The following is a 54,189-nucleotide window of genomic DNA, read 5'->3' as shown; positions in this document are numbered from 1 at the left end:
CGTCGTCGCCCTCCAGCTCGCCCCCCGGATGAGCTGGGCGGACGCGATGGGCATGGTCGTCCTCGCGGGCATCGTCGTGATGCTGCTCGTCGCGACCGGTCTGCGCGAACGCGTGATGAACGCCGTGCCGAAGTCGCTCCGCAAGGGCATCGCGATCGGCATCGGCCTGTTCATCCTGCTGATCGGCCTGGTCGACTCGGGCTTCGTCTCCCGCATCCCCGACGCCGCGCACACCACCGTGCCGCTCCAGCTCGGCAACGACGGCCACCTCAACGGCTGGCCGGTCCTGGTCTTCATCCTCGGCACGCTGCTGACCCTCGCGCTGATCGTCCGCAAGGTGCCGGGCGCGATCCTGATCTCCATCGTCGCCATGACCCTCGTCGCGCTGTTCATCGACGCCGTGGCCGGCCTGCCGGCCGGTGCCTGGGGGCTGACCGTCCCGGAGTGGCCGGGCAATCCGGTGGCCTCCCCGGACTTCGGGCTGATCGGGCAGGTCAGCCTGTTCGGCGGCTTCGAGAAGGTCGGCTACCTGACCGGCATCCTCTTCGTCTTCACCGTGCTCCTGTCCTGCTTCTTCGACGCGATGGGCACCATCCTCGGCGTCGGCGACGAGGCGAAGCTGATGGACAAGGACGGCCACTTCCCGGGCATCAACAAGGTGCTGTTCATCGACGGCGTCGCCGTCGCCGCGGGCGGTGTGAGCTCCTCCTCCGCGTCGACCTGCTTCGTGGAGTCCACGGCGGGCGTCGGTGAAGGAGCCCGCACCGGACTCGCGAGCGTGGTGAGCGGTCTGCTCTTCACGGTGGCGCTGTTCCTCACGCCCCTGGCGACGATGGTTCCCTCGCAGGCCGCCACCCCGGCACTGGTCGCGGTCGGGTTCCTGATCCTCGCGGGCTCGGTCCGGGACATCGACTGGAACGACTACACGCTCGCGATCCCGGCCTTCCTCGCGATGCTGATGATGCCGCTCACCTACTCGATCACCAACGGCATCGGCATCGGCTTCATCACGTTCTGCGTGCTGCGCCTGGTGGCCGGCCGCGGCCGCGAGGTCCCGGTGGCCATGTACGCGGTGTCGGCGGTCTTCGTCTTCTACTACGCGATGCCGGCGCTCGGCCTCACGTAGCCCCCGGCGGGAGCGACCACCCCTACGGGGCGGATCTCCGTCATGTGACCCGGTCGGCCGGGTCCGCGTGACGGGGGTCCGCCCCGTAGAACTTTTGCGTCTCGTCGACGGCCGCGTTGAAGCGCTCGTCGAAATCGTTGCGGATGAGCGTCTGGACCACGTAGTCCTGGACGCTCATTCCGCGTCTGGCGGCGTGCTGGCGGAGCCGGTCGAGCAGCTCACCGTCTATGCGCAGGCTGAGCACTGTCGATCCCATGCCAAGCAGGGTCGCGGCACGTGTGGCCTTTTCGAGGTGCTTTCCGCCCCATACTCACTCGTTTGGGTGATCAATTTCTCGCGCGCGTACCACCGAGTGGTCTTTAGTGTAGCTAATGAGTTAGGCTAATAAACATGCCTGACCTGATCCACGACGGCGACAGTGCCGCCGCCGTGAGCTCCATTCGCTCCGCCGTGATGCTGCTGGGCCGGCGCCTCAAGCACCAGCGTGTCGACGAGTCGCTGAGCCCCACCGAGATGTCGGTGCTCGGCACTCTTGCCCGTTGCGGTTCGGCCACCCCCGGTGAGCTGGCCCGCAAGGAGCACGTGCAGCCGCCGTCGATGACCCGCATCGTCGCCCTGCTGGAAGCGAAGGGACTGGTCAGACTGGAACCGCACCCCGATGACCGTCGGCAGAAGATGGTCAGCCGGACCGAGCAGGCGGAAGCCATGCTCGCGGAGAGCCGCTCCAAGCGGAACGCCTGGCTGGCCAACCTCGCCGAGGGCCTGGACGAGGACGAGTGGGAGAAGCTGCGGGCCGCCGCGCCCGTGCTGGAGAAGCTCGCCCACCTCTGACCCCGATCGGGCGCGCAGGCCGGCAGTCCCGCGCGCCCGCTGTCACGTCCCCGTCAGTCCGTACGTCGTACACGCCGAGGAGGCGAACCCTTTTGAGTACGGGATCCGGAGCAGACTCCGCCCCCGCACCGACTTCCACCCACGAGAGCAAGACCGGCGGGACCTTCTCGTCGCTGAAGATCCGTAACTACCGCCTGTTCGCCACGGGCGCCGTGATCTCCAACACCGGTACCTGGATGTCCCGCATCACGCAGGACTGGCTCGTCCTGAGCCTCACCGGGTCCGCCGCCGCCGTCGGTATCACCACGGCCCTCCAGTTCCTTCCGATGCTGCTCTTCGGCCTGTACGGCGGCGTCATCGCCGACCGGCTCCCGAAGCGGCGTCTGCTGCTCATCAGCCAGGCCGCGCTCGGGCTGTGCGGTATCGCACTCGCCGTGCTGACCCTCTCCGGCGTCGTCCAGGTCTGGCACGTCTACCTGATCGCGTTCCTGCTCGGCATGGTGACCGTCGTCGACAACCCGGCGCGCCAGTCGTTCGTCTCCGAGATGGTGGGCCCCGCGCAGCTGCGCAACGCGGTCAGCCTGAACTCGGCGAACTTCCAGTCCGCCCGGCTGATCGGCCCCGCCGTCGCCGGTGTCCTGATCACCACGGTCGGCAGCGGCTGGGCCTTCATGTTCAACGGACTGTCGTTCCTCGCCCCGCTCATCGGCCTCCTGATGATGCGGACGAGCGAGATGCACGCGTCGGTGACCGTGAAGCGTGCCAAGGGCCAGCTGCGCGAAGGCCTGCGCTACGTCTCGGGCCGCCCCGACCTGATCTGGCCCATCGTCCTGGTCGGCTTCGTCGGCACGTTCGGATTCAACTTCCCGATCTTCCTGACCGCCTTCGCGGACGAGATCTTCCACGGCGGTGCCGGGATGTACTCGTTCTTCAACATCCTGATGGCGGCCGGCTCCCTGGCCGGAGCGCTGCTCGCCGCCCGCCGCCGCTCCTCGCGGCTGCGGATGCTGGTCGCCGCGGGCACGGCGTTCGGCCTGCTGGAGATCGCGGCGGCGCTCTCGCCGTCCGTCTGGCTGTTCGCCCTGCTGCTGGTCCCGATCGGCATGATCGGTCTGACGACCAACATCATCGCCAACACCAGCGTCCAGATGGCTGCCGACCCGGAGATGCGGGGCCGGGTGATGAGCCTCTACATGATGGTCTTCGCCGGGGGTACGCCGGTGGGCGCCCCGATCGTCGGCTGGATCAGCGACGTCCACGGTGTCAGGACCGGTATGGCGGCCGGCGGGGCACTCTCGATGACGGCCGCGATCGGCGTCGGCATCATGCTGGCCCGCGTCGGCGGCCTGCGCCTGAAGGTCGACCTGCGCCCGGGACACCCGCATGTGCGGTTCGTCCCCCGCGAGCAGTTGGCCACGGCGGCCTGAGCCGTCCCGGACACGCCGTCCTCCCCCGCCGGGGAGGGCGGCGTTCTCGTCGGTCCCGGTACCCGGGACACCCCGTGGCGCTGGGACACTCACCGCATGAGCAGCCAGAGACTCTTCGCCGCCGTCCTGCCGCCCGCCCCCGCCGTGCGGGAACTGGCCACCGCGGTCGCCGCGCTGCACGCCCTGCCAGGCGCCGTGAATCTGCGCTGGACGGCTGTGGAGGGCTGGCACTACACCCTGGCCTTCCTCGGCAACGTGGACGAGGAGCTGCTGCCGGAGCTGTACATCCGGCTGGAGCGTGCCGCGCACCGGACCGAGCCCTTCCCGCTGCGCGTCCACGGCGGCGGCAGGTTCGACGGGCGGGCCCTGTGGGCCGGGGCCGCGGGCGGGCTCGACACGCTGCGGCTGCTGGCCGAGCGGGCCGACGCCGCCGCCCGCCGGGCCGGGGTGTCGATGGAGGAGCACCGCCGCTACACCCCGCACCTCACCCTCGCCCGCAGCCGCGTCCAGGCCGACCTGACCCCGTTCGCCGCGGCGCTCGACGGCTTCGAGGGCGTCCACTGGGAGGCCGGTGAGCTCAGTCTCGTACGCAGCAACCTCCCCGTGGACGGGGTGGTGGGGGAGCAGCCCAGGTACGAGGTGGTGCAGGCCTGGCCGCTGGGGAGGTGAGCGGGCCGGTTACGCTCTTCGGGTGGACCCGAAGACCAGAAACCGCATCATGGCAGCCGTGCTCGTACTGATGTTCATCGTTGTCGCGGCGGCGGCCGCCCTCGGGGGCTGAGCCCGGCGAGGACGGCCGTACAGGAGCGACGCCGCGCCCCCTCAGGGTGTGGACGCACGGGTGTCAGCCCCTGCGCACTCCTTCCGCGAGCTCGCCGGCCAGCGACCGTACGGCGGCCAGACCGGCCGGCAGGTCCGGCGCGTCGAGCAGCAGCTTCACGAACGCCGAGCCGACGATCACACCGTCCGCGAAGCCCGCGACCTCCTTGGCCTGGACGGCGTCGGAGACGCCCAGACCGACGCAGACCGGCAGCTCGGTGGTGGCCCGGGTGCGGCGCACCAGCTCCTGGGCCTGCGCACCCACGGACGCCCGGGTGCCCGTGACGCCCATCAGCGAGGCGGCGTACACGAAGCCGGAACCGGCTTCGGTGATGGTCGCCAGGCGCTCGTCCTTGCTGCTGGGAGCCACGACGAAGACGGTCGCGAGACCGTGCTTCTCCGCGCACGCACGCCACAGTGCGGACTCCTGGACGGGCAGGTCGGGCAGGATGCAGCCCGCCCCGCCGGCCTCGGCCAGCTCCGCCGTGAAGCGCTCGACGCCGTACCGGTCGATCGGGTTCCAGTACGTCATGACGAGCACCGGGGCCCCTGTCGCCGCGTGCGCCTCGCGGACCGTACGCATCACGTCGGCGATCTTCACCCCGCCCCGCAGCGCGATGTCGTCGGCGGTCTGGATGACCGGGCCGTCGAGCACCGGGTCGCTGTGCGGCAGGCCGACCTCGACCACGTCCGCGCCGCCCGCGACGACGGCCTTGACGGCCTCGATACCGCCGTCGACGGTCGGGAACCCCGCCGGGAGGTAGGCGATGAGGGCTGCCCGGTCCTCGGACCTCGCCTTGGCGAGTGTGTCGCTCAGCAGCTGGATGCGTCCCGTGGTGGCGCAGGCCGTGCTCACTTGTTCTCCCCCTCGGAGTCGTACAGGCCGAAGTAGCGGGCGGCCGTGTCCATGTCCTTGTCGCCGCGGCCGGACAGGTTGACGACGATCAGGCCGTCCCTGCCCAGTTCCCTGCCCAGGTCGAGGGCGCCGGCCAGGGCGTGCGCGGACTCGATCGCCGGGATGATGCCCTCGGTGCGCGACAGCAGGAGCAGGGCCTGCATGGCCTGGTCGTCGGTGACCGCCCGGTACTCGCCGCGCCCGGTGTCCTTGAGGTACGCGTGCTCGGGGCCGATGCCCGGGTAGTCGAGGCCCGCCGAGATCGAGTAGGGCTCGGTGATCTGTCCCTCCTCGTCCTGGAGGACGTACGACCGCGAGCCGTGCAGGATTCCCGGCTCGCCCGCGGACAGGGTGGCCGCGTGCTCGCCGGTCTCGATGCCGTGCCCGGCCGGCTCGCAGCCGACCAGACGGACGCCCGCGTCCGGGATGAAGGCGTGGAAGAGTCCGATGGCGTTGGACCCGCCGCCCACGCAGGCCACAGCCGCGTCGGGCAGCCGGCCCGCGTGCTGCAGGATCTGACGGCGTGCCTCGACCCCTATGACCCTGTGGAAGTCGCGGACCATGGCGGGGAAGGGATGCGGGCCGGCGACCGTGCCGAAGAGGTAGTGCGTACGGTCCACATTGGCGACCCAGTCGCGGAACGCCTCGTTGATGGCGTCCTTCAGCGTCCGGCTGCCCGACTTCACGGCGATGACCTCGGCGCCGAGCATCCGCATCCGGGCCACGTTGAGCGCCTGGCGCTGCGTGTCGATCTCGCCCATGTAGATGGTGCATTCGAGGCCGAAGAGGGCACACGCGGTGGCGGTCGCAACACCGTGCTGGCCGGCGCCGGTCTCCGCGATCACGCGCGTCTTGCCCATGCGCTTGGTGAGGAGCGCCTGGCCCAGCACATTGTTGATCTTGTGCGAGCCGGTGTGGTTGAGGTCTTCCCGCTTGAGGAAGATCCTTGCCCCGCCCGCGTGTTCGGCGAACCGCGACACCTCGGTGAGTGGATTGGGCCGGCCCGTGTAGTTGACCAACAGGTCGTTCAGCTCGTCGGCGAACGCCGGGTCCGACCTGGCCTTGTCGTACTCGACGGCGACCTCGTCGACCGCGGCGACGAGCGCCTCGGGGATGAACTTGCCGCCGTACGCGCCGAAGTAGCCCTCGTCGCTGGGGACATGCCCCTTCGGGGCGGGAATGAACGAGGTGGCCGGCGTACCGGTCGTGGTCGTCATGACCTCTCCTGAGTGGTTCCGTGGGCGTGCGAGTTCTTCAGTTCCGCCACCGCCGCCGCCGGGTCGGCCGATCGCATCAGGGTCTCTCCCACCAGCACCGCGTCCGCCCCGTCGGCGCGCAGCCGCCGGGCGTCCGCCGGGTTTCGCACGCCGCTCTCCGCGACCAGCACCCGGTCCGCCGGTACCTGTGCCCGGAGCCTGCCGGTGAGGCCCAGGTCGATCCGGAAGTCCCGCAGATCACGGTGGTTGACCCCGATGTTGAGGGCGCCCAGCGCGAGCGCGGTGTGCGCCTCCGCCTCGCTGTGCACCTCCACCAGGATGTGCAGCCCCTGGCCCTGCGCGTACGTGTACAGCTCGGCCAGCCGCTGCTCGGAGAGGGCGGAGACCACGAGCAGGACGGCGTCCGCCCCGTACGCGCGGGCCTCGGCGATCTGGTACTCGTCGACGACGAAGTCCTTGCGCATGACGGGCAGGTCCACGGCCCCGCGTACCGTCGCGAGGTCCTCGGGGCGGCCGCCGAAGCCCTCGGTGTGCGCGAGGACGGAGAGCGCGCAGGCGCCGCCGGACTCGTAGCGCCGGGCCAGTTCGGCGGGCCGGTAGTCGTCGGTGAGCGGGCCCTTCAGCGGGCTGCGGGGCTTGAGCTCGGCGATGACGCCGAGACCCGGGGCCCGCAGGGCAGCCCCGAAGTCCCGTACGGCGGGGGCGGCCTGGGCCCTGCTCTCCACCTCGGCCAGGGGGCACTCGGCCCGGCGGGCCGCCGTCTGACGGTGCGCCGCCTCGATCAGCTCCCCGAGGAGGCCGGGCATGACGGTTCGGCTGGTCAACGTGGTGCTCCTTGTTCGCGTCGCGGTGTCATGCGGCGGCCTGGGCGACCGGCCGGGCGCCCGCCGCCACCCAGTTGTCCAGGACAGCGGCCGCGCGGCCGCTGTCGATGGCCTCGGCGGCCCGGGCGATGCCCGCCGACCAGTCCTCGCACCGGCCGGCCGCACGCAGCGCCGCGGCCGTGTTGAGCAGGACGATGTCCCGGCGCGGGCCGGGTTCGCCCGCCAGGATCCGGCGGACGGTCTCCGCGTTGGCAGCGGCGTCGCCACCCCGCAGGTCCGCCAGGGTGGCGGGGGCGAGGCCCAGGTCGGCGGGGTCGAGCCGGTAGGAGGTGGTGGTGCCGTCGGTCAGTTCCACCACGCGCGACGGCGAGCAGGTGCTCAGTTCGTCCAGGCCGTCGTCGGCGCAGAACACCAGGGCGCGCTCGGTGCCGAGCCGGTGCAGGACTTCGGCCATCACCTCGAGCAGGGACGGGTCGGACACCCCGAGGGTCTGGTAGCGGGCGCCGGCCGGGTTGCAGAGCGGTCCGAGCACGTTGAAGACGGTCCGTACGCCCAGTTCCCGGCGCGGCCCGGCCGCGTACCTGAAGGCGGGCTGGAAGACCGGCGCGAACAGGAAGGTGATGCCGACCTCCGCCAGACAGGCCGCGGCCTGTTCCGGGCCCAGGTCGATGCGTACGCCCAGTGCTTCGAGGACGTCGGCGCTGCCGCAGGCGGAGGAGGCACTGCGGTTTCCGTGCTTGGCGACCGGGACCCCGCAGGCCGCGGCGACGACGGCCGCGGTCGTCGAGATGTTGAAGGTGTCGTGGCCGTCGCCGCCGGTGCCGCAGGTGTCCAGGACCCGGCCGTCGCCGGTCAGCCGGGCGCCGAAGGCGCGGGCGGTGGCGACCAGTCCGACGATCTCCTCGATGTCGGCGCGCCGGGCGGACAGGGCCATGGCGAAGCCGGCGATCTGACCGGGAGTCGCTTCCCCGCCGAGTACGGCGGCCATGGCCCGGCCGGCCTGTTCACGGGTCAGCCGGCCGCCCTCGGCCAGCGTGCGCAGAGCAGTTTTCACCGGACCCCCTCAAGTGGGTGTGAGTGGAAGTGTTCGACGGACTCGACGAAGTTGACGACGATGCGCATGCCCTGCTCGGTGAGGACGGACTCGGGGTGGAACTGCACCCCGTACGTGGGATGGGTGCGATGGCGCAGACCCATGACCGTGCCGTCCTGGGCCCACGCGTTGGCGAGGAGCTCATCGGGCATGGTCACGGGGTCGACGGCGAGCGAGTGGTAGCGGGTCGCGGTGAACGGGTCGGGCAGTCCGGCGAGGACGCCGGTGCCGTCGTGCCGTACGCGTTCCGTCTTGCCGTGCACCGGGCCCACCCGGACCACCTCGGCGCCGAACGCCTCCGCCATGGACTGGTGGCCGAGGCAGACGCCGAGCAGGGGGAGCCGGCCGCTGAGGTCGCGGACGGCGGCGAGACTGATGCCGGCCTGGGCGGGGGTGCCGGGGCCGGGGGAGATCAGGACGGCGTCGTGGGCGGCGAGTTGCCCGGTGGTGACGCTGTCGTTGCGGTGGACGACGGGTTCGGCCCCGGCCTGTGCGAGGTACTGGACGAGGTTGTAGGTGAAGGAGTCGTAGTTGTCGACGACGGCGACGCGGACCGGGACACCGCTCTGTCGGCTCATGCGGACGCCTCCGCCCGTTCCACGGCGGCGAACAGGGCCTGCGCCTTGTTGAGGGTCTCGCGGTACTCGGCGGCCGGGTCGGAGTCGGCGACCACCCCGGCACCGGCCTGGACCCAGGCCTTCCCGTCGGCGATGACCAGGGTGCGCAGGGCGATCGCCGTGTCCAGGCTGCCGCCGGTGCCGATGAAGCCGAGGGCGCCGCCGTACACGCCGCGCCGCTCGTCCTCCAGCTCGGCGATGATCTCCATGGCGCGGATCTTGGGTGCCCCGGAGACGGTGCCCGCCGGGAAGGTGGAGCGCAGCGCGTCCAGCGGGGTGCGGCCTTCGGCGAGGTCTCCGCTGACGGTCGAGGACAGGTGCATGACGTGCGAGTAGCGCTCGACCTCCATCAGCCGGTCCACCCGTACGGTGCCGGGCGCGGCGACCCGGCCGATGTCGTTGCGGCCGAGGTCCACGAGCATGACGTGCTCGGCGCGTTCCTTCTCGTCGGCGAGGAGTTCGGCCTCGAGTGCGGCGTCGGTCGCGGCGTCGGTGCCGCGCCAGCGGGTGCCGGCCAGCGGGCGGGTCTGCGCCCGGCCGTCCTCGACCTTCACCAGCAGTTCCGGCGAGGCGCCGATGACGTGTCTGCCGCCGCCGAGGGCGAGGTGGAACATGTACGGCGACGGGTTGACGGCGCGCAGGTGGCGGTAGACGTCGAGGGGTTCGGCGGCGAGCGGCTTGCTGAACCGCTGGGAGAGCACGACCTGGAAGATGTCGCCGGCCCGTATGTACTCGCGGGCGGTGTCGACCATCCCGAGGAAGCGCTCCTCGCTGGTGTGGGCGTGCCAGGCGGAGCGGTCCTGCTGTTCGGCGGTACGGGCCGGTGCGAGCGGCCGCGTTCCGGCGCGGCCCGGACCCTGGTGGCGGTGCGGCTGGTCGCCGAAGAGGTGGTCGCGGGTGGCGGTGAGCCGGCCGACGGCGTCCTCGTACGTCTCGGCGGCGGTGTCGTGGAGCGTGGTGATCAGCAGCCGGCGCGTGGCGTGGTCGAACACGACCAGGTCGTCGGCCTGCAGGAACACCGATTCGGGCATGCCCGGACCGGGTCCGGGGGCCGTGGGGAGGCTCTCGAAGTGGCGGGCGCTCTCGTACCCGAGATAGCCGACGGCGCCGCCGTGGAAGGGCGGCAGCCCGGGGACGCGCGCGACGTCACGGTCGGCCAGCGGCCGCAGCGCGACGAGCGGGTCGCCGTCGCCGAGCGGGACGGGACGGGTGCGGTGCGCGATGTACGAGTAGCGGCCGACCGCGATGCTGTTGTCGGTCCCGATGACGCTCTCCAGCAGCAGGCCGGGCTCCTCCAGACCGGGGCCGCACAGCCGGGCGAACGCGGTGACCGGGGAGAGGGTGTCGGCGAGCAGCTCGATGTAGAGCGGGACGTAGGCGTGCCCGGCGGCCAGGACACGTGCGGCGTCAGGGTCGGGGACGACGCCCGCGACGACAGGGGCGGAGACGTCGACGGGAGCGGTCATGCGTCGGCCTCCGTCTCCGGGAGCGGGTCCGTCGTACGGTCCACGACGGCTTCGGCTCGGTCCAGGGCCTGCCCGCAGGCGCCCTCGTCCGGTCCTACGGCGACCAGCGCGGCCAGCCGCGGGATCGCCTGACGGGGCGGCAGCAGCAGCCGGTCGCCGGGCTCGGCGAGGACGGCGGTGTGCGCGATGCCGGGTACGGCGGCGGCCGCGGTGAGGTCGAGCGCGCGGGCGTGGCCGTCGGTGTCGGAGTAGACGAACCGGATCTCGGCGGTGAGATCGCGGGTCGGGGTGAGGTCGGGAAGGCGGCCGAAGGACAGCTCGGCGGCGGCCCTCACCAGGTCGATACCGGTGGCGAAGGAGCTGATGAAGGGGATGAGGTCGCCGCCGAGCCGGGCGTTGAGCTCGATGAGGCGCGGGCCGCGCGAGGTGAGGCGGACCTCGGCGTGGGTCACGCCCGTGGTGACGCCGAGTACCCGGTGGGCGCCGGTCACCAGCGCGCGCACCTCGTCCGTCCACGGTTCGTCGTACGAGGCGGCGACGAGGTGGCCGACCTCCTCGAAGTACGGCGTGAAGCCGAGCCGTTTGCGGGCGATGTGGACGATGTGGACGGCACCGTCGTGGACGGCGCTGTCGATGCTGATCTCGGGGCCGTCGAGGAACTCCTCGACGAGGATGCCGTGGCCGGTGGGGAGCGTGGCGAAGGCGGCGCCGTCAGCGAGCGCGAAGGCTTCCCGCACCTGGCTCTCGTCGTCGGCGCGGGTCACACCGATGCTGCCGGCCAGGGCGCGGGGCTTGAGGACGACGGGGTAGCCGAACTCGTCTGCGGCGGCGACGGCTTGGTCCGCGTCGGTCACGAGCCGGTGGCGGACGGCGCCGAGGCCGGCCTCGGACATCAACGAGCGGGTGGCGTACTTGTCGCGGCAGTGGCGGGCGGCCTCGGCGGACAACTGCGGCAGTCCGAGCTTGGCCGCGGCCTCGGCGGTGGCCTCGACCGCGGTCTCGTCCCAGGTCAGGACCGCGACGGAGGGGTTGCCTGGGCCGGCGAGGGAGAGGACGGCGTCGGCGATCGCGAGCGGATCGGACAGGTCGGCGACGATGTACGAATCCAGGTACTGACGCTGCCAGGTCGGCTCGGCGGACAGCACCGCGGAGAGGGTGTAGCGCGCCTGCAGGGACTGGAAGGAGTACTCGCGGTACGGGCGGCCGCCGCTGCCGACGACGACCAGGCGCTCGGCGGGGACAGACGCGGACTGCGGGGACGGTGCGGTCATGGCTGCTTCCTCTCAGACCTGCGCGGGGGCGGCGTCGGTGTCGGCGAGCAGCTTGGCCACCTCGTCGAGTACGCAGCCCAGTTCGACGGCGAGGCCGTCCGGGGCCCGGAACCCGTCGGGACCGGTCAGCTCCGCGATGCCGGGGACGGAGATGCTGCGCTCGGCGGCGCGGAAGCCGATGCGGGTGAGGATCGGGCGGATCGCCTCGACGGCGGGCACGCCGCCCGAGGGGCCGGCCGTGTAGCTGAGGAGGGCGACCGGCTTGTCCTGCCACTCCTGGTAGAGGAAGTCGATGGCGTTCTTCAGCGGCGCGGTGAAGGTGCCGTTGTACATCGGCATCACGAAGACGTAGGCGTCGCCGCGGGAGACCGTGGCGCTCCAGTCCTTGGTGTGCTGGTGGACGTACGCGGCCTCGGAGGGGTGCTCGGGCTCGTCGAAGAAGGGCAGTCCGACCTCGGCGAGGTCGACGGTCTCGATGTCGAAGCTGCCGTGCCGACGGGCTTCCTCGGCGGCCCAGGCGGCGACGGAGGGGCCGACGCGGCCGGGGCGGGTGCTGGCGACGATGAACTGCAGGCGGGGCATGGCGTGTTCTCCCTTGTGGACGGTCCGGTGTCACCGCGGATCGTCCGGAGGGGCGCAGGCCTCCTGAACTGCTAGTAGGTAAGCAGCAGGCCGAGCGGTGCGCAACCGTGCCGATCCCCGCCCCTGCCGTTTCGTCCGGGTCCGGCCCATTATGGTCGCCGGGACCCCCCTGGCGTATTCACGACAGCCGTAAACGCGCAGCCCGGGCGACGGCGCCGCCGGCCGACGGCGGTGCCACAGTGAAATCACGTCACCGCGGATCGATCCATTGCCTGAATCCCGCACCTTCCCGATCGTGCGGGTTCTGCTGCACACACGAGCTCATCGAATGCTTTCGATTCTTCGATCCTCGATCTTTCTCACGTTCCCGGAATTTCCCGGCTTTCCGGCGCCGCCGCGATCCGGCACGCCCAGATCCGGAAGAAAAGGAGACCGCCCATGGAGAATTCAGCCACCGTCCGCTACCTCACGGAATCAGCAAATCCGGACAGCGGACTACGCACCCTGACCTCGCGGACCACCGTCCCGGCGGAGTACGGCAAGGCCTACGGGCACGTCCTGCTGCCCCGCCCGATCTTCGTCTCCGAGCGGGAGATCGGCGCCTTCGCCGACGACCTCGCGGCGGTCTTCCGGATCCTCGTCTCCCTGCCGGGCCGCTGCTTCGACGGCGACCTGAACCGCTACGGCGCGGCCATCGGGCTGCCCGAGGAGCTGGTCGAGGTGATGAGCGAGGGCGCGACCGGCGACCCTCTGCTGTACGCCCGCGCCGACGCCTTCCACGACGGCACCGGCTTCCGGCTGCTGGAGCTCAACGTCGGCAGCGAGCTCGGCGGCGTCGACAGCGCCCAGCTCAACCGGGCCTTCCTCGAAGTCCCCGCCTTCCGCGCCTTCGCCGAGGCCGGCAACCTCGGCCACACCGACACCATGGACCACCTCGTGGCCGAGCTGCGTGCGGCGGCCGCCGGGGTGAAGGGCGCCGACCCGGTGAACCCGGTGGTGGCCCTGATCGAGGGCCCGGACGCGCTCGGCGACCACAACAGCGTCTTCCTCTCCATACAGGAGGACATGAGCCGGCACGGCATCGAGCTGCTGCTCGGCGAGATCCAGGAGCTGGCCGAGGAAGCGGACGGCAAGCTCGCCCTGCACGGCCGCCCCGTCGATGTCGTCCTGCGCTACTTCGCCGCAGGACAGATCGCCGGCGACCCGGTCGCCCGCGCCGCCCTGACGCGGCTCAACCGCGCCCACGAGGCCGGCCGCACCGCCCAGTTCACCCCGCTCGAAGGAGCCCTGTTCACCAGCAAGGCCGCGCTCGGCCTGCTGCACCTGCCGGCCGTCCGCGCCGCGCTGACCGACGCCGAGCGGGAGCTGGTCGACCGGGTGCTGCCGCGCACCTGGGTGCTCGGCACCGAAGGCTCCGACGACGCTCTCGCCCACGCCCGCGCGCACCGCGCCGAGCTCGTCCTCAAGCCGGGCATCGGGTACAGCGCCGACGGCGTGGTGATCGGCCGCGATGTCACCGACGCCCAGTGGGAGGAGGCCCTGGAGGCCACCGCCGTACGGGACTACGTCGCGCAGGAACTCGTCGTACCGGCCCTGGAGACGGTGGTCGATCCGGAGACCGGAAGCACCGGGGAATGGGTCGCGAACTGGGGGATTTTCGTCACCCCCCAGGGATTCGGTGGCGCATTCTGCCGCGCCCTGCAACCGCGGGACGGCGCCGTGATCACATACGCGAATCCCGGAACCCGCGGCACCTGTGTATTCACCTACCCGGAAGCCGAATTCGAGGAGTCCCGAATATGACCGACCGTCCGCACATTGTCGTGATCAACCGCTGGCGCGAGCGATACGCAGAATTTACGACCTATATCGACCACGCCGAGAACCGGGTCAGTTATGTGACCACCGAGGTCGGCACCGGCTCCGTACCGGCCCAGGCCCACGAGGTCGTGCTGGTTCCCGCCACCGACGACCTGGAGCGGGTCCGCACCGAGGTCCGTGCGCTCGCCACCCGGCACGGCGCGCCCGCCGCGATCGTCGCCCTCAAGGAGGACGACCTGCTGGTGGGCGCCGCACTCCGCGAGGAGTGGGACGTCCCGGGCCCCCGCCAGCCGTCACAGATCGTCTTCCGCGACAAGTACGTGATGTGCCGGGCCGTCGCGGACGCCGGCCTGGACGTACCGGACTTCGCCGCCGCCACCGACACCGCCGCGGTACTCGCCTTCGGCGCGGCCGCCGGCTGGCCGGTCATCGTCAAGCCGCGCACCGGCAGTTCCAGCGCCGGCGTGGTCCGGGTCGACGGCCCCGAGGACGTCACCGGCCTGGACCTGGACAGCGAACCGATGCTGGTGCAGGCGTTCGTGGAGGCCCCGATCTCCCATGTGGACGGCGTCTTCGACGGGCAGCGGCTGCTGGCCTGGCGGGCCTCCCGCTACCTCAACACCTGCCTGGGCTTTCGCGGCGGTACGTTCCTCGGCTCCGTCGAGATCGACGACCCCGAGGTCAACGCGGCCATCGACCGCGCCGCCACCGCCTACCTCGGCGCACTGTCCCCGGGCCGCGCCACCGTCTTCCACCTCGAACTGTTCCTCGACCGCGCCCCGGACGGGAGCACCGTCTGCCGCTTCCTGGAGTGCGGGGCCCGCGTCGGCGGCGCCGAGATCCCCTTCCTCTGGCGCGAGGTGCACGGCTACGACCTGATGCACGCCGCCTGGCAGCTCCAGCTGGACCGCCCGCTGCCGCCGGTTCCGACCGCCGCCGCCGCGCCCTACGCCGCCGACGAGGTGGCCGGCTGGATGCTCATGCCCGCCCCGGCCGAACGGCCCTGCCGGATCACCGAGTCCACCTCCATGACCGGCCGCGCCGAAGGCCCGTACGCCGAGGTCGTCCTGCACCCGGGCGAGGTACTGCCCGACGCGGACGCCTACTACGAGCACGTCGGCGGCCGCTTCCGCTTCCGGGCCGCCGACGGCGCCGCCACCGAGGCGGCCATCACCGCCACCGCCACGGACTTCCGGGTACGCGCCGAGCCGCTCGCCCTGTCCACCACGAACGCCTGACAGGAGCACCGTGTCCAAGGACTACTCGGTTCCCGTACTCGAAGGAGAAGGGGACAACGACTACACGCGCTACATGCGGACCGACACGCTGCTGTCGCTCCAGCGCCGCCCGGAGGACATGATCCACCGGGACGAGATGCTCTTCCAGGTCGTCCATCAGTCGACCGAGCTGTGGCTCAAGCTCGCCTGCTACGAGGTCGCGGAGGCGGGCCGGCAGATCGACGCGGGCCGGCCGGACACCGCGGCCCGGCTGCTCGCCCGCGCCTCGCTCGGCGTACGGATGACCGCCGACCAGCTGGAGATGATGCGGCACCTCGCCCCGTCGGACTTCCAGATCATCCGCACCGTCCTCGGGCACGGCTCGGGCTTCGAGTCCCCGGGCTGGAAGGCGGCCCGGACGGTCAGCCAGGACATCGACAAGTCCTTCCGCCGGCTCATGGAGGCGCGCGGCACCGACCTCGTGGAGGTCTACCGCAGCGGCCACGACACCCCCGAGTACCGGCTGGCCGAGGCGATGATCGACTGGGACGAGCGGATCTCGTTGTGGCGCACCCAGCACTACAAGATGGTCACCCGTGTCATCGGCCACTCCGTGGTCGGCACGAAGGGTGCGCCGAGCGACTTCCTGGCCACGCTGATCAGCCACAAGTTCTTCCCGCAACTGTGGGAACTGCGGACCGAGTTGACCCTGTCCGGTCCCATGGGGGACGACGAGCCGGCTCCCGAGTACGCCGCGGAGGCCGCGCCGCCCGTCTGCCCGATGACCGGAGGCGGCAGCGCGCCGCCCGCCGGGACGAGTACGGCATGAGCCGCGGCAGCGCGCCCACCGCGCCCGCCCAGACCGCCGCGCCCGCCCCGGCAACCGCGCCCGCTCCCGCCGCCCCCGACCGCCTCGTCGGGGACGTCACGGCTGCGGCCTTCCGCCGCGGCTTCCCGATGCTGGAGCGGACGGTCCACCTGGCCAGCTGCAGTCTCGGTGCCCGGTCCGACGCGGTCGACGAGGCACTGGAGCGGATGCAGGAGGCCATCACGGCCCACGGCGCCCCCTGGGCCCGGTTCGAGCAGGAGATCGAGGAGGCCCGGGAGCGCTTCGCGGACCTGATCGGCGCCGGTCCGGACCAGATCGCGATCCTGCCCAACGCCTCCGTCGGCGCCTACCAGGTGGTCTCCACGCTCTCCCTGGAGACCCGGGTCGACATCGTCACCACCGTCGAGGAGTTCCCGTCCGTCGCGCACGTCTGGCTCGCCCAGCGGCCGCGCGGCGCCCGGGTGATCTTCACGGGCGACCAGACCACCGGCCGCATCCGCACCTCCGACTACACGGCGGCCATGGGCGACAGCACCGCGCTGGTGTCGGTCCCGATGTCCACCTACCAGTTCGCCGAGCGGCCGCCGGTCTCGGAGATCGTCGAGGCCGGCCGGTCCGCCGGGGCGCTGACCTTCGTCGACGCCTACCAGGCGGTCGGTGTCATGGCCGTGGACGTCGCCGACATCGGCTGCGACTACCTCGTCGCGGGGACGATGAAGTACCTGGCCGGACTCCCTGGCCTGGCCTTCCTCTACGCCCGCGCCGGACTGACCAGCGATCAGGACCCGCAGCTCACCGGCTGGTTCGGGCGGGTGGAGCCGATGGCGTTCGACCCGCTGCGGCTGGACTTCCCGGCCATCGCAAGGCGCTTCGAGACCGGCACCCCGGCGGTGCCCGCCGTGTACGCCGCCAACGCCGCGCTCGGTCTGTTCCGGGGCGTCGACATGACCGACGTACGGCGCCACATCAGCGCCCTGACCGACCGCACCGCGCGCACCCTCGTCGCCCAGGGCGAACGGGTCCGCAAGGCCGAGAGGCCGGAACTGCAGGGCGCCCACCTCGGCCTGTACGACGCCGACCCGCGCGCCCTCGCCGGCTGGCTCGCGGGCCAGGGCATCGCCGTGAGCCCACGCGGACCCGTCGTGCGCCTGTCCTTCCACTACTACAACTCCACGGACGACGTGGAAGCCCTCTGCCAGGCCATGCGCGAGTTCCGCGCACTGACCGGCCCCGCCCTTTCCGTCCCACTCCCGAAAGTGAGACCAGCAGCGTGAAAGAGCTGACCGACTGGCTGACCGATCCCGTACCCAGCCGCTTCCCGTACCCCGCGGTGACCCACGAGTTCCACCGCGTCGGCAAGCACTTCGTGCCGGACGAGATCCTCAAGTCCCTGGCCCTGGCCAGGGAGCGGCTCGCCCCCGAGGCGCCCACGCGCGCCGACGCGGCGGACCGCCTGCTGCTCGACCGTTTCCTGGACACCGCACTGGACAAGTGGGACGGCCGGTACGACTACCCCTCGTACACCTCCCTCAGCGTGCTCGGCCTGCCGACCGCCGACGACGGGCCGGCAGCCGCCGAGGCCGCCCGGGTCACCCGGGACCGGCTGACCGTCCAGCTCCTGGCCGACCTCCTGCGGTTCGAGCTGGCCGCCGCCGAGGGGCGCACCGAGTGGCTCCCGGAGATGCGGCCCGACGCCCGGATGGTGGAGAAGCGCTGCCGGCTCGCCGTCCGGGTGGCCAGGCCCGCGCTCGCCAGGCTCGGGTACGGCGATCGCCTCACCGCCGCCGAACCGGCTCAGCAGGCCGCCCAGCTGTGGGAGTTGACCGACGGCGAGCTGCTGGACCCGCACGAGCGCCAGGTGCTGAAGCTCAGCATGCTGCCGGTCTACATATCGCACGACGAGCACATGTTCATCCGCGTGCTGCAGACCTTCGAGACCACCTTCGCGCTGCTGGCCCTGAGCATCCGTACAGCCATCGGCGACCTGGACGACGCCCGGCCCAGCTCGCTTCCTTCCGCGACCGGGCACCTCGCGGTCGCCGAGACCGTCCTCGCCGAGTCGGCACCGCTGTTCTCGCTGCTGGCCACCATGCAGGTCGAATCCTTCCGCGTCTTCCGGGACTTCACCGACGGCGCGAGCGCCATCCAGTCCCGCAACTACAAGCTCGTCGAGTCTCTGTGCCGGGTGCCCGACAAGGACCGGCTGGACTCTCCCGCCTACCGCTCCACCCCCGAGGTGCACGAGCGGGTCCTGGCCGGTCAGCCCACCCTCGACGAGGCCTGCGGCGCCGCCCTGGCCGACACCCGCTTCACCGCCGCCGACCGCGAGCGGCTGACCGCCTCGATGCTCGGGTTCGCCGGCTCCCTGCGCCGCTGGCGCCAGACGCACTACCGGATCGCCGTCCGGATGCTCGGCACCCGCTCCGGCACCGGCGCGACCGAAGGCACCCCGTACCTCAGCTCGGTACGGAAGATCCCGGTCTTCCGCAGCGTCAACGAGGCCCCCGACACGGACACGGGCGCCCGTACCGAAGTCCTCACCGGCACCGCACCCCGCACAGAGAGCGAAGAGACAGCATGAGCAGCGACCTGATCCCCGTAGGCATCGTCGGTGCCGGTCCCGTCGGCATGACCCTGGCCGCCCGCCTCGCCTCCTTCGGCATCCCGAGCGTCCTCTTCGAGCGCGACCCCGAGTTGCGCAGACAGGGCTCCAAGGCGTGCCTCATCCAGGGCGACGTGCTGGAGACACTCGACAAGTTCGGCTGCGCCGAGACCATCGGCGCCGAGGGCGTCACCTGGACCACGGCCCGCACCTACGTGCGCGGCAAGGAGATCCGCGCGGCCGAGTACACCCGCCGGATCGGCTACGGCCCGTTCGTGAACATCTCCCAGTACCGCATCGAGCAGCTCCTGCTGGAGAAGGTCGAGGCCGACCCGCTCTGCGAGGTCCGCTGGGCCCACGAGATCACCGGGGTCGAGCAGGACGGCGACACCGTCACCGTCTCCGCCGACACCCCCGACGGCCCGCGCGACTACCGCTGCCAGTACGTGATCGCCTGCGACGGCGTCCGCAGCCCCGTGCGCGCGTTCACCGGCGTCGAGTGGACCGGCTACAGCCACCGGGACCGCTTCCTGATCACCGACCTGAAGGTGAAGCTGCCGCTCGCCAAGGAGCGCCACTTCCACTACGACCCGCCCTTCAACCCGGGCCGCCAGCTGGTCATGCACCCGCAGCCCAACGACATCTGGCGCATCGACTGGCAGCTCGCCCCCGAGACCGACATCGAGGCCGAGCGCGCGGACGGCCGCTTCGACCGGCGGGTGCGCGCCGTCATCGGCGATGTCGACTACGAGATCGACTGGCTGTCCACCTACCGATTCCACCAGCGCGTGGTCGAGAAGTTCCGCATCGGCCGGATCTTCTTCGCCGGCGACTCCGCCCACTCCCTGCCGCCGTACGGCTCCCGGGGCATGAACAGCGGTATCCAGGACGCCGACAACCTCGCCTGGAAGCTGGCCCTGGTCATGCAGGGCAAGGCCGGGGACGCCCTCCTCGACACCTACCACGACGAGCGCTACGCGGCCGCCAAGGAGAACCTCGCCGTCACCGAGGCGACCATCAAGTTCATGGTGCCGCCGAACCTGGTGCGCCGGCTCGCGCGCAAGGTACTGCTGTCCCTCTCCCAGCCGTTCCAGGGAGCCCGCGACAAGGTCAACAGCGGCAGGATGGCCGAACCGCACACGTACGTCGACTCACCCGTGATCCAGTCCGCCGAACTGCACCCGCTGCTGGGCTCCTTCGCCCCCGACGCGCGGATCACCGCCCCCGGCGCCGCCCGGATCCGCCAGCTGTACGGCACCGGGTTCACCGTCCTCCACTTCGCCCAGGACCGGGCCGCCGCCCGCGCCTTCGCCGAGCGTGCGCTCGCCGACACCCGCGGCCTCGACACCGACCTGGTCGTCGTCCTGCGCGAGGGCGAACTCGCCGTCCCGACCGCCGGCCCCGCCGATGGCCTGCCCGACGGCGTCACCGTGCTCCGCGACCGCGACAGCGTGCTGCGCGAGGCGTACCGGGCCCCCGAGGGCACCTGCCTGATCATCCGGCCGGACGGGCACATCGGCGCGGTGGCCGACACCACCCGGCCCGAGCTCTTCGCCGCCACACTCGCCCGCTGCGCCGAGGCCACCACGCCCGCCCGCGAGCCCGCCCGCGAGCGCGTCGCCGCGGCTGCCTGACCCCTCCCCCTCCCGTATCCCGCATCAGGAGTACGAAGTGACCACACCCCAACTCCCCACTCACGCCTGGCTCAACGGCGCCATCGTCGACTGGGACCAGTGCACCGTCCACGCCCGGTCCCAGGGCGCGTTCTGGGGCGCCAACGTCTTCGAGGGGCTGCGTGCCTACCGCCGCCCCGGTCGGAGCGGTCTCGCGGTCTTCCGCATCGACGAGCACCTGGCCCGGCTGCGCCGTTCGATGAAGAGCCTGCGGATGGAGATCCCGTACACCGACGACGAGCTCAAGGCCGGTGTACTCGACGTCCTCAAGGCCAACGCGTTCGACGAGGACGTACACATCTGCGTCGTCGCGTACTTCAACATGGGCCCGAACGCGGACCCGCTCAGCCACACCGACGACGCCGGCGTCCACATCACCTCCACCCGTGCCCCGCGCGGCCGGGGCTTCGAGGGCGGTCTGGCCGCCACCGTCTCCTCCTGGCGCCGCATCAGCGACGACTCCATGCCGCCGCGCATCAAGGCGGGCGCCAACTACCACAACAGCCGCCTCGCCCACCACGAGGCCATCCGCAACGGCTACGACACCACCCTCCTGCTCAACCAGCGCGGCAGCGTCTCCGAGGCCCCGGGTTCCTGCGTGGCGATGCTGCACGAGGGCAAGCTCGTCACCCCGCCCGGCACCAGCGGCGTCCTCGAAGGCATCACCGTCGCCACCGTCGGCGAGCTCGCCCGGAAGGAACTCGGCATCCCCATGGAGCGCCGTGAGATCGACCGCACCGAGCTCTACACCGCCGACGAGATCTTCGTCGCCGGCACCCTCGCCGAGGTCGCCCCCGTCACCAGCCTCGACCGCATACCGGTCGGCGACGGAACCCCGGGCGTGATGGTCCGCAAGCTCCAGGACCTCTACGACTCGGTGGTCCGGGGCGAGCACCCCGACTACCGGCACTGGTCCACCATCGTCCAGACCACCGGGGAGAAGTGACATGACCTCCGCCGTGGACACCCAGTCCTCCAGCCCGACCGCCCCCCTGCTGGCCGGCCTGCTCGACGGCTCCGTGGAAGTCGTCGACCTCACGTCGCCGCTCAACGAGGAGACCCCGTTGATCCAGCTCCCACCGGAGCGCGGTCAGCCGTGGGCCTTCGAACGAGAGGTGATCAGCCACTACGACGAGGCCGGACCCACCGTCTACTGGAACAACATCCGCCTCTCCGAGCACACCGGCACGCACTTCGACGCGCCCATCCACTGGGTCACCGGCAAGGACCTCGACGACGTCTCGCAGGTCCCGCCGCAGCGCCTGGTCGCCCCCGCGTGCGTACTGGACTTCTCCGCCGAGGCCACCGCCGATTCCGACTTCCTGCTACAGCGCCACCACGTCGAGGCATGGCAGGAGGAGCACGGCCCCCTCATCCCGGGCGGCTGGCTGCTCTACCGCACCGGCTGGGAGTCCCGGCAGGGCTCCCAGGACGACTTCCTCAACGGCCGGCACACACCCGGCATCTCCACCGAGTGCGCCCGATGGCTGGCCGAGGAGACCGGGATCATCGGCGTCGGCGTGGAGACCGTCGGCACCGATGCCGGCCAGGCCGGCGAGTTCGGTGACCAGCCGTACCCCTGCCACTGGTACTTCCACGGCGCGGACAAGTACGGCATCACCCAGCTGCGCAACCTGCACCGGCTCCCTCCCCGGGGCGCCGTGCTGATCACCGCGCCGCTGCCCATCGTCGGCGGTTCCGGCAGTCCGGCCCGGGTGCTCGCCCTCGTGTCCCGCTGATCCCGCTGATCCCAAGGAAGGTTCGTACACCCATGCTCCGGACGCCCGACGGTCTGGCCGCGCTACGCCGCAGGTCGGTCAACCGCATCCTGGTCCTGCACGGCCTGTCGTCGTTCTGCTACGGCATGGTCTTCCCGTTCATCGGCATCCACCTGGCGGCCCAGCCCGACATCGGCACCGCCGGGGTCGCCGTCTACTACGGCGTCTCCGGCCTCGCCAACCTGGCCGTCTCGCTGCTGCTCGCCTCGGCGGCCGTACGCCTCCCCCGGCACGCCCTCGGCATCACCGGCCTGCTGCTCTGGCTCAGTTGCTTCCTGCTCCTGACCCAGGGCCACAACCTCGTCACCGCCGGGGCCGCGGCGGTCCTCGGAGGCGCCGGCCAGGGCTGCTTCATGGCCGCGATCATCCCGATCGTCAACTCCCTGGTACCGCCGGAAGAGCGCCGTCAGGTCTTCGCCCGCCGCTACCAGATCCTCAACGCCACCCTCGCGGCCGGCTCACTGCTGGCCGGCCTCGTCCTCACCGTCTTCTCCCGCGACGCCATCACCTGGCTGCTCATCGCGAACGCGGTCGGGTACCTGCCGGTGGCCCTCGCACTCGGCCTGGCCCGCAAGGTCCCCGAGATCGCGGAGCCGACGGAGACCACCGGGACCGGTGAGCCCACCGACAAGGGTGAGACCACCGGGACCGCCGACGCGGAGCCCGCCGGGAAGTCCACCGGAACCGCCGCCCACGCCCTCGGCACCGGCATGCTCATCAAGGCCGCCCTCGGCGCCGCACTCTTCCAGTTCGGCGCCTACCTGATCGGCTACAGCCAGTTCGAGGCCACCGCCCCGCTGGTCGCCGACCACCTCATGGACACGGGCATCGGCTGGATCTCCGTCATGCTCACCCTCAACGTCGTGGTCATCGTGTCCGCCCAGCGGCCGATCACCAAGCTGCTGGAGAAGCGCCCCGAGGAACACGGCCTGCGCATCGCGGTCGCCCTGTGGGCCGCCGGCCTCCTGGTCGCCGGTTTCACGGCCTTCGGCCCGGGCCCCGTAAGGCTCTCCGGACTGCTGGCGTACGCCGTCCTCTTCGCCCTCGGCGAGTGCGCGTACTCCTGCTCCTTCCATCCCTGGCTGATCTCCAAGGTCCCCGACCGTGAGCTCACCCGCGCCAGTGCCCTGTGCAACTCGATGATGGGCGTCGGCATGTTCTTCGGCCCCTCGATCGGCGTCGCGCTGATCTCCCTGGACCACGCGGCCTGGGTCTGGCTGCCGCTCGCCGCGCTCTGCGGCCTCGTCGCCCTCACCACGGTGCGCCGCAGGACCCGCACCACCACCTCCGCCCCCACGGATCCGGATCTCGTACCCGCCGGCTGACCGGCACCGGCCCCACCGCGAGGACCACGAACCGCAGGACAACGAACCGCAGGACAACGAACCGCATGAACAACGAACCGGAAATGGAGCGCCCAATGTCCGACGACGTCGCCACCCTCGATCAGCAGATCATCCAACTCGTCGGCCGCCGCGCGGCGGCCGCCCGGCAGCAGACCCACGCCCGCGTGAGCTCCGGCAGCTCCCGGACCTCGCTCGCCGAGGAGAACGCGGCCATCGACCGCTACAGCGAGGAACTCGGCAGGCCCGGGGTCAATCTGGCCCTCCTGGTGCTCGGCCTCTCCGACCGGATGCCGACCCGGTGATCCCCGTCGACGCCGCCGCCCCCGCGCAGGGCCTGCGCTGTTTCGTGTACGCCCGCAGCCCCGGCCCCGGCCCGGACGGCCGGCCGTCCTGGCTCCTCGGCGTCCTGCCCGGCGGCGGCCTCGAACTGCCCAGCGAGCACTGGCCCGGGAGCGCCGACCCGGCCGACGCGGCGCTGCGGGCCGTTGCCCGGCTCACCGGCCGGACCCCTCGCCTGGTCGCCCCGCCGGTGCCGCCGCTGGGGCAGGCCGGAGTGAGCGAGCCGATGTTTCCACCGCCGTGGTGGATCCGGGCGCCGCACAGCGGCCCCTACGAGACCGAGTACGAGTACGTGATGACGCTGCCGGGCGCCCCGCCGGCCGGCCTGGCCTGGGTGGAACTTTCCGTCGCCCAGGCCCGGGCACACGCCGAGGACGACGAGAACCTGCATCTCGCGACGGCGCTCGGCACGGTCCTGGAGTCGCTGCTCGAGGAGACGATCACCCCGAGCGTGGTCCGGGCGATGACCGTCGGATACAGCCGCCGGGGCGTCGGGCGGCCCAGGAGCAGGGCCGCCGTGCCGTGGTGAGCCGCCCGCCGTGCCCGCACCGGGCTACGCGGGCGGGGCACCGCCCTTGTCCAGACCGATCAGATAGCCGGTCTGGAAACGGCTCTTCGCGTCGAGAGAGCGCATGATCTCGGCGACATGGCGCTGCACGGTCCGCACCGACATGCCCAGCCGACGCGAGATGACCTTGTCGTCCAGCCCCTCGGTCAGCAGCCGGACGATCGACTGACGCAGATCTTCGGAGACCTGTTTGGCCCACTCGCGGTCGAAGCCCACGGGGAACGGCTCGGCTGCCCGCCAGGCGGTCTCGAAGGAGGACACCATGAACGCAACGAGGTTGGGCTCGTACACCACGAGAGCGTGGGCGGAGTCGCCCTGCACGCTGACCACGGCCGCCTTGCGGTCGTAGATCAGCATCCGGTCGGGGCCGTCCGCAAGGGTCCGCACCTCGGCCCCGCGCTCCATCATCCACTCGGCGAACTCCACCGTGTGCTGGCTGTAGCGGGCCGGGTGCTGGTAGATCGAACGGCTGCTGACTCCGCGTTCCAGGAGCCGTCCCATGCTGCCCCGCGCTTTGAGCAGCGCCTCGGGGTCCCTGGCGCCCCCCGGCTGGACATGGAGCGCCTCGGTCCGGCAGCTGTCCGTCAGCTGGTCGATCAGCCGCCGTACGTCGGCGATATCGGTCAGCAGCTCCACCTCCTTGGCCTGCTGGCGCTGCTGGCCGTTCTGGTAGCAGGGGCCCAACGCGGACAGGGCCGTCCGTATCCGCTCGACGCTTTCCGACTGCTGACGTATCTGATGCTCCATCGGCCACAGCACCTGGCCGGCCGCGAACTGCGGTGAGACCACGGTGAGCCGGTCCGGGCAGTCGGCGTCCCGCCGCAGCAGCCGCAGGGCTTCCAGCCGCCGCACCGCCGTGACCAGCTCCTTCTCGTCCAGGCCGAGCGCGCACCGGGCTTCGGACGGGGTGAACGAGGGAACCCCGGCCGCGTACTCATAGAGCCTCAGGCCGTCGGGAGTCAGCTCCGCATCCGGGGCTCCCTCCTCGAAGTGCTGCATTGCCGTCCACCCTTCGTGTTTGCGACAGGCGTGAATAACCCGGGTCAGATGCCCTGCCGGGCTGCTCTCAATCGCGGGAAGCTGAAGTCGTCGAAGGCAGCCGGAACTCGGCCAAACCTGACACAGCCGCTCGACCGCTCGACGACGCACAGCGACGCCCCGTCCGGCCCTTTTTCAGGACTCTCACCAAAGGACACTCCACATGCAGTCGTTCTCTGCTCGCATCGCCCTGATCGCCTCCGGCTTCGCCGCGACCCTGGCGCTCATTATCGGTCAGTCCGTCATGGAGTCCACCCCTGGCCAGGCTGTCGCCGACAACGGCTGGTCCAAGCCCGGCCCGGTGGTTCTGCAGGACGACAACGGCTGGTCGGTGCCCGCTCCGGCGGTCATGCAGGACGACAACGGCTGGTCGGCCCCCGCCCCGGCTGGCATGCAGGACGACAACGGCTGGTCCGCGCCCGTCCCGGCGGGCACGCAGGACGACAACGGCTGGTCCTAGAAGCATCCTTGCGAATGATCGACAGTGGTCATGAGCGATCGGAGATCGTGTGTGACCGGCAGGCCCGTCCCCACCGGACGGGCCGTGCCCATGGGACGGGGGTGTACGGCGGCACTTGCCTGGAGTGGGCTCGAAGCAGTTGGCTTGTGACCCATGAAGTACACGCAGCTCGGACGCACCGGACTCAAAGTCAGCCGACTCGTCCTCGGCACGATGAACTTCGGTCCGCAGACAGACGAACCGACCAGCCACGGCATCATGGACGCCGCCCTCGACGCAGGTCTGAACTTCGTGGACACCGCCAATGTCTACGGGTGGGGTGAGAACAAGGGCCGTACCGAGGAGATCGTCGGCACCTGGTTCGCGGAGGGTGGCGGTCGTCGCGACAAGACGGTCCTCGCCACCAAGGTGTACGGGAACATGGCCGGTGACGGAGCCACCGTATGGCCCAACCACGACCGGCTCAGCGCGGTGAACATCCGCCGGGCCGTGGACGCCTCCCTCAAGCGCCTGCAGACCGACTACATCGACATCTACCAGTTCCACCACATCGACAGGCACACGCCGTTCGAGGAGATCTGGCAGGCGATCGACGTCCTGGTCCAGCAGGGCAAGATCCTCTACGCGGCCTCCTCCAACTTCCCCGGCTACAAGATCGCCCAGGCCAACGAGGTGGCGAAGGCGCACGGCCGCGTCGGCCTCGTCAGCGAGCAGTGCCTGTACAACCTGGCCGAGCGCCGCGCGGAGATGGAGGTCATCCCTGCCGCGCAGGAGTACGGCCTCGGCGTCATCCCGTGGTCGCCGCTGCACGGCGGCCTGCTCGGCGGTGTCCTCAAGAAGGAGGCCGAGGGCAAGCGCCGCAAGGACGGCCGCTCGGCGAGCGCGCTGGAGCGCAGCGAGGTCCGTGAGCAGGTCAAGGCGTACGAGGACCTGCTGGACAAGCACGGTCTGGAGCCCGGCGAGGTCGCCCTCGCGTGGCTGCTGACCCGGCCCGGAGTGACCGGCCCGATCGTCGGCCCGCGCACCCAGGAGCAGCTGGACTCGGCGCTGCGCGCCCTCGAGCTGGAGTTGAGCGAGGAGCTCCTCGCCTCTCTGGACGAGATCTTCCCGGGTCCCGGCCCGTCTCCGGAGGCCTTCGCCTGGTGATCGACCGGCCCTGGCCGAGGCCGTCGCCCGCTCCGGCGGGCGGCGGCCTTCGGGCGTCCGCGCCGTGCTCGGCTCACCCCCGCAGCGCGAACCTGTCCAGCGCCGCCAGCACCGCGCGGCTGGTCGCCGGGCCGCCCAGGTGGCCCGCCGCGTCGATGACCGTCAGCTCGGCGTCCGGCCACGCCTTGGCCAGCTCCCACGCCGTGGTCAGTGGACCGCCCAGGTCGAAGCGGCCGTGCACCAGGACCCCGGGGATACCGGCGAGGCGACCCGCGTCGCGGATCAGCCGGCCCTCCTCCAGCCACGCCGCGTGGGCGAAGTAGTGCGAACAGATGCGGACGAAGGCCTCCCGGGCGCGGTCCGGCCGGCCGCTGTACGGGGCCGGGCCGGTGTACGCCTCCATGGACAGCACCGCGTCCTCCCAGGCACACCAGTCGGCCGTCGCCCCGGCCCGTACGTCCGGGTCGGGGCTCTCCATCCGGCGGGCGTACGCGGCGACGAGGCCGTCCGGCCCCTCCGCCTCCGGGACACCGGCCCGGAACAGGTCCCAGGCCTCGGGGAAGATCTGCCCCGCGCCCCGGTACAGCCAGTCGATCTCGCTGCGCCGGGTCGTCGTCACCGCGGCGATCACGATCTCCGAGACGCGCTCCGGGTACTGCTCCGCGTAGGCCAGGATCAGCGTGGAGCCCCAGGAGCCCCCGTACAGCAGCCACTTCTCGATGCCGAGGCGGGTGCGCAGGAGCTCCATGTCGGCGATCAGGTGCGGTGTCGTGTTGTGCCGCATGTCGGCGGCCGGGTCGCTCGCGTGCGGGGTGGAGCGGCCGCAGTTGCGCTGGTCGAACAGGACGACCCGGTACAGGTCCGGGTCGAAGTACTGCCGGGCCCGGGGGCCGCACCCCGAGCCCGGACCGCCGTGGACGACGAGGGCCGGTTTGCCGGCCGGGTTGCCGCAGACCTCCCAGTACACGAGGTTGCCGTCGCCGACGTCGAGCATCCCCTGGTCGTAGGGCTCGGTCGGCGGGTACTTCTCGTCCGGCTCGCGGTCCACAGCGGTGTCCCCTCGGCTCGACGGCGTCGGCGGTGCGAAGGGGACAGCGTAGTGGGCCCGTTCACGGCACCAGGACGAGCCGCCCCCGTACGCCGCCCTCCGCGAGACGGCGGTACGCGTCGGTCGCCCGCTCCAGGGGGTAGGTGCGCGCCACCCGCGGCGTCAGGACGCCCGCGTCGACCAGCTTCACCAGCTCGGCGAGCCGGTTGCCGTCGGCGGCCACCTCCACGACCTGGACCCGGATGCCCCGCACGCCCGAAGGGCCCGCCTGCGGGATGACGCCCACGTAGTCCCCGTCGTCCCGCACGTGCGCCAGCGCGTCGGCGCCCAGCACGGCCGCGTCCAGTACCGCGTCGAACGGGCCCGCCGCCGCGCCGCGTTCCACGAACCGGTCCGCGCCGAAGGACCGTACGAGCTCCTCGTCGGCCGCTCCGGCCACCCCGGTGACCGTGATCCCGGCCCGGTGGGCGAGCTGCACCGCGTACCCGCCGACCGCACCCGCCGCGCCCGTGACCAGCAGCGTGGACCCGGGGGACAGGTCCAGCAGGTCCAGTGCCTGCGCGGCGGTCAGGGTGTTCAGCGGCACGGTCGCCGCGTGGGCCGCGTCCACCGAGGCCGGGGCGGGCGCGACCGCGGTGCTGTCCACCACCACGTACTCGGCCTGGGCCTTGGCCGGAGCCGGCCCGTACGCCAGCGCCACCACCTCGGCCCCGGCGGCGAACGGTGCCCCCGCGCCCACCGCGTCCACGGTCCCCGCCACATCCCAGCCGAGCCCCAGCAGCCCGTCCTTCGGAAGCGGGACGAGGAAGCCCCCGGCGTACGCCGCGTCCACCGGGTTGAGGGCTGCCGCAGCCACCTTGATCCGCACCTGGCCGGGACCCGGCTCGGGCAGCGCGGTCTTCACGACCTCCACGGCCTCGGGCCCGCCGAACCTCTTGACCACCACTGCACGCATATCTGTCTCCCTGAATCCCTGGGCACCGGGTGACCCGAGTGCCCGCGAACGGTGCGGGTTTCTCCCGCCCCACAAACCTAGGAAGAGTTACTCTCTTTCGGTAAGTACGTACTCCGAGGTGCGTAGGCCACCCACAGGTAGGACCGGAGGCAGCAGGCTCATGGCGACACGCACCGCGGCCCAGCGCCGCGAGGAAGCCCGATCCGCGTACGACGCCTTCCTCAGGGAGTGCCCGACCAACCAGCTGCTCGGCCGCCTCGGCGACAAGTGGGTCAGCCTCATCGTCAGCGCCCTGCGCGAAGGTCCGATGCGCTACAGCGACCTCGGCCGCAGGATCGCCGGGGTGAGCCAGAAGATGCTGACCCAGTCGCTGCGTTCACTGGAGCGCGACGGCCTCGTCACGCGCACGGTGACGCCGTCCGTGCCCGTCCGCGTCGACTACGAGCTGACGGAGCTCGGGCACAGCCTGAGCGGTCTGCTGGCCGCGGTGAAGACCTGGGCCGAGACCAACTTCGACCGGGTCCACGAGGCCCGGGAGCGCTACGACGAGGAGGCGGCGGCGTGAACGCCACTCCTCGGGTGCTTGCCGTACTGGACGAGCTGCTCGCCTCCGCCGCCCCCGGCGGCCGCGGCGCCCTGTGGCACCTCGCCGAACAGGGGCGGGAGCTGGACGCCAACGTCGTACGCCTGCCGCCGCACGCGGGAGTGGGCGAGCACCAGGAGGACGTCCTGGACGTGCTGCTGGTGGTCCTCGCGGGCGGCGGGAGCCTGCGTACGGGCGGCGACACCCTGGACCTCGCCCCGACCGCGGTCACCTGGCTGCCCCGCACCTCCCGCCGCGCCCTGGAGGCGGGGCCGGACGGGCTGACGTACCTGACGGTCCACCGCCGCCGCCCGGGGCTGACGATCAAGCCGGCCGTCCGGGCCCCGGCGACGGCGTACGAGGGCGGCGAGGCCCCGTGCATGCTGGACCTGGTCTGCCCGGAGTGCGGACGGCTCTCGGCGGACCGGAACCCCACATTCTGCAGTGCCTGCGGGGAGCCGTACCCGAGGCCCTGACGTGCGACCCCGGGTACGGCTCCCACAGGCTCAGGCCATCGCGCCGGCCATCTCGGTCGCGCCCGACTCCGTGCCGTCCGCGTACAGGACGGTGAAGCGGTAGAACAGCGTGGTCGCCTTCGGCTGGTCGGCGTCGTGCCACGACATGAAGCCGGAGATCTCACCCGTGCCGAGGAGGTCGAACGTCCCTGTCGCCGGGTTCCAGCGGCGGACGTTGAACCCGGTGGCCTCGCTGCCGTTCTCGTTCGTGGTGTCTTCGAGGTACAGGTTGAAGTAGCTCGGCCCGTTGGGGTGGATCCAGGTGAAGGGCGAGCCGGTGGCGGGCGGGGCGGTCGGACGGAGGTCCAGCTCGGTGACAGCGGTGACGGTCGCGCCGGTGTCGGGGGTGAGCTGGTTGCCGTACTGGTCGACGCCCACGACGGCGTAGCGCACCTGCTCACCGTCGGCGGGTGTCACGTCGTGCCAGGTCGTTCCCGTGAGCCACGGGCGCTCGTTCGTACGGTCGCCCACCGGGGTCCAGTTCCACTGCCCGTCGGCGAACGTGCCGCGCAGCACCCGGTAGTGGTCGAGGGACGGGTCGCCGCTCGCCTTCCAGGAGACCGTGACGCCGTTCTCCTTCGGGACCGTGGTGACGCCCTCGATCGCCGCGGGCGAGGTCGTGTTGCCCGCGACGGTGACCGGGAGGTCCGGGGAGGGGGAGCCCCAGTTGCCTTCGTAGTCCTGGGCGACGACCCAGTAGTAGTACGTGCTTCCGGGCTTCACCGTGTTGTCGACGTACGTGGTGGTGTCCTTCAGCCCCTTGGCGATCTCCCACACGGTACTTCCGCCCGAGCGCGGCTTGGCCGAGCGGTAGACCGAGTAGCCCGCGAAGTCGGGGCTGGTCACCTTGGAGTCGTCCCAGGCCACGGTGACCCCGGTCTCGCCCTCGGTGGCCCGTGCGCCGAGCGAGGTGTCGACGGGGCCGGTCAGGTCGTCGCTGTAGTACATGGCGGTGCCCGATGCCGGGGACTCGTTGCCGTGCGTGTCGACGGCGGTGACGACGTAGTAGTAGACGTCACCTGTCTGCGGCAGCGGTCCGCTGTACCCGCCGCCCGTGGAGGCCAGCCGGTTGGCCGGGGTGAGGGCGACCGGCCGGGAGGTCGAGCGGTAGACCCGGTACTCGGCGAGGTCGGGCTCGGTGTTGCCGTCCCAGTAGAGGGTGATCTTGGTGGGGCTGCCCATGGCCCAGTTGTCCTCGACGCCCTTCGGGGCGGCGGGGGCGATGCGGTCGACGGTGGTGATCCCCAGGTCCGCGGTCCCCGAGGAGGTGTTGCCGGCCCTGTCGTAGGCGCGGACCTCGTAGTAGTAGACGTTGCCGTCCTTCGGGACGGTCGTGTCGGTCCACGAGGTGGCCGTCGTGGTCGCGAGGGGCTTCGTGGGGTAGACGGCGCCCTTCAGCCGGCGGTACACGCGGTACCCGGCGAAGTCCATCTCCTTGTTCGCGGCCCAGCTGACCTTCGTGGACGTGGTCGCCGTGCTGTAGGCGACGGTGGTCCCGGCGGGGACGAGCGGCTTGACCTTGTCGACGGTCGCCGTGGTGCGCGGCGTGTACGCGAACTTGACGTTCGCTGAGCCGGTCCAGTTGACGAAGTCGACGCGGAGACTGTGCCTGCCCGGCGGGATGGTCAGGTTGACGGTCCTGGAGACCGTGGTGGAGACGTTCTTCCACACATCGACCTTGCGGACGCCGTCGACGTAGACGCGGATGCCGTCGCGGGAGGACGCGGTGAAGGCGAAGGGCCCACCGGAGCCGAAGTCACGGGTCATGGACCAGCGGACGCCGAAGTTGTTGGCGGGCATGCCCTTGTAGCCGGGGGCGCCCGTGCCCCAGTTCTGGTCGATCACGGAGTCGCAGTCCGTGCCCTTGGGGGTTCCGGTGAAGGTGGTGTTCGCGTAGAACGTCCGCGTGAAGACGGGCGATGCACAGGTCACGGCGGCGGACGCGGGGGTGGCCGCGGTGAGCAGGCTGCCCGCGGTGGCGAGTACGACGGCGCTCGCGGTGGCGACCGTCGTTCCTCTGGGTCGGTTCATGCGTTCCTTCGGTCTTGATCGTGCGGGGCAGCGTGCGACTGCCTCGGAAGATCAAGACTCGTGAGGAACCCGCTTGGTTGTAGGCCACAGGGAGAACCGGCTCAGGTACCACTGTCCTCCCGGGCGCGGGCCCCCGAAGGCCCACCTCCACAGGGTGAGGCTTCGAGCACCCAGGGCTCGCATACTCGACGTCATGAACGGAAACGGGCAGCTTTCCGACTTCCTCCAGGCCCGCAGGGCCCAACTGCGCCCCGAGGACATCGGGCTGAAGACGTACGGCGAACGGCGTCGGGTCCCCGGGCTGCGCCGGGAGGAGCTCGCGATGCTCGCCGGCATCAGTGCCCCCTACTACTCCCGGCTCGAATCGGGGCAGTCCCGCAACGCCTCGCCGGAGATCCTCGACGCCATCGCCGCCGCGCTCCGGCTGGACGAGTCGGAGCGGGCACACCTGCACGCACTGGCACGCACACCGCGCCGCAGCCGGCCGGCCGCGCAGCCTCGCGTCGAGCGCATGACAGCGGCCACGACGGCGATGCTGGAGGCGTTGGGCGACACACCCGCCCTCGCCCTCGACCGCCGCGGCTCCGTCCTCGGGTGGAACCGGACGGGCCACGCGCTGTTCGCCTGCCATCTGGACCTGGACAGCCCGGCCGATCCGGTACGGCGACCGAACATGACGAAGTCGGTGTTCCTCGACGCGCACACCCGCGAGCTCTACGCGGACTGGCCGGCCAAGGCGAGAGCGGTGGTGGGCAGCCTGCGGATGACGGCGGGCCGGTACCCCGACGATCCGGGGCTCGCCTCGCTGATCGGTGAACTGACCATGCACAGCACCGCCTTCGCCCGGCTGTGGGCGCGCCACCGCATCGTTCCGTGCGATGTGGCCGACTACGAGATGCGCCATCCGCTGGTCGGCACACTGACGGTCAACCAGCAGACGCTGCAGAGCCCCGGAGGCGAGGGCCCGCGCATCGTCGTCGCCACGGCTCCGCCGGATTCCCCCGCGCGTACGGCCCTGACGCTCCTGGCCAGGACCACGGCCCCGCCGGTCCAGAGGACGCCCGCCGTACGCGTCCCGACGAGTTCGCCCGGGGTGACCGACGGCCGGTGACATGCCGCTGATGGCGCAATGGAACCCCTGGGACGCCGGGCTGGGTCACGCTGTGGTCGTTCGGCCGCCGTCACGTCGGGAGCCCGTGGGTGTCCGGTACGGCATGCGCCGTCGGACCGCTGTTGCACAAGAGGCGAAGGGCGTCGTGAAGCACTCCGGGATCGACTTCGAGGCGGTGTTCCAGGCCTTGCCGGCCGCGGTGGCCCTCCTCACCACCGACCTGGTGTACGCGGACGTCAACGCGGCGTATCTGCGGACGGCGGGGCGCACCCGTGGCCGGATCGTCGGCCGCTACCTGTTCGACGTGTTCCCCGACAACCCCAACGATCCCGCCGCGAGCGGCGTGCGCAACCTCCAGGCGTCGCTGCTGCGGGTGGCGGCCACCGGGGAGCGCGACGCCATGGCGCTGCAGCGCTACGACGTCGAGGACCCCGACCGGCCCGGCCGGTGGGAGGAGCGGTACTGGAGCCCGGTCAACGCCCCGGTCCTCGACGCGGACGGGCGGGTGGCGCTGGTGCTGCACCGGGTGGAAGAGGTCACCGAACTGATCCGCGCCCGTGGCGGGCGGTTCGGCGGGGACCGGACCAGGGCGCTGGAGGCCGAGCTGTACACCCGCGCCCGGGAGCTGCAGGAGGTCAACGAGCGGCTGCGCCGGGCCCACGCCCGCGAACGCGAGGTCGCCCTCAGCCTGCAGTCCGCGATGCTCCCCGCGCCCGGACCGCTGGGCCGCCGCCGGGGCGCTGTGCGCTACCAGCCCGCGGTCGGGTCCCTGAACGTGTGCGGCGACTGGTACGACCTGGCCGAACTGCCCGGTGGCCGCTTCGCGGTCGCGGTGGGCGACGTCGTCGGCCACGGGCTGACCGCGGCCGGTGTCATGGGACAGCTCCGCAGTGCGCTCAGCGCGGCCGTGCGGGTGGCCGAGGGCCCCGCGACCGCCCTCGACGCACTCGGCCTCTACGCCCGCTCGGTGGAGGGCGCCGAGTCCACCACCGCTCTGCAGACGGTGATCGACTGCGAAAGCCGCACCGTCACCTACAGCAGCGCCGGTCACCCCCCGCCCGCCCTGCTGCACGCCGACGGAACCGTCGAGTTCCTCGACCGGGCCACCGACCCGCCGCTCGGCGCCCGCTTCGAGCACATTCCGAGAATCCAGGCCGAAGCGTCCTTCTCCGAGGGCGCCACCCTCGTCCTCTACACCGACGGGCTCGTCGAACGTCGCCGCGAGGACATCGACACCGGCCTCCACCGGCTCGCCGACTGCCTCAGCCGTCACCGCCGGGCCGATGCGGACACCCTCGCCGACACCCTGCTGGCAGAACTGATCCCCCCGGGCGGCAACACGGACGACACCGCCCTGGTCGTCGTCAGCCTGTGACCGTCAGCCGAGGCCACCGTTGCTCTTCAGCAGCTGCCCGTTGACCCACTGGCCCTGCGGGGAGCACAGGAAGTCCACCAGGTGCGCGGTGTCCCGCGGGGTGCCGAGGCGGCCGAGCGGCGTGGCCCCGGCGAGCCCCTCCTGCGCCTCGGGTGACATCCAACCCGTGTTCACGGGGCCGGGGTTGATGACGTTGGCCGTCACATCGAGGTGGGCGAGCTCGTGGGCGGCGGCCAGGGTGATGCGGTCCAGGGCGCCCTTGCTCGCCCCGTAGGGCAGGTTGCCGACCGTGTGGTCGCTCGTGAGGGCGACGATCCGGCCGGTGCCGGGCGTGGCGCGGAAGCGCAGCCCGTACTCGCGGATCAGCAGCCAGGTGGCGCGTGCGTTCACGGCGAAGTGCCGGTCGAAACTCTCGAGGGTGGTGTCGAGCAGCCCGGAGTCGACGGACTCGGCGTGGCACATCACGAGGGCGGTGACCGGACCCATCCGGCGTTCCGTCTCGTCGTAGATGCGAGACGGGGCGTCCGGATCGGTGAGGTCCGCCTCGATCGCCGCGGAGGCCGCCCCGTGCGCGGCGAGCTCCTCGGCGATCGCCTCGGTGGCCCCGCTCTCGGCGCCCCAGGCCATGCGGCGGTCGTACGGCGTCCAGTAGGTGAAGGCGATGTCCCAGCCCGATGCCGCCAGTTGCCGTGCGATGCCCGCGCCGATGCCGACGGTGCGGCCCACACCGGTGATCAGCGCGAGGGGGCGGGCGACGGGCCGGCTCTCGTCATTGTTCGTCACAGGGCGGAATGATCAGGGCAGATCACCCTTCCGCGCAACTGCCTTATGGACCTGGCACCTTCACCCGCTCCGTGACCCGGGCGGATCTCAGGCCAGGGAGAGGAACAGCTTCTCGAGGCGGGCGCGCATCCGCTCCCTGTCGGTGCCCGTCGGACCATCCTCGGCCAGGCACTGTTCGAGGCCCGCGGCGATGATCGCGAAGCCGGCCCGGTCCAGGGCACGGGACGCCGCGGCGAGCTGGGTGATCACGTCCTCGCAGTCCCTGCCCTCCTCGATCATCCCGATGATCCCGGCGATCTGGCCCTGGGCCCGGCGCAGCCGGTTGAGGACCGACTTCAACTCGTCAGCCGCCAACTCGAGTTCCACGCTTCGTCCTTTCTCGGTCGGCAGGCTTCTCCCACACGGAGACGTGCCGGCCGCTCTCACTCGTGAACGGCTCCCGAGCCCAGCACTCCCACCGCTCGCGCAGGCGCAGTCCGGCGAGCTGCGCCATCAGGTCGAGCTCCGCGGGCCACACGTACCGGAACGGGATCGAACGGTACTCGCCGCGGCCGCCCTCGACGCGGACGTAGTTCGAGCTCACCGCCTGTGTGGCGATGTCGTAGGAGTCGAACGCCCAGCGTGTCGGGCTCACATGGAACGGCACGACGCTCTGTCCGGCGGGCAGCTTCCTCAGTTCGGGCACCATGACCTCGATGACGAAGGTGCCCCCGGGCGCCAGGTGCGCGGCGACGTTGCGGAAGCAGTCCACCTGGGCCCGCTGTGTCGTGAGGTTCATGATCGTGTTGAAGACCAGGTACGCGACGCGGAACGTTCCGTCCACCCTCGTCGTCGCGAAGTCGCCGATCGTCACACCGATGGATTCCGCGTCGCCGCCGGGCTTCTCCCGCATGCGCGCCACCATTGCCCGCGACATGTCGATCCCGTGGACGGGAACCCCGCGCTCCGACAACGGCAGGGCGATACGCCCCGTCCCGATGCCGAGTTCGAGCGCCCGCCCACCGCTCGCGAGCCCCGCCAGGAAGCCGGCGGCGGCGTTCACGGCTTCCGGCCGGAACATCTCGTCCGAAGGGTCGTCGTACGTGGCGGCGACCTGGTCGCCGAAGTAGCCGTCCTCGTCATCCATCGCGCGACCGTACTGCGGGGGCTTCGCCCGCGCCCGCCATTTATCTCGGGCACCGAGTCCGAACGTACGATCAACAGCCCTGTCCTTAAGCTGATTTAGTCGGCAACAGCGCGGCGAACCGTCCGCCCGCCCGGTGGGGCGGGAAGAATGGCGCAGGCGCCATGGAGAGGTGAGGAAGCCCTCTCCCGCGCTCGCGACCCCGCTCAGCCGCCGCCGCGAAAGCCGGAGACGTGGCAGACGAAGGAGGACCCGTGATGGATGTTTCGGTGGATCAGCTGACCGGCACGGTCGACAGGGCCCGTACGCGGGCCCGTGCGCAACTCCTCGACGCGGGGCGGGAGCTCTTCGGCGTCTACGGCTACGCGGAGACGTCCGAGCAGGCGCTGTGCGAGGTCGCGGGGGTGCCGGAGGAGGTGCTCTGGGAGGAGTACGGATCCCGGGAGGGCGTGCTGATCGCCCTGCACAACGAGGTGACGACCAACGGGCTGCGGGCGGCGGAGAGTGCCCTGCTCTCGGAGGGCATGGACGACTGCCCGGTGGCGCAGCGGTTCCGGATCCTCTTCGACGCGTACGTGACCGCGGTGACCCGGGACCTGCGTGAGGCGCGGGTGACGTTCGTCGAGGTGCTCGGGGTGAGCACGGCGGTGGACGAGCACTGCAAGCGGTGGCGGGACCTGTGGGCCGACTTCCTGACCGGCGAGGCCGAGCGGGCGGCGGTGCGCGGCGAGGCGGAGGAGCGGGACCACCGGGTGGTGGTGATGGTGATGGTGGGCACGGTCCACGAGCTGATGGCCCACCACAGCCGCCGCCCCCGCAGGGCCCGGCCGGAAGAGGTGTCGGCGGAGCTGACGGAGCTGGGGCTGGCGATGCTGGGGATCCAGGGGGCGGGCGGGTAGCCCACAACTACCGCCGGACGGTCACGCGGATGCCTGCCGGCCGGGCCGGGCGTGCGTCAGGAGGAACTCGGTCGCCCGCGCGATGGCCTCCGCGGAGGTGGGGTGGACGGCCTCGGACTCCTCGTCCTGCTGGTCCGCGGCGGTGGCGGTGTACCACCAGGCGTCGACGTTCGGGTCGTGGTGAATGACGGCGGAGCCACCTGCGTAGCGGAGCGGGACGGACTCGCCCGCGGACCTCTTGACCACTGCGTGAGGCCACTTGAGGCGGGCTGACTGGCGCTTGATGCCCCCCCAGGCCATGCCCAGTTGGGTGTAGCTGGCCCCGTTGCGGCCTGCGACGGTGGCTGCGCTCTCGGCCAGTCGGTCGACGGAGCGCTTGGTTTCGTACAGGGCCCGCAGCAGCGCCAGTTGCACGTCGGGTGCGGCCATGAGGGCGCTGTCGAAGGGCTTGTCGGCGGTGCGGTAGGCCTGTGCGCGCGTCGAGATCCGTTCGGCCAGTGCGCGGGACGCGTCGAGCACCTTTTCGTCCATGACGAACGTGTCGTCGTCGGTGGGCTCGCTCCAGGCGGGCTCCACGAGGGTCGTGATGGTGGACCAGAAATTCTCGTCGTCCCTCTCGGGGACCGGGATCGCCACTGCGTCGTCCATGTGACAAGTTTACCTGTCGAGCCAATGGCCTGACAAGTAAAACTGTCAGAGCCTGATGCGCGCGGCGATGGGCAGGTGGTCGCTCCCCGTCGCGGGCAGCGACCGGAGCTCGGTGACCTCGGCGGACCGGGTCAGGATCTGGTCGATCCGGGCCAGGGGCAGCTTCGCGGGCCAGCTGAACGCGAAATCCGTGTCCGGCCGGCTCATTCGCGAGGTGACCGGCTCCAGACCCCGGTCGTCCAGCGTGCTGTTGAGGTCTCCGAGGAGGATCACCCGGTCCAGCGGTTCGGCGGCGAGGGCCCTGCCGAGGAGCACGGCACTCTCGTCCCGCCACCCGGAACTGAAGCCGCTGCCCAGGCCCAGCCGGACCGACGGCAGGTGTGCGACGTACACGGCGGCCCTGCCCCGCGGTGTCGCGGCGGTCGCCCGCAGCCCCCGGTCCCAGCCCTCGCCGACGGCCTTCGGCCTGATGTCCACCTGCCGTACGTCGGACAGGGGGTACTTCGACCAGAGCCCGACCGTTCCCCGGGTCGCGTGGTGCGGATAGTCCGCCCCCAGGACCGCGCGGAAGGCCGGAAGAGCGGACGGCGTCAGCTCCTCCAGGGCGATGAGGTCCGGCCGGGCCCCGAGCAGCGCGCGTGCGGTGCCGGAAGGGTCCTGGTTCACGTCGCTGACGTTGTGCTGGAGCGCCGTGAGCTCGTCGTCCCCGGGGGCGTGGCCGGAGTGCAGCAGTCCGCCGAAGAGCACACCCCACGCGACGGCCGGGAGCAGCAGTGCGGTCAGGGCGACGTACGAGCGACGCAGGAGGGCCAGGACGAGCAGGACGGGAACGGACAGGCCCAGCCAGGGCAGGAACGTTTCGAGGAGGCTGCCCGCATGGCCGGGAGCCTGGGGGACCACGGAGGGGAAGACGAGGAGGAGGGCGACCAGGACGGACAGCAGTCCGAGGACCCGGCCCCGCTTCCGACCCCAGGGTGCTCTGCTGCTCTCCGGCTTCGTCATCGCCCGCCCGGTTCCGTCGGTACCGCTCACGCCGTGGCCGTACGGCACGGCTCGCACGGTACGACGCCATGATCACCGGTCGCGGTTCCGGCGGGCTCAGGCCGAGGCCAGGGCTCCCGCGTAGGGTCCGCCCACGCCCCAGGCCTGGTGCATCGCGTCCGCGAAGGCTCCGGCCAGTCTGTGCTCGCCGGTGGGGCCGGGGTGGGTTCCGTCGTACGTGTCCGTGTGGATGTCGTAGCCCGCCGGGTGCGAGGCCAGCAGGATCGGGGACGACGGGTTGTCCAGGTCGGCGACGGCCTTCCCGAGGAGCAGGTTGAAGCGGTCGCACTCGGCGGCGAAGGGGGCGTCCGACTCCGCCCGTATGTTCGGTATCACGGGGAGCAGGACCATCCTGACGCCCGGGTTCGCCGTGCGGGCCGCGGCGATGAACTCCCTTGCGTTCAGGGCCGTCTGCTCGCTGTCCGTGTAGAAACCGAGGTCTATCAGGCCCAGCGAGACGAGCAGGACGTCGGCGCGCGTCGCCGTGACCGTGTCCGCGATGACCGGGGCCATGTGGAGCCAGCCCTCGCCCCAGCCGGCCAGGTGCCGGCGGGCGTGGGCGGGGAAGTCCGGGTCGCCGTACGCGCAGGAGTGCGGGGCGTTCGCCGCGATGTCGAACAGCTCGGTGCGCGGACCGGTGATCGCGTAGCCGCCGTCGCCGAGGGTCGCTTCGAGGTGCTGCCACATGCGGTAGCGCCAGGTGAAGTCGCCGGCACTGCCGATGGTCATCGAGTCACCGACGAAGAGAAAACGCATGGCGACATCATGGCGGATCACCGCTCCGGCCTGCGACGTGACAGTGGACACTTGTGCCATGAGATCGCTGCTGACTGTTTCCGCCGCCGCCACCCTCCTGTTCCTCACGGGTGCGGCGCCCGCTGTGGCGGACGACGGGGACGGGGCCGATCGCACCTTCACGATCGAGGACTCCCGGATCACCGAGTCCAGCGGCCTCGCGGCCAGCCGCGCCCACCCGGGCATCTACTGGACGCACAACGACAGCGAGGACGGGCCGTACGTCTACGCCGTCGACTCCCGGACCGGGAAGACCGTCGCGAGGATCACCATGCAGGGGGTGGGGGCGCCCCGCGACGTGGAGGCGATCTCGCTCGGGCCGGACGGGAACCTGTACGTCGGCGACATCGGCGACAACCTCGACGGCTCCTGGGACCACGTCTGGATCTACCGCTTCCCCGAGCCGAAGCGGCTCGCGGACGCCACCGTGCGGGCCACCCAGTTCGACGTGAAGTACGCCGACGGGGCCCGCAACGCCGAGGCGCTGATGGTCCACCCGAAGACGGGACGGGTCTACATCGCGTCGAAGAACGAGGACGGCGGCGGGCTCTACGAGGGGCCCGCGAAGCTGTCGACCGGCGGGGCCAACGTGTTCCGGCGGGTCGGCGAGGTGCCGTGGGTGACGGACGGGGCGTTCTCGCCGGACGGGCAGGAACTGGTCCTGCGCTCGTACTTCAGCACCAGGGCGTACGCCTTCGAGGGGGGCAGGCTCGGCGAGGACCACGCGGTGAGCGTCCCGCTCCAGGGGCAGTCCGAGTCGGTGACGTACACGGCGGACGGTTCGGCGATGATGTTCGGCTCCGAGGGGGAGCGGAGCGACGTCGTGCGGGTCGACGTCGAGGACGGCGGGAGCGGCGGGGGCGGCAGCAAGGCGCCCTCCCGGGAGGGCGGCTCCGGTGCGGGAGGCGGCGGGACCGACGGGACCGACGGGACCGGGAAGGGCACCGTGACCGGGGGAGCCGTGGTGCTCGCGGTCATCGCGCTGGCCGTGTTCGGCTTCCGGCGGCGGCGCGGATAGGGGCCGTCCCTTCAGTACTCCGGCGTGAGCGGGCGGAGCTCGTAGTGCAGTGTCCGGTCCCTCTTCAGCCGGTGGGCGAGGGGGACGAACACACCGTGCAGTGCCGGGTACTTGCGGGAGAGGGTCCGGGCGGCGTGGGTGTTCTCCTTCGACCCCTGGGCGAGGAGGCGCGCCGAGGCGCTGATCGTCGGTCCCGTCGGCGCTCCCCGCACCGTGCACGGGGCGATCTCCACCACGGGGTGGTTGCGCATCCGGTCGACCTTCCACGCCGAGGAGAACGTACGGACATAGGCGTGGTCGCCCTCGACGGCGATGCTGACGGGTGTGCGGGCGAGCGATCCGTCAGGCCGGCGGCTGCTCAGCAGGACGGTGTACTGCTTCACGAAGGGCTCCAGCTCGTGGATCGTGTCCATATGTTCCATGGTCCACGGATCGGGCGCCGTGTCATCCGCGTGCGCGCTGCTCCACGAGGACTTCGAAGCCGTCGATGAGGCGGCCGAGACCGAACGCGAAGTGATCGAAGTCGGCCCCGAACGCGTCCTCGGACAGCGCGGCCATGTACGGGTACTCGCCGCTGAGCATGGCCCGCTCCAGGTAGGGGCGCTGGCCCTCCCAGAACGCGGCGTCGCTCAGGCCGGTCTGCTGGGCCGCCTCCTTCGCGTGGTTCTCCGTCCGGGCGAGGCCCTCGACGAAGCTGTTGACCGTGATGATCACGCCGATCAGCTCGGGGTCCCGCAGGCCCATGCCCCTGAGTCCGGTCAGGGCGAGCTCCAGGCCGCGCAGGGCGCTGGGGCCCAGGACCGTGCGCGCCTGGTTGATCTTGAGGAGCCAGGGGTGCGCGCGGAGATTCTCCCGGTAGGTGCGGGCCATCGCGTCGACGGCCACCCGCCAGTCGGACGGCACCTGTGAGGCGTCCGCCGAGAGGGGTTCGCCGAGGACCCGGTCGAGCATGAGGTCGAGCAGTTCGGCCTTGCCCGGGACGTACCGGTAGAGCGACATCGTGCCGGTGCCGAGTTCGGAGGAGAGCCGGCGCATCGAGAGGGCCGCGAGGCCTTCCGTGTCGGCGACCTCGACGGCGGCGGCGACGATCCGGTCGAGCGAGAGGCCCGGCTTGGGGCCGCGGCTGGGGCGTTCGCCGGTGCCCCACAGGAGCTCGAGGCTGCGTCCGATGTCGCCGCTTCCGGTGGTCGTGCCGTCCGCCGCCGCTGTCGGTCCGCTCTTCGTCATGGGCTCAGGGTAATCCCCTGGACAAGAACTGGGTACGGTGTACTCTCATTTGGGTACGCCGTACTCAGTTCTTCGTGGTGAGGGGAGTGAGCCATGTCCGCGTCCGGATATGCCGTGCTGGCCGAAGGGGTCGTGAAGCGCTACGGGGCGAAGAAGGGGGTGGCGGAGAAACGGGCGCTCGACGGATTCGACCTGGCCGTCCGCCCGGGCACCGTCCACGGTCTGCTCGGGCCGAACGGGGCCGGCAAGACCACCGCCGTCAGGGTGCTCGCCACCCTCCTGCGGTTCGACGGGGGCCGGGCCGAGGTCGCGGGCCTGGACGTGGCGCGCGAGCCCCGGCGCGTACGGAGCAGGATCGGGCTCACCGGGCAGTACGCCGCCGTTGACGAGGTGCTCACGGGCCGGCAGAACCTGGAGATGTTCGGCCGCCTCTTCCACCTGGGCGGGACCGGTGCGCGGCAGCGGGCCGGCGAACTCCTGGAGCGGTTCGACCTCGTGGACGCCGCCGACCAGGGCGTCAAGGCCTACAGCGGCGGCATGCGGCGGCGGCTCGACCTGGCGGCCTCGATGATCCTCGCGCCCACGGTGCTGTTCCTGGACGAGCCGACGACCGGCCTCGACCCGCGCAGCCGGGGCGAGGTGTGGGACGGGGTACGGTCGCTGGTCGCCGGCGGTACGACGGTCCTGCTGACCACGCAGTACCTGGACGAGGCCGACAAGCTCGCCTCGCACATCACCGTCATCGACCGGGGCCGGTCCATCGCCGACGACAGCCCGGACGGGCTGAAGAACCGGGTCGGCGGCGACCGGATCGAAGTCGTCGCCGCCGAGGCGGCCGACCTCCCGGCCGTGGTCAAGGCCGTGGACCGGGTCGCGGGCGGCGGGCAGGTCGTGACCGACGAGGCGGACCGCAGGGTGCACGCCCAGGTCGCGGACCGGGTGGCCGCGCTGACCGAAGTGGCACGCACCCTCCAGGACGAGGGGATCGCGGTCGAGGACATCGGGCTGCGCAGGCCCAGCCTGGACGACGTGTTCCTGCGCCTGACGGGACACGGGGCAGCGGCGGACACCGGGCCGGGCACCGGCAACGACACGAAGATGGAGGTCGCGGCATGACCGCGCTCGAACTGCCCGCCCGCACCGGCCCCGACCGGAGCCGGGCCCTCTGGGCGCTCGCCGACACCTGGAACGTCACGAGGCGCAGCCTCACCCACTACCAGCGCCAGCCCGTCGCCATCATCTGGCAGCTCGGCTTCCCCATCGTGTCCGTCCTGCTGTACGGGTACGTCTTCGGCAGCGCGATGAAGGTGCCGGGCGGCGGCGACTACCGGGAGTTCCTGATGCCCGGCATGTTCGCCACGACCATGACCATGGGCTTCATGAACACCGCGATGGCTGTGGTGACCGACGCCGGCAAGGGTGTCATCGACCGCTTCCGCTCGATGCCGATGGCCCCGTCCGCGGTCTCCGCCGGACGCGGGGTCGCCGACCTGGTGGTGGCCTGTGCCGAGTTGACGATCCTGGCCCTCACCGCACTGGCGATCGGCTGGCGCGCGGGCGGCAGCCCGCTGGAGGCCGTGGAGGCGTTCGGACTGCTCCTGCTGCTGCGCTTCAGCCTGATCTGGGTGGGCGTCTGGCTGGGCCTGCTCGTCCCGAACGCGGAGTCGGCGGGCGGCCTGTACGCCATCGCCTTCCCCGTCACGATGATCTCCAGTGCCCTGGTCGCCCCCTCGCTGATGCCCGGCTGGCTGGGCACGGTCGCCGCGTGGAACCCGGTGTCCTCGACGGTGACCGCGTCCCGGGAACTGTTCGGCAACCCGGTGGCGAGCGGCGGCACATGGGTCGAGGAGCACGCGCTGCTGATGGCGCTGGTGTGGCCCCTGGTGATCACGCTGGTGTTCCTGCCGCTGGCGGTACGCAGGTTCCAGCGGCTCAGCCGCTGACCGGCCGGTACGGGGCCCGCGTAGGGTCTTTCGTCTGGGTCAAGGCCCCGCGGGCCCGGCATGACCCAGACGCGAGGCCCTAAGGTCGGGCCCCATGCCGGACAACGGGCCCCAAGCCTTCTCCACCAGCCGCCTCGACGCGCTGCCGCTCGATGTCGCGCACGCCGACGAGATGGCCGCCGTCCTCGCCGACCCCTCCCTGTACGCGTACACGGGAGGCGCCCCGGAGGACACGGACACCCTGCGCGCCCGCTACGCCCGCCAGAGCGCCGGCTCCCCGGACCCCGCCGAGCTGTGGTGGAACTGGGTGCTCCGGGTGCGTACCGACGGGTGCCTGGCCGGCTACGTACAGGCGACCGTGCGCGGTTCGCGGGCCGAGATCGCCTGGGTGCTCGGGGGCGCGTGGCAGGGCCGGGGGTACGCGAAGGAGGCGGCGGCCGGACTCGTCGAGCACCTGCGGGACGGAGGCCGGGTCCGCACCGTCCTCGCGCACATCCACCCCGCCCACGCGGCATCGGCCGCCGTGGCCACCGCGGCCGGGCTCGCCCCGACCGAGGTGTGGGAGGACGGCGAGGTGCGGTGGCGCAGGGACCTCTCGGGCGGCGCTGCCGGGCAGGCCGAACAGCCGGAGTGAGCTCTCCGGGTCGGTGCGTCCGGCCTGCTCCGGTGCCATGCTGGAGAAGAGGTACGGAGGTCACGATGGGCTTCTACACGGAGCAGGTCGTGCCGAGGATCGTCAACGTCGCGTGCGGCGCCAGGACGGCCGCACCGCTGCGCCAACGGGTCTGCGAGGGCCTGAGCGGCACCGTCGTCGAGATCGGCTTCGGCTCGGGCCACAACGTTCCCTTCTACCCCGAGGCCGTCGCCGGTGTGGACGCGGTCGAGCCCTCCTCGGTCGCGTGGGAACTCGCCGGCAAACGCATCAAGGCGTCGGGCGTCCCGGTGCGGCGCGCAGGTCTGGACGGCCAGTCGTTGCCGTTCGAGGACGACAGTTTCGATGCCGCCCTGTCCACGTGGACGCTGTGCACCATCCCCGACCCCGCTGCCGCCCTGCGCGAGGTGCGGCGCGTCCTCGAACCCGGCGGGGCACTGCACTTCGTGGAGCACGGGCTGGCCCCGGAGACGGACGGCAACGTCCGCCGCTGGCAGCGTCGCCTCGATCCGCTGGAGCAACGGGTGTTCGGCGGGTGCCACCTCACCCGGCCGATCGTCGACATGCTGAGGGCCGCCGGATTCAAGGTGATGGACCTCGACGTCTTCTACGAGAAGGGCGCCCCGAAGGTGATGGGCGCCGATTCGCTGGGCGTCGCGCTGTCCCCCTGACGCCGGTCACCCCGCGGAGTAGGGTGTCCGGCCATGACCGAACCCACCTTCCTGACGACCACCCGAGCGTCGTACGACGCCTTCGCCGACGAATACGCCGCACACTTCCAGGACGAGCTCGCCGCCAAGCCCATCGACCGGGCCGTACTGGCGGGCTTCGCCGAACTCGTCACTGGCGAGGGCGGTGGGCCCGTGGCCGACGTGGGCTGCGGAACCGGACGGGTGACGAAGCATCTGCACGCTCTGGGCGTCGACGTGTTCGGCGTCGACCTGTCTCCGGGGATGCTCGCGGAGGCGCGGCGGCACTACCCGGATCTGCGGTTCGAGGAAGGGTCGATGCTCGGCCTCGACCTGCCGGACGGCGGGCTGGGCGGGCTGCTTGCCTGGTACTCGACGATCCACGTACCGGACGAGCAACTGCCGCAGGTCTTCGCCGAGTTCCACCGGGTCCTCGCCCCGGGCGGTCATCTCCTGCTGGGGTTCCAGGCCGGTGAGGAGGTGGTGCGCCGGACGGACGCGTGGGGGCGCGACATCGAACTCGACTTCATCCGCCGCCAACCCGAGTGGATGGCCGGGCTGTTGGTCGCGGCGGGCCTGACGATGAAGGCCCGGACGGTGCGGGAGATCGACGAGGAGAGCGCCTTCCCCGAGCCGACCCCGCAGGCCTTCCTGCTGGCACGCAAGCCCAGGTCATGACAGGAACCAGGTACGTGTAGGTGTCACGCGCGGGGCCGGCCTGCCGCCACCAGCTCCGCCACGTCGAGCGTCACCTTGGCGCCGATGGAGTCGGGGAGTGCGGCCGCCCGGCCAGGTGCGTACACCTCGTGGCTGTTGTACTCGCCACCGGTCGGCTCCGTCAGGACGTGCACCCGGCTGTGCTTGCGGTCGACGATCACATGGACCGGGATATCGGCCTCGGCGTACACGGCGACCTTGTCGCGCAGGTCGTTCTTGTAGTTGCTGGAGGTCACCTCCAGCACGAGGCGGAAGACGGCCGGGTCGTAGCAGTTGTTCTCGATCAGGTGCTCGTCGTCATCGGCATCGACGACGGCCAGGTCGGGAATGGCGTAGTCCTCGGGCCCGCCGGGCAGCCCGGGCCTCCTGGAACGGCTGGTGTCGAGACCATCATCGTAGGGCGGGCCACCCCACTTCGTCCTGTAAGCGGTGCGCCACCCGGCCGAGCGAAGCAGGAACGGCCCCGCACTCGTGAGGGGTGCAGGGCCGTTCCGTACACGTAATTGCTACAGCTTCTCGATCACGTAGTCGATGCAGGCCGTCAGTGCCTGGACGTCCGCCGGGTCGATCGCCGGGAACATCGCCACGCGCAGCTGGTTGCGGCCCAGCTTGCGGTACGGCTCCGTGTCGACGATCCCGTTGGCGCGCAGCACCTTGGCGACCGCGGACGCGTCGATCTCGTCCGCGAAGTCGATCGTGCCGATGACCTGCGAGCGCTTCGCGGGGTCGGTGACGAACGGGGTCGCGTACTTGGACTCCTCGGCCCAGCCGTACAGGTTCTGGGAGGAGGCGGCCGTGCGGCCGGTGGTGAAGTCCAGGCCGCCTTGGGTGTTCATCCACTTCAGCTGCTCGTTCAGCAGGAAGAGGGTGGCGAGCGCCGGGGTGTTGTACGTCTGGTTCTTCAGCGAGTTGTCGATCGCCGTGGGCAGCGAGAAGAACTCCGGGATGTGCCGGCCGGAGGCGTGGATCCGGGCGGCGCGGTCCAGGGCCGCCGGGGAGAACACGCCGATCCACAGGCCGCCGTCGGAGGCGAAGGACTTCTGCGGGGCGAAGTAGTAGACGTCCGTCTCGGTGATGTCGACCGGCAGGCCGCCCGCACCGGAGGTGGCGTCCACCAGGACGAGTGAACCCTCGTCGGCGCCCGCGACCCGCTTGACCGGTGCCGCGACACCGGTGGAGGTCTCGTTGTGCGTGAAGGCGTAGACGTCGACGCCCGCCTCGGCCTTCGGGTCCGGGTGGGTGCCCGGGTCGGAGGCGATGACGGTGGGGTCGGCCAGCCACGGGGCGAGCTTGGCCGCCTTCGCGAACTTCGACGAGAACTCGCCGAAGTTCAGGTGCTGGGACTTGTCCTCGATGAGCCCGTGCGTCGCCACGTCCCAGAAGGCGGTGGAGCCGCCGTTGCCCAGGATGACCTCGTACCCCTCGGGGAGGGAGAAGAGGCTGCGGACGCCGTCACGTACCTCGCCGACCAGGTTCTTGACCGGGGCCTGGCGATGGGACGTACCGAGCAGGGAGGTGCCGGTGGCGGCCAGCGCGTCGACCGCCTCCGTCCGCACCTTGGAGGGTCCGGCGCCGAAACGTCCGTCGGCGGGCTTGATGTCAGCGGGAATCTGGATATCGGCCACGGTCCGGAGCGTAGTCCCTCGGGGACGCGGCCAGGGACCGTGTCCGTCGGATGAGACGCACGCTCCGTCCCGTGGACGGCCGATGCGGCGGGGAAGGATCAGCCCAGGTCGACCGGGAGCTCGTACAGGTCGTTCTGGGTCACGATCGGCTTGTTGCGGAGCTCCGAGGCCGGAACCGCGAGGTCCAGGTCGGGGAAACGCTCGTACAGCGCGGGGAGTGCCACCCCGGCCTCCAGCCGGGACAGTGCCGCACCCGGGCAGACGTGCGGGCCGTGGCCGAACGCGATGTGGCGGTTCGGGGAGCGGGTGGCGTCGAAGTCGCCCGCGGTCGGCCCGTACTGCTTCTCGTCCCGGCCCAGCGCGCCGAAGGAGACGATCAGCGCCTCACCCTTGGGCAGCACCTTGTCGCCGACCTGGACGTCCTCCGTGGCGAACCGGATCAGGACGTGCGAGGTGGGAGTGTTCCAGCGCAGGGTCTCCTCGATCACGTTCTCCCACGGGATCTCCCCGCTCAGCACCCGCTTGCGCTGCTCGGGGTGCGTCTGGAGCGCCTCGACGACGTTGACGACCAGGCTGATGGTCGTCTCATGGCCGGCCGCGATGATCAGCTGGAGGGTGTTGACGATCTCCTCGTTGGTGAGGTGGTCGCCCTCCTCGGAGGCCGCGATCAGCGCGCTCGTCAGGTCGTCGCCCGGGTTCGCCCGCTTGTCGTCGACGATCTTCGTGAACAGGGTGCCGAGGTCCGCCATCATCTGCGGGACCTCCTCCGGCGGCGTCTGCGTCGAGAAGAACTTCTCGAACAGCTCCTTGAGCCGGGGGTGGTCGGCCGCGTCCACGCCCATCAGCTCGCTGATGACGTTCATCGGCAGGGGGTAGGCGAACTCCGCCTTCAGGTCGACGGGCTCGCCCTTCGGCAGGGCGGCCAGCCGGTCCAGGCTCGCGTTCGTCAGCGCCTCGATGCCCGCCCGCAGCCGCTCCACCCGCTTCACGGTCAGCGCCTGCGCGACGAGGGCACGCAGCCTGCGGTGCTCGGGGCCGTCCACCGTGAGCATCGAGCGGCCCGGGTTGGCGAGACCGATCAGCGGCCAGTCCATCGGTATCTCGCCGCGCTGCCACGCGTTCCAGACGTTGATGTCCTTGACCACACGGCTGTCGGTGAGCAGCTGGCGCGCCTCGGCGTGATGCGTCACCGCGTAGCAGTGCACCCCGCCGGGCAGCTCCACCTCGGCCAGCGGTCCGGCGGCGCGCAGCGCCGAGCTCTCCGAATCGAGGTCGGCGACAAAGGGATCGAGGACGATCCGGGTCATTTCTGGCCTCCAAGGGCGGGGGTGGGCGTGAACTGCACCGGCAGGTCCGTCAGCCCACGCAGCCACGGGGACGGGCGCCGGGTGAGCCGGTCCGCGGGGACGGCGAGGTCCACGTCCGGAAGCCGGTCCAGGAGCACCTCGATCCCCGTACGGGCGACGACCTCGGCCGTCTCCTGCGCGGGGAAGGGGCAGCGGTGCTCCCCGTGCCCGAAGGAGAGGAAGGCGTTGTTGCCGCCGGTGAGCGTGGAGCCGTCGGTGCGCACCTGCGGGTCGCCGTTCGCGGCGGCGATGCCGAGGAGCAGCAGGTCACCGGAGCGGATGTGACGTCCGCCGAGGTGGGTGTCGCGGGAGGCCCAGCGGCCCGCCACGTTCTGGGTGGGGGTGTCCTCCCAGAGCACCTCGTTCATGGCCTCGGCGACGCTGTGCCGGCCGCCGGACAGCGAAGCGGCGAAGCGGTCGTCGGTCAGCATCAGCCGCAGCGAGTTGCCCATCCAGTCGGCGGTCGGCTGGTGGCCCGCCGCCATCATGACCATGAGGTCCTGGGCGACCTCCTCGTCGGTGAAACCGCCGGGGTCGTTCAGCATCCTGGTCGCGACGTCGTCGCCGGGCTCGGCGTGCTTGTCGGCCAGGAGCTGGAACATGGACGTGGCGAGGAGCTGCTGTCCGGCGAGGGCCCGCTCACGGCCGTCGATCATGTCGTTGAGCGCGCCGACGAGGGCTGCGCCGACCTCGTTGCTGAAGCCGTAGAGCTTCGCGAGGATCAGGGCGGGCAGCAGCGTGGCGTACTCGGCGATGATGTCGGTCCGGCCGGTGGAGCAGAACCGGTCGATGAGGCCGTCGGCGAACTCCTCCGCGTACCGCTTCAGCGCGAACGGGTCGACGCCCTCCAGCGCGTTGCTGATCATCGCGGCCCGGACGCTGTGCCGTTCGCCGACCGTGTAGAGGATCGAGGGCTGCTTGCGGCCGATCATCGGGAGCAGCGGCCAGGTGTCGGGGATGCTGTCCCACTGGTTCCACAGGTCGGAGTCCCGGCTGAAGAGCACCGGGTCGTTGGTGACCTGGTGCAGCTCGCGGTAGCCGAGGATCAGCCAGGCGGGGACGTCGCCGTCGAGCACGACCGGCGCCACGGCACCGTGGTCGCGCCGCATGTCCCGGTAGAGCTGCACGGGATCGGTCTGGAACCGCTCTCCGGACAGCGGGACGGAACCGTGGGACACGGGGCACTGGGTCACAGCGTGGGCTCCGGGGTCTTTGCGGCCGCCGCCGAGGCCGTGCTTCCTGCCAGGGCCGCCTCGGCGGTCCGGGATCGGGCGACGGAGAGTGCGTGGAGGTGCTCGACGAGCGTGATCAGGACGTACTTGCTGGAGGACCGGTCCCGGGCGTCGCACTCGACGAGCGGAACGTCGGGGGAGAGGTCCAGCGCCTCGCGGATCTGCTGCTCGGTGTGGAGCGGGCCGCCGAAGTCGTTGCACGCGACGATGAACGGCGTGCCGTGGTGCTCCAGCCGGTCGATCGCGTACCAGGAGTCGGCGAGCCGCCGGGTGTCGACGAGAACGACGGCACCGAGGGTCCCGGAGAAGAGGCGGTCCCACAGGAACCAGAATCGTTCCTGTCCGGGTGCGCCGAAGAGATAGAGGACCGAGCGCGCGTCGAGCGTGATCCGGCCGAAGTCGAAGGCGACCGTGGTGGACGTCTTGGACTGCACACCGTCGAGGTGGTCGACGGCCTCGCCCGCGCGGGTCATGGTCTCTTCGGTGTTGAGCGGGCGGATCTCGCTCACGGAACGGACCATGGTGGTCTTGCCGACCCCGAAGCCGCCCACAACGACGATCTTCAGTCCGTTGTCGGCTGTCGCCTGCAGGGCGGCACGGTCAGAGGTTGCGGAGTCCAACGAGCACCTGTTCCAGGGTGTCGGTGTCGGGGAGCCGGTCCTCGACACGGGCAGTACGGGGATGGCGGGCGCTGATCCGGCCGGTGTCGAGCAGGTCGCAGAGCATGATGCGGACGATGCTGACGGGCAGATTCAGGGTGGCCGAGACTTCGACGACCGCGGTGGGGCGCCGGCACATCCGCAGGATCGCGACGTGCTCCGACTGCATACCGGGGGTCGGGTCGCACTCGGCGACCACGAGCGTCACGAGGTCGAACGCGGCCGAGTCGGACCGGCTGCGGCCACCGGTGAGGGTGTACAGCCGGTCCGGGTCGTCGTCGCGTCCGGGGCGGGGGCGCGGCGCCGACGTCATACGTCCGCGGTTTCCGCGGCTTTGGCCGCTGCGTCGTCCACTTCTACGGGAGTGCGGGGCGGGGCGACGAGGTACTCGCCGAGCTGCTCGACGAGTTCGCTCATGTTGTGGCCGACGAGGCCGACGTCGGAGTCCTCGGCGGCCACGACCGCGAGATGGGCGCCGGCGCCCGCCTCGACGATGAACAGCACACCGCCGTAGAACTCGGCCATCGCGGACCGTACGCCACCCGTGCCGTCACCGAACTCGATGGACGCTCCGTGCGACAGGCTCTGGATACCGGCGGAGATCGCGGCCAGCTGGTCGGCCTGGTCGACGGAGAGCTCGGGGGTGCGGCAAAGCTTGAGGCCGTCCCGGGACAGGACGAGGGCGTGCCGGGCGCCGGGCGTGCGGTCGAGCAGCCCCTCCAGCAGCCAGTTGAGCTTCTCGTCGGTGGTCGCGGTCATCGGGTGTTGCCTTCCGGGTGCGGGGAGTTGGCTCGTACCGCCTGGCTGAAGGTGCTGAAGCGTGCTGCCTGGACCTTCGCGTCGGTGGTACGGGGCCTGGGGGAATCGGCTCCGCCGGGGGTGGCGTTGCCGGTACGGGATTCGGCGGCGGCCAGGGTGCGGCCACGGCGGCGCTTGGGCAGGCCGCTGTCGCCGAACTGGGGCACTGCACCGGTGGATTCGGAATCGGAATCCGTCGAGGACCCGGGTACGGGCTCGGGGGAGCCCTGGTCCTGCGTGTCCGCCGCGGGGGCGGCGGACGGTGTCGCCGCCGTCGCGTGGTCGGGCTCCGGCTCGGGGCGGGCGGCGGGCACGGGGGCCGGCAAGGGAGTACGGGAGATGAGCTCCTGCGGCAGCATCATCAGCGCGCCCGTGCCGCCGCGCGCGGACGGCCGGAAGGAGACGGTGAGGCCGTGCTTGCGGGCCAGCCGGCCGACGACGGCGAGGCCGAGCCGGGTGCCGGACAGGGCCGTGAGGTCCTGGTTCTCGGCGGACACGGCACGCTCCGCACGGCGCAGCTGCACATCGCTCATCACCAGACCGCTGTCCTCGACGGTGACGACGATGCCGGCCGGTACCTCCTCCACGTACACGTGCACCTCGGCCGTGGGCGGCGAGAAGTTGGTGGCGTTGTCGAGGAGTTCCGCGAGCGCGTGCATGACACCCTCGGCGGCGTGACCGGCGATCGCGACGTCACTCGTGGAGTGCAGGCGGATGCGCTGGTAGCTGCCGATACGGCCCATCGCGCCGCGCAGGATCGACTCCATGACGATCGGCTTCGCCCAGCGGCGCCCGGAACGCGCGCCGGTGAGCACGGCGATGGAGTCCGCGAGACGGCCTGCCTGGGCGGTGCGGTGGTCCAGGTGCAGCAGATCGCCCAGGACGTCCTCGGCGGTGTGGCGGTGCTCCATCTCGCGCAGGTCGGCCAGCATGCTCGTGGCCAGGGCCTGCATCCGGCCGGCGGCGTTGGCGCACGCGGCGACCGCGGCCGCGCGTTCGGTCTCACTGCGCCGGGCACGGGCGGTGAGCCGCTCGGCCTCGGCGCCGAGGCGGGCGCTCTGCTCGGAGGCATCGGCGGTGACCCGGGCGACCCTGTCGTGCGCCTCACTGGTGACGCGGGCGGTCTCGGCGGCGGCCGCGGCTCTGATGCGGGCGGTCTCCGCGGTGTAGCGCTGGGCCTCCGAGGCGGAGGTCGAGACGAGGCGGGAGGTCTCGGCGGTGAAGCGTTCGGCGTCGGAGGCCCGCAGGGCGCGCAGGTTGCGCGCGGCGGCGAGCGCGCGGACCGTGACGGTCGCCGCGGCGCACAGCAGCACGGCAGCTGCGCTCGCCCCCCAGATGACCGGGGTCCGTACCGAGGTGGGCGAGGCGGCGGCCGCCCACAGGCACAGGGAACCGGTGACGGCTGCCGAGATCAGCAGGGCGAGTGCGGTTGGCCGGAGTGAAGGGCGCAATCGGAGTCCTCGGGGCGGACGGTTCGGGGCGGGGGCAGGGACAATACGGACGCTTCGGTGCGGCTGTGTTGAAAGAACCACAACTGGAGCTGATTGTTCCTGATCAAGTCACGGCAACTATAGGAGAATTGACGAGTTGTTTGGGGATTCCTTGTGGTCACTTCTGTTTGAAATCTGGTTCGGAAGGTGCCTCGTCCGGGCGTTCCGGGCCTCGCTCGCCGGATGAAACGGCGTGGCGGGTGGGGAAGTGGTGACGAATGTGGCGGTATGTCCCCTGTGGGGAGCTTGATTTGTCACGATCGTCGCTCACAGGCGAACGGGCAGCTAGTGTGAGCGCTCCGGTGCAGCCGACCTCCCAGGTCGGGCGCACTGCCGTATGACACACCGAGCGCCTTGAGGGGGAGGCGCCGCGTGGGCCCCGACGGAGGACGCAGGCAACCGTGGACGCGCAAGGCCGTGGGCGGGACGAGGGCATCGACCCCGCAGACCAGTGGGTACTCAACCCGGACACCGGTGATTACGAACTGCGACTGACCCCCTCCACAGGGCGATCAGCCGCACCGGCTTCCTCCAGAAGCAGGAGATCCGGAAGCGGCACATCCGGAGGCTCCGCATCCGCGCCCTCCCCGCGCCGCCGTTCCGGCCCGGCGGCACCGCCGGACGAGGAGCGGACCTCCGTGCCCGGACAGCGCGGCGGACGCAGGTCCGGCCGCGGGGACCGGGACGACGCACGGCAGCCGGGCGGTCGCGCCGCGGGCCGGGCGGCCGGGCCGTCGACGGGGCGCCGCAGGCCGAAGCCGAAGAAGACCGCCAAGAAGAAGGCACTGGTCTGGACGGGCGGCGTGCTGGCGTTCCTGCTGGTCGGCGTCGGTACCGCGGGCTACCTCGTGTACCAGCACTTCAACGGCAACATCACCTCCGTCTCCAGCGACGGTGCCGG

At 71.4% G+C, this 54,189-nt stretch carries 58 protein-coding genes (2 of these 58 cut by a window edge); 29 read left to right on the top strand and 29 right to left on the bottom strand.

The features are described from left to right. A protein-coding gene (locus ACFQ6X_RS11940; RefSeq protein ID WP_383179740.1) for an NCS2 family permease crosses the window boundary here: on the top strand, window positions 1-1,126 show its 3' portion. 332 nt of this gene lie to the left of the window's left edge; only the last 1,126 of its 1,458 coding nucleotides appear in the window; its start codon lies off the left edge, out of view; the stop codon is at window positions 1,124-1,126. Between the two features lie 40 nt (window positions 1,127-1,166). Here the strand turns inward: ACFQ6X_RS11940 and ACFQ6X_RS11935 are convergent, their stop codons facing one another. Continuing rightward, entirely contained in the window at window positions 1,167-1,382 is a 216-nt protein-coding gene (locus ACFQ6X_RS11935) for a hypothetical protein (RefSeq protein ID WP_329208568.1), read from the bottom strand. Window positions 1,383-1,516: 134 nt separating this feature from the next. Between ACFQ6X_RS11935 and ACFQ6X_RS11930 the strand changes: the two genes are divergently transcribed. The 3 genes from ACFQ6X_RS11930 to thpR all read left to right on the top strand — a co-directional run bounded on the left by ACFQ6X_RS11930 (window position 1,517) and on the right by thpR (window position 4,053). After that, on the top strand, window positions 1,517-1,957 hold the full coding sequence (locus ACFQ6X_RS11930; RefSeq protein WP_383179737.1) for a MarR family winged helix-turn-helix transcriptional regulator: 441 nt from the start codon (window positions 1,517-1,519) through the stop codon (window positions 1,955-1,957). Window positions 1,958-2,049: 92 nt separating this feature from the next. Continuing rightward, complete coding sequence (locus tag ACFQ6X_RS11925; RefSeq protein WP_383179734.1) at window positions 2,050-3,384, top strand: MFS transporter; 1,335 nt, start codon at window positions 2,050-2,052, stop codon at window positions 3,382-3,384. 96 nt (window positions 3,385-3,480) lie between these two features. Continuing rightward, window positions 3,481-4,053 (top strand): RNA 2',3'-cyclic phosphodiesterase, encoded by a 573-nt coding sequence (thpR, locus tag ACFQ6X_RS11920; protein ID WP_383179731.1) that lies wholly within the window; start codon window positions 3,481-3,483, stop codon window positions 4,051-4,053. 175 nt (window positions 4,054-4,228) lie between these two features. Here the strand turns inward: thpR and trpA are convergent, their stop codons facing one another. The 8 genes from trpA to ACFQ6X_RS11880 are packed head-to-tail and all read right to left on the bottom strand — an operon-like array spanning window position 4,229 to window position 12,168. Beyond that, window positions 4,229-5,059, bottom strand: coding sequence for a tryptophan synthase subunit alpha (trpA, locus tag ACFQ6X_RS11915; protein ID WP_383179728.1), 831 nt, complete (start codon window positions 5,057-5,059; stop codon window positions 4,229-4,231). After that, the gene (trpB, locus tag ACFQ6X_RS11910) at window positions 5,056-6,315 is read right to left on the bottom strand and encodes a tryptophan synthase subunit beta (protein ID WP_383179725.1); all 1,260 of its coding nucleotides are present in this window, start codon (window positions 6,313-6,315) and stop codon (window positions 5,056-5,058) included. Before trpB ends, trpA begins: the two co-directional genes overlap by 4 nt. Further along, window positions 6,312-7,139: an indole-3-glycerol phosphate synthase TrpC gene (gene trpC / locus ACFQ6X_RS11905; RefSeq protein ID WP_383179723.1), complete on the bottom strand. Its 828-nt coding sequence runs from the start codon at window positions 7,137-7,139 to the stop codon at window positions 6,312-6,314. The genes trpB and trpC overlap by 4 nt, the downstream gene beginning before the upstream one ends. 28 nt (window positions 7,140-7,167) lie before the next feature. Further along, window positions 7,168-8,193 carry an anthranilate phosphoribosyltransferase gene (gene trpD / locus ACFQ6X_RS11900; RefSeq protein ID WP_383179720.1) on the bottom strand — a complete coding sequence of 342 codons (1,026 nt, stop codon included), beginning with the start codon at window positions 8,191-8,193 and terminating at the stop codon, window positions 7,168-7,170. Beyond that, window positions 8,190-8,810: an anthranilate synthase component II gene (locus ACFQ6X_RS11895; RefSeq protein ID WP_383179717.1), complete on the bottom strand. Its 621-nt coding sequence runs from the start codon at window positions 8,808-8,810 to the stop codon at window positions 8,190-8,192. The genes trpD and ACFQ6X_RS11895 overlap by 4 nt, the downstream gene beginning before the upstream one ends. Then, window positions 8,807-10,315 carry an anthranilate synthase component I family protein gene (locus ACFQ6X_RS11890; protein ID WP_383179714.1) on the bottom strand — a complete coding sequence of 503 codons (1,509 nt, stop codon included), beginning with the start codon at window positions 10,313-10,315 and terminating at the stop codon, window positions 8,807-8,809. The genes ACFQ6X_RS11895 and ACFQ6X_RS11890 overlap by 4 nt, the downstream gene beginning before the upstream one ends. Further along, complete coding sequence (locus ACFQ6X_RS11885) at window positions 10,312-11,586, bottom strand: ATP-grasp domain-containing protein (protein WP_383179711.1); 1,275 nt, start codon at window positions 11,584-11,586, stop codon at window positions 10,312-10,314. The genes ACFQ6X_RS11890 and ACFQ6X_RS11885 overlap by 4 nt, the downstream gene beginning before the upstream one ends. 12 nt (window positions 11,587-11,598) lie before the next feature. Beyond that, the gene (locus ACFQ6X_RS11880; RefSeq protein WP_383179708.1) at window positions 11,599-12,168 is read right to left on the bottom strand and encodes an NADPH-dependent FMN reductase; all 570 of its coding nucleotides are present in this window, start codon (window positions 12,166-12,168) and stop codon (window positions 11,599-11,601) included. A 438-nt stretch (window positions 12,169-12,606) separates the two neighbouring features. Here ACFQ6X_RS11880 and ACFQ6X_RS11875 point away from each other — a divergent pair, with 438 nt between their 5' ends. The 11 genes from ACFQ6X_RS11875 to ACFQ6X_RS11825 all read left to right on the top strand — a co-directional run bounded on the left by ACFQ6X_RS11875 (window position 12,607) and on the right by ACFQ6X_RS11825 (window position 24,302). Continuing rightward, a complete protein-coding gene (locus ACFQ6X_RS11875) occupies window positions 12,607-13,971 on the top strand; it encodes a hypothetical protein (protein WP_383179705.1) in 1,365 nt (454 codons plus the stop codon). Next, entirely contained in the window at window positions 13,968-15,227 is a 1,260-nt protein-coding gene (locus ACFQ6X_RS11870; protein ID WP_383179703.1) for an acetyl-CoA carboxylase biotin carboxylase subunit family protein, read from the top strand. The genes ACFQ6X_RS11875 and ACFQ6X_RS11870 overlap by 4 nt, the downstream gene beginning before the upstream one ends. Window positions 15,228-15,237: 10 nt before the next feature. Continuing rightward, window positions 15,238-16,035: a tryptophan 2,3-dioxygenase family protein gene (locus ACFQ6X_RS11865; protein WP_383179700.1), complete on the top strand. Its 798-nt coding sequence runs from the start codon at window positions 15,238-15,240 to the stop codon at window positions 16,033-16,035. After that, entirely contained in the window at window positions 16,032-17,309 is a 1,278-nt protein-coding gene (locus tag ACFQ6X_RS11860) for an aminotransferase class V-fold PLP-dependent enzyme (protein ID WP_383179697.1), read from the top strand. The genes ACFQ6X_RS11865 and ACFQ6X_RS11860 overlap by 4 nt, the downstream gene beginning before the upstream one ends. Beyond that, window positions 17,306-18,616 carry a tryptophan 2,3-dioxygenase gene (locus tag ACFQ6X_RS11855; RefSeq protein WP_383179694.1) on the top strand — a complete coding sequence of 437 codons (1,311 nt, stop codon included), beginning with the start codon at window positions 17,306-17,308 and terminating at the stop codon, window positions 18,614-18,616. Before ACFQ6X_RS11860 ends, ACFQ6X_RS11855 begins: the two co-directional genes overlap by 4 nt. Next, window positions 18,613-20,271 (top strand): FAD-dependent monooxygenase, encoded by a 1,659-nt coding sequence (locus ACFQ6X_RS11850; RefSeq protein WP_383179691.1) that lies wholly within the window; start codon window positions 18,613-18,615, stop codon window positions 20,269-20,271. The genes ACFQ6X_RS11855 and ACFQ6X_RS11850 overlap by 4 nt, the downstream gene beginning before the upstream one ends. A gap of 37 nt (window positions 20,272-20,308) precedes the next feature. Then, the gene (ilvE, locus tag ACFQ6X_RS11845; RefSeq protein ID WP_383179688.1) at window positions 20,309-21,256 is read left to right on the top strand and encodes a branched-chain-amino-acid transaminase; all 948 of its coding nucleotides are present in this window, start codon (window positions 20,309-20,311) and stop codon (window positions 21,254-21,256) included. Between the two features lies 1 nt (window position 21,257). After that, entirely contained in the window at window positions 21,258-22,049 is a 792-nt protein-coding gene (locus tag ACFQ6X_RS11840) for a cyclase family protein (protein ID WP_383179685.1), read from the top strand. A gap of 32 nt (window positions 22,050-22,081) precedes the next feature. Next, complete coding sequence (locus tag ACFQ6X_RS11835) at window positions 22,082-23,413, top strand: MFS transporter (RefSeq protein WP_383179682.1); 1,332 nt, start codon at window positions 22,082-22,084, stop codon at window positions 23,411-23,413. 95 nt (window positions 23,414-23,508) lie between these two features. Next, window positions 23,509-23,736, top strand: coding sequence for a chorismate mutase (locus ACFQ6X_RS11830; protein WP_383179679.1), 228 nt, complete (start codon window positions 23,509-23,511; stop codon window positions 23,734-23,736). After that, window positions 23,733-24,302 (top strand): hypothetical protein, encoded by a 570-nt coding sequence (locus ACFQ6X_RS11825; protein WP_383179676.1) that lies wholly within the window; start codon window positions 23,733-23,735, stop codon window positions 24,300-24,302. The genes ACFQ6X_RS11830 and ACFQ6X_RS11825 overlap by 4 nt, the downstream gene beginning before the upstream one ends. A gap of 24 nt (window positions 24,303-24,326) precedes the next feature. On the opposite strand, the gene ACFQ6X_RS11820 is transcribed toward ACFQ6X_RS11825, so the two are convergent. Continuing rightward, complete coding sequence (locus tag ACFQ6X_RS11820; protein WP_383179673.1) at window positions 24,327-25,340, bottom strand: LuxR C-terminal-related transcriptional regulator; 1,014 nt, start codon at window positions 25,338-25,340, stop codon at window positions 24,327-24,329. 202 nt (window positions 25,341-25,542) lie between these two features. Between ACFQ6X_RS11820 and ACFQ6X_RS11815 the strand changes: the two genes are divergently transcribed. Next, complete coding sequence (locus tag ACFQ6X_RS11815; RefSeq protein WP_383179670.1) at window positions 25,543-25,839, top strand: hypothetical protein; 297 nt, start codon at window positions 25,543-25,545, stop codon at window positions 25,837-25,839. A gap of 153 nt (window positions 25,840-25,992) precedes the next feature. After that, complete coding sequence (locus ACFQ6X_RS11810; RefSeq protein ID WP_383179667.1) at window positions 25,993-26,985, top strand: aldo/keto reductase; 993 nt, start codon at window positions 25,993-25,995, stop codon at window positions 26,983-26,985. A gap of 73 nt (window positions 26,986-27,058) precedes the next feature. On the opposite strand, the gene pip is transcribed toward ACFQ6X_RS11810, so the two are convergent. Both pip and ACFQ6X_RS11800 read right to left on the bottom strand, forming a co-directional pair. Continuing rightward, window positions 27,059-28,033 carry a prolyl aminopeptidase gene (gene pip, locus ACFQ6X_RS11805; protein ID WP_383179664.1) on the bottom strand — a complete coding sequence of 325 codons (975 nt, stop codon included), beginning with the start codon at window positions 28,031-28,033 and terminating at the stop codon, window positions 27,059-27,061. 61 nt (window positions 28,034-28,094) lie between these two features. Next, entirely contained in the window at window positions 28,095-28,988 is an 894-nt protein-coding gene (locus ACFQ6X_RS11800; RefSeq protein ID WP_383179661.1) for an NADP-dependent oxidoreductase, read from the bottom strand. A gap of 160 nt (window positions 28,989-29,148) precedes the next feature. Between ACFQ6X_RS11800 and ACFQ6X_RS11795 the strand changes: the two genes are divergently transcribed. Both ACFQ6X_RS11795 and ACFQ6X_RS11790 read left to right on the top strand, forming a co-directional pair. Further along, window positions 29,149-29,553: a winged helix-turn-helix transcriptional regulator gene (locus ACFQ6X_RS11795; protein WP_383179658.1), complete on the top strand. Its 405-nt coding sequence runs from the start codon at window positions 29,149-29,151 to the stop codon at window positions 29,551-29,553. Continuing rightward, a complete protein-coding gene (locus ACFQ6X_RS11790; protein ID WP_383179655.1) occupies window positions 29,550-30,047 on the top strand; it encodes a hypothetical protein in 498 nt (165 codons plus the stop codon). Before ACFQ6X_RS11795 ends, ACFQ6X_RS11790 begins: the two co-directional genes overlap by 4 nt. A gap of 30 nt (window positions 30,048-30,077) precedes the next feature. Here ACFQ6X_RS11790 and ACFQ6X_RS11785 read toward each other — a convergent pair whose 3' ends face one another. Beyond that, on the bottom strand, window positions 30,078-32,117 hold the full coding sequence (locus tag ACFQ6X_RS11785) for a PA14 domain-containing protein (RefSeq protein ID WP_383179652.1): 2,040 nt from the start codon (window positions 32,115-32,117) through the stop codon (window positions 30,078-30,080). A gap of 193 nt (window positions 32,118-32,310) precedes the next feature. Here ACFQ6X_RS11785 and ACFQ6X_RS11780 point away from each other — a divergent pair, with 193 nt between their 5' ends. Beyond that, window positions 32,311-33,228: a helix-turn-helix domain-containing protein gene (locus tag ACFQ6X_RS11780; RefSeq protein WP_383179649.1), complete on the top strand. Its 918-nt coding sequence runs from the start codon at window positions 32,311-32,313 to the stop codon at window positions 33,226-33,228. A gap of 145 nt (window positions 33,229-33,373) precedes the next feature. Further along, window positions 33,374-34,603, top strand: coding sequence for a PP2C family protein-serine/threonine phosphatase (locus ACFQ6X_RS11775; protein WP_383179646.1), 1,230 nt, complete (start codon window positions 33,374-33,376; stop codon window positions 34,601-34,603). Between the two features lie 3 nt (window positions 34,604-34,606). On the opposite strand, the gene ACFQ6X_RS11770 is transcribed toward ACFQ6X_RS11775, so the two are convergent. From ACFQ6X_RS11770 to ACFQ6X_RS11760, 3 genes are all read right to left on the bottom strand, one after another. Next, on the bottom strand, window positions 34,607-35,386 hold the full coding sequence (locus ACFQ6X_RS11770) for an SDR family oxidoreductase (protein ID WP_383179644.1): 780 nt from the start codon (window positions 35,384-35,386) through the stop codon (window positions 34,607-34,609). 87 nt (window positions 35,387-35,473) lie between these two features. Then, window positions 35,474-35,752 carry a metal-sensitive transcriptional regulator gene (locus ACFQ6X_RS11765; protein ID WP_383179641.1) on the bottom strand — a complete coding sequence of 93 codons (279 nt, stop codon included), beginning with the start codon at window positions 35,750-35,752 and terminating at the stop codon, window positions 35,474-35,476. Beyond that, window positions 35,730-36,512 (bottom strand): class I SAM-dependent DNA methyltransferase, encoded by a 783-nt coding sequence (locus tag ACFQ6X_RS11760; protein WP_383179638.1) that lies wholly within the window; start codon window positions 36,510-36,512, stop codon window positions 35,730-35,732. The genes ACFQ6X_RS11765 and ACFQ6X_RS11760 overlap by 23 nt, the downstream gene beginning before the upstream one ends. Window positions 36,513-36,766: 254 nt before the next feature. Here ACFQ6X_RS11760 and ACFQ6X_RS11755 point away from each other — a divergent pair, with 254 nt between their 5' ends. Then, window positions 36,767-37,408 carry a TetR/AcrR family transcriptional regulator gene (locus tag ACFQ6X_RS11755; RefSeq protein ID WP_383179635.1) on the top strand — a complete coding sequence of 214 codons (642 nt, stop codon included), beginning with the start codon at window positions 36,767-36,769 and terminating at the stop codon, window positions 37,406-37,408. Between the two features lie 21 nt (window positions 37,409-37,429). Here ACFQ6X_RS11755 and ACFQ6X_RS11750 read toward each other — a convergent pair whose 3' ends face one another. The 3 genes from ACFQ6X_RS11750 to ACFQ6X_RS11740 form a co-directional block, all read right to left on the bottom strand. Beyond that, window positions 37,430-38,056 carry a hypothetical protein gene (locus ACFQ6X_RS11750; protein ID WP_383179632.1) on the bottom strand — a complete coding sequence of 209 codons (627 nt, stop codon included), beginning with the start codon at window positions 38,054-38,056 and terminating at the stop codon, window positions 37,430-37,432. Window positions 38,057-38,101: 45 nt separating this feature from the next. Further along, the gene (locus ACFQ6X_RS11745) at window positions 38,102-39,058 is read right to left on the bottom strand and encodes an endonuclease/exonuclease/phosphatase family protein (RefSeq protein ID WP_383179894.1); all 957 of its coding nucleotides are present in this window, start codon (window positions 39,056-39,058) and stop codon (window positions 38,102-38,104) included. Window positions 39,059-39,154: 96 nt separating this feature from the next. Then, window positions 39,155-39,913: a GDSL-type esterase/lipase family protein gene (locus tag ACFQ6X_RS11740; RefSeq protein ID WP_383179629.1), complete on the bottom strand. Its 759-nt coding sequence runs from the start codon at window positions 39,911-39,913 to the stop codon at window positions 39,155-39,157. Here ACFQ6X_RS11740 and ACFQ6X_RS11735 point away from each other — a divergent pair. Then, a complete protein-coding gene (locus tag ACFQ6X_RS11735; RefSeq protein ID WP_383179626.1) occupies window positions 39,912-40,910 on the top strand; it encodes a WD40 repeat domain-containing protein in 999 nt (332 codons plus the stop codon). The genes ACFQ6X_RS11740 and ACFQ6X_RS11735 overlap by 2 nt on opposite strands. A gap of 11 nt (window positions 40,911-40,921) precedes the next feature. Here ACFQ6X_RS11735 and ACFQ6X_RS11730 read toward each other — a convergent pair whose 3' ends face one another. Together ACFQ6X_RS11730 and ACFQ6X_RS11725 are read right to left on the bottom strand one after the other, a co-directional pair. Further along, window positions 40,922-41,323 (bottom strand): PPOX class F420-dependent oxidoreductase, encoded by a 402-nt coding sequence (locus ACFQ6X_RS11730; protein ID WP_383179623.1) that lies wholly within the window; start codon window positions 41,321-41,323, stop codon window positions 40,922-40,924. A 31-nt stretch (window positions 41,324-41,354) separates the two neighbouring features. Next, window positions 41,355-42,137, bottom strand: coding sequence for a TetR/AcrR family transcriptional regulator (locus tag ACFQ6X_RS11725; RefSeq protein ID WP_383179620.1), 783 nt, complete (start codon window positions 42,135-42,137; stop codon window positions 41,355-41,357). 93 nt (window positions 42,138-42,230) lie between these two features. Here ACFQ6X_RS11725 and ACFQ6X_RS11720 point away from each other — a divergent pair, with 93 nt between their 5' ends. From ACFQ6X_RS11720 to ACFQ6X_RS11700, 5 genes are all read left to right on the top strand, one after another. Further along, window positions 42,231-43,253, top strand: a complete 1,023-nt coding sequence (locus tag ACFQ6X_RS11720) for an ATP-binding cassette domain-containing protein (RefSeq protein ID WP_383179617.1) — start codon at window positions 42,231-42,233, stop codon at window positions 43,251-43,253. Further along, complete coding sequence (locus ACFQ6X_RS11715) at window positions 43,250-44,080, top strand: ABC transporter permease (RefSeq protein ID WP_383179614.1); 831 nt, start codon at window positions 43,250-43,252, stop codon at window positions 44,078-44,080. Before ACFQ6X_RS11720 ends, ACFQ6X_RS11715 begins: the two co-directional genes overlap by 4 nt. A gap of 94 nt (window positions 44,081-44,174) precedes the next feature. Next, window positions 44,175-44,714, top strand: a complete 540-nt coding sequence (locus ACFQ6X_RS11710) for a GNAT family N-acetyltransferase (RefSeq protein ID WP_383179611.1) — start codon at window positions 44,175-44,177, stop codon at window positions 44,712-44,714. Between the two features lie 65 nt (window positions 44,715-44,779). Then, window positions 44,780-45,403: a class I SAM-dependent methyltransferase gene (locus ACFQ6X_RS11705; RefSeq protein ID WP_383179609.1), complete on the top strand. Its 624-nt coding sequence runs from the start codon at window positions 44,780-44,782 to the stop codon at window positions 45,401-45,403. A gap of 33 nt (window positions 45,404-45,436) precedes the next feature. Next, window positions 45,437-46,099: a class I SAM-dependent DNA methyltransferase gene (locus ACFQ6X_RS11700; RefSeq protein WP_383179606.1), complete on the top strand. Its 663-nt coding sequence runs from the start codon at window positions 45,437-45,439 to the stop codon at window positions 46,097-46,099. Window positions 46,100-46,122: 23 nt separating this feature from the next. Here the strand turns inward: ACFQ6X_RS11700 and ACFQ6X_RS11695 are convergent, their stop codons facing one another. The 8 genes from ACFQ6X_RS11695 to ACFQ6X_RS11660 form a co-directional block, all read right to left on the bottom strand. Next, window positions 46,123-46,593: a Uma2 family endonuclease gene (locus tag ACFQ6X_RS11695; protein WP_383179891.1), complete on the bottom strand. Its 471-nt coding sequence runs from the start codon at window positions 46,591-46,593 to the stop codon at window positions 46,123-46,125. Window positions 46,594-46,644: 51 nt separating this feature from the next. Then, window positions 46,645-47,763, bottom strand: a complete 1,119-nt coding sequence (serC, locus tag ACFQ6X_RS11690; RefSeq protein WP_383179604.1) for a phosphoserine transaminase — start codon at window positions 47,761-47,763, stop codon at window positions 46,645-46,647. Window positions 47,764-47,861: 98 nt separating this feature from the next. Then, window positions 47,862-49,070, bottom strand: coding sequence for a cytochrome P450 (locus ACFQ6X_RS11685; RefSeq protein WP_383179601.1), 1,209 nt, complete (start codon window positions 49,068-49,070; stop codon window positions 47,862-47,864). Continuing rightward, window positions 49,067-50,302, bottom strand: a complete 1,236-nt coding sequence (locus ACFQ6X_RS11680; RefSeq protein WP_383179598.1) for a cytochrome P450 — start codon at window positions 50,300-50,302, stop codon at window positions 49,067-49,069. The genes ACFQ6X_RS11685 and ACFQ6X_RS11680 overlap by 4 nt, the downstream gene beginning before the upstream one ends. Beyond that, window positions 50,299-50,961 (bottom strand): ATP/GTP-binding protein, encoded by a 663-nt coding sequence (locus ACFQ6X_RS11675; RefSeq protein ID WP_383179595.1) that lies wholly within the window; start codon window positions 50,959-50,961, stop codon window positions 50,299-50,301. The genes ACFQ6X_RS11680 and ACFQ6X_RS11675 overlap by 4 nt, the downstream gene beginning before the upstream one ends. After that, on the bottom strand, window positions 50,942-51,313 hold the full coding sequence (locus tag ACFQ6X_RS11670; RefSeq protein ID WP_383179592.1) for a DUF742 domain-containing protein: 372 nt from the start codon (window positions 51,311-51,313) through the stop codon (window positions 50,942-50,944). Before ACFQ6X_RS11670 ends, ACFQ6X_RS11675 begins: the two co-directional genes overlap by 20 nt. Then, a complete protein-coding gene (locus ACFQ6X_RS11665; protein ID WP_383179589.1) occupies window positions 51,310-51,759 on the bottom strand; it encodes a roadblock/LC7 domain-containing protein in 450 nt (149 codons plus the stop codon). The genes ACFQ6X_RS11670 and ACFQ6X_RS11665 overlap by 4 nt, the downstream gene beginning before the upstream one ends. After that, window positions 51,756-53,249 carry a sensor histidine kinase gene (locus ACFQ6X_RS11660; protein WP_383179586.1) on the bottom strand — a complete coding sequence of 498 codons (1,494 nt, stop codon included), beginning with the start codon at window positions 53,247-53,249 and terminating at the stop codon, window positions 51,756-51,758. The genes ACFQ6X_RS11665 and ACFQ6X_RS11660 overlap by 4 nt, the downstream gene beginning before the upstream one ends. A gap of 440 nt (window positions 53,250-53,689) precedes the next feature. Here ACFQ6X_RS11660 and ACFQ6X_RS11655 point away from each other — a divergent pair, with 440 nt between their 5' ends. Then, a protein-coding gene (locus ACFQ6X_RS11655; protein ID WP_383179583.1) for an LCP family protein crosses the window boundary here: on the top strand, window positions 53,690-54,189 show its 5' end (the start). The gene runs 1,306 nt beyond the window's last position; the window shows 500 of its 1,806 coding nt (coding positions 1-500); it begins with the start codon at window positions 53,690-53,692; its stop codon lies beyond the right edge, outside the window.

This window comes from Streptomyces sp. NPDC056452 (assembly GCF_042796085.1).
Classification (GTDB): domain Bacteria; phylum Actinomycetota; class Actinomycetes; order Streptomycetales; family Streptomycetaceae; genus Streptomyces.
This window is presented reverse-complemented; position numbering and strand designations above follow the sequence as displayed.

What these genes read in the sequence shown, in the direction of transcription:
- ACFQ6X_RS11850 (WP_383179691.1), top strand. Translation starts at nt 18,613, where the DNA reads ATGAGCAGCGACCTGATCCCCGTAGGCATCGTCGGTGCCGGTCCCGTC.
- ACFQ6X_RS11670 (WP_383179592.1), bottom strand. Translation starts at nt 51,313, where the DNA reads ATGACGTCGGCGCCGCGCCCCCGCCCCGGACGCGACGACGACCCGGAC.
- ACFQ6X_RS11685 (WP_383179601.1), bottom strand. Translation starts at nt 49,070, where the DNA reads ATGACCCGGATCGTCCTCGATCCCTTTGTCGCCGACCTCGATTCGGAG.
- ACFQ6X_RS11820 (WP_383179673.1), bottom strand. Translation starts at nt 25,340, where the DNA reads ATGCAGCACTTCGAGGAGGGAGCCCCGGATGCGGAGCTGACTCCCGAC.
- ACFQ6X_RS11665 (WP_383179589.1), bottom strand. Translation starts at nt 51,759, where the DNA reads ATGACCGCGACCACCGACGAGAAGCTCAACTGGCTGCTGGAGGGGCTG.
- ACFQ6X_RS11875 (WP_383179705.1), top strand. Translation starts at nt 12,607, where the DNA reads ATGGAGAATTCAGCCACCGTCCGCTACCTCACGGAATCAGCAAATCCG.
- ACFQ6X_RS11735 (WP_383179626.1), top strand. Translation starts at nt 39,912, where the DNA reads ATGAGATCGCTGCTGACTGTTTCCGCCGCCGCCACCCTCCTGTTCCTC.
- ACFQ6X_RS11750 (WP_383179632.1), bottom strand. Translation starts at nt 38,056, where the DNA reads ATGGACGACGCAGTGGCGATCCCGGTCCCCGAGAGGGACGACGAGAAT.
- ACFQ6X_RS11860 (WP_383179697.1), top strand. Translation starts at nt 16,032, where the DNA reads ATGAGCCGCGGCAGCGCGCCCACCGCGCCCGCCCAGACCGCCGCGCCC.
- ACFQ6X_RS11740 (WP_383179629.1), bottom strand. Translation starts at nt 39,913, where the DNA reads ATGGCACAAGTGTCCACTGTCACGTCGCAGGCCGGAGCGGTGATCCGC.
- ACFQ6X_RS11710 (WP_383179611.1), top strand. Translation starts at nt 44,175, where the DNA reads ATGCCGGACAACGGGCCCCAAGCCTTCTCCACCAGCCGCCTCGACGCG.
- ACFQ6X_RS11700 (WP_383179606.1), top strand. Translation starts at nt 45,437, where the DNA reads ATGACCGAACCCACCTTCCTGACGACCACCCGAGCGTCGTACGACGCC.
- trpB (WP_383179725.1), bottom strand. Translation starts at nt 6,315, where the DNA reads ATGACGACCACGACCGGTACGCCGGCCACCTCGTTCATTCCCGCCCCG.
- ACFQ6X_RS11795 (WP_383179658.1), top strand. Translation starts at nt 29,149, where the DNA reads ATGGCGACACGCACCGCGGCCCAGCGCCGCGAGGAAGCCCGATCCGCG.
- ACFQ6X_RS11835 (WP_383179682.1), top strand. Translation starts at nt 22,082, where the DNA reads ATGCTCCGGACGCCCGACGGTCTGGCCGCGCTACGCCGCAGGTCGGTC.
- ACFQ6X_RS11815 (WP_383179670.1), top strand. Translation starts at nt 25,543, where the DNA reads ATGCAGTCGTTCTCTGCTCGCATCGCCCTGATCGCCTCCGGCTTCGCC.
- ACFQ6X_RS11840 (WP_383179685.1), top strand. Translation starts at nt 21,258, where the DNA reads ATGACCTCCGCCGTGGACACCCAGTCCTCCAGCCCGACCGCCCCCCTG.
- ACFQ6X_RS11745 (WP_383179894.1), bottom strand. Translation starts at nt 39,058, where the DNA reads ATGACGAAGCCGGAGAGCAGCAGAGCACCCTGGGGTCGGAAGCGGGGC.
- ACFQ6X_RS11785 (WP_383179652.1), bottom strand. Translation starts at nt 32,117, where the DNA reads ATGAACCGACCCAGAGGAACGACGGTCGCCACCGCGAGCGCCGTCGTA.
- ACFQ6X_RS11730 (WP_383179623.1), bottom strand. Translation starts at nt 41,323, where the DNA reads ATGGACACGATCCACGAGCTGGAGCCCTTCGTGAAGCAGTACACCGTC.
- ACFQ6X_RS11870 (WP_383179703.1), top strand. Translation starts at nt 13,968, where the DNA reads ATGACCGACCGTCCGCACATTGTCGTGATCAACCGCTGGCGCGAGCGA.
- ACFQ6X_RS11720 (WP_383179617.1), top strand. Translation starts at nt 42,231, where the DNA reads ATGTCCGCGTCCGGATATGCCGTGCTGGCCGAAGGGGTCGTGAAGCGC.
- ACFQ6X_RS11725 (WP_383179620.1), bottom strand. Translation starts at nt 42,137, where the DNA reads ATGACGAAGAGCGGACCGACAGCGGCGGCGGACGGCACGACCACCGGA.
- ACFQ6X_RS11810 (WP_383179667.1), top strand. Translation starts at nt 25,993, where the DNA reads ATGAAGTACACGCAGCTCGGACGCACCGGACTCAAAGTCAGCCGACTC.
- ACFQ6X_RS11830 (WP_383179679.1), top strand. Translation starts at nt 23,509, where the DNA reads ATGTCCGACGACGTCGCCACCCTCGATCAGCAGATCATCCAACTCGTC.
- ACFQ6X_RS11935 (WP_329208568.1), bottom strand. Translation starts at nt 1,382, where the DNA reads ATGGGATCGACAGTGCTCAGCCTGCGCATAGACGGTGAGCTGCTCGAC.
- ACFQ6X_RS11895 (WP_383179717.1), bottom strand. Translation starts at nt 8,810, where the DNA reads ATGAGCCGACAGAGCGGTGTCCCGGTCCGCGTCGCCGTCGTCGACAAC.
- ACFQ6X_RS11890 (WP_383179714.1), bottom strand. Translation starts at nt 10,315, where the DNA reads ATGACCGCTCCCGTCGACGTCTCCGCCCCTGTCGTCGCGGGCGTCGTC.
- ACFQ6X_RS11885 (WP_383179711.1), bottom strand. Translation starts at nt 11,586, where the DNA reads ATGACCGCACCGTCCCCGCAGTCCGCGTCTGTCCCCGCCGAGCGCCTG.
- ACFQ6X_RS11880 (WP_383179708.1), bottom strand. Translation starts at nt 12,168, where the DNA reads ATGCCCCGCCTGCAGTTCATCGTCGCCAGCACCCGCCCCGGCCGCGTC.
- ACFQ6X_RS11715 (WP_383179614.1), top strand. Translation starts at nt 43,250, where the DNA reads ATGACCGCGCTCGAACTGCCCGCCCGCACCGGCCCCGACCGGAGCCGG.
- ACFQ6X_RS11755 (WP_383179635.1), top strand. Translation starts at nt 36,767, where the DNA reads ATGGATGTTTCGGTGGATCAGCTGACCGGCACGGTCGACAGGGCCCGT.
- ACFQ6X_RS11780 (WP_383179649.1), top strand. Translation starts at nt 32,311, where the DNA reads ATGAACGGAAACGGGCAGCTTTCCGACTTCCTCCAGGCCCGCAGGGCC.
- ACFQ6X_RS11705 (WP_383179609.1), top strand. Translation starts at nt 44,780, where the DNA reads ATGGGCTTCTACACGGAGCAGGTCGTGCCGAGGATCGTCAACGTCGCG.
- ACFQ6X_RS11800 (WP_383179661.1), bottom strand. Translation starts at nt 28,988, where the DNA reads ATGCGTGCAGTGGTGGTCAAGAGGTTCGGCGGGCCCGAGGCCGTGGAG.
- ACFQ6X_RS11760 (WP_383179638.1), bottom strand. Translation starts at nt 36,512, where the DNA reads ATGGATGACGAGGACGGCTACTTCGGCGACCAGGTCGCCGCCACGTAC.
- thpR (WP_383179731.1), top strand. Translation starts at nt 3,481, where the DNA reads ATGAGCAGCCAGAGACTCTTCGCCGCCGTCCTGCCGCCCGCCCCCGCC.
- ACFQ6X_RS11930 (WP_383179737.1), top strand. Translation starts at nt 1,517, where the DNA reads ATGCCTGACCTGATCCACGACGGCGACAGTGCCGCCGCCGTGAGCTCC.